Below are 56,074 nucleotides of genomic sequence, written 5' to 3'. Positions count from 1 at the left end.
CGTTGAGCGTTCGCGCCAGGGAGGCGATTTCGCCCGGGCCGTTCTCCGGGGCGCGCGCAGACCAGTCGCCATTGCCGAGCCGACGGGCGACGCTCTCGAGCCGGTGCAGTGGCCGCACCACCGACCGTGAGAGCACCAGGGCGATCAACGCCGATGCTGCCAGTACCACCGCGCCCACCCCGCTGCGGAAGATCCAGATGTCGCGAATCTGATGATCGACGTCCGCCGACGGCGCCACCACCTGCACCGCCGCCACCACGGCCGACGACGGGTCGGTGGCGCTCGCGCGCACCGGCAGCACCACCGACACCCCCTCGGCGCCCAGCAGCGTCGAGTAGCCCCAGACCGGTTCCGGGGTGGTGCCGGTCAACGCCTGCTGCACCTGCCGATCCGACTCGTCGCTGCCCGCGTAGCCCGTATCGCCCGCGTCGACCAGGCGTACGCGTGCGCCGGTGGCCTGTTGGAAGTCTCGTGTCCGATCGGCGATCGCCGATGCCGCCCCGGCGTCGGACCGCTGCACCAGCGGGGTGAACAGGCGCGCCTCGAGCAGCGCGGTCTGCTGCAGATTCGAGCGCAGCAACTGGGACGAGCTGATCGCGACGGGGACGGTGAACAGAATCAGGGCGATGGCGACGAGTGCGAGGTAGCTGATCACCAGCCGCTGCCTCATCGCGGTGACCTGTCCGCCCGTGACCCACCCTCCCGTGACCTACCCGCCCGCGATTCGTCGGCGGGGATCTCGAGCCGGAAACCCACCCCGCGCACGGTCTGCACGTCGACCGCACCGTCGAGCTTGCGACGCAACGCCCCGACGTGCACGTCCAGAGTGCGGGTGGAGCCGAACCAGTTCTTGTCCCACACCTCGCTCATCAGTTCCTCGCGCCCGAACACCACACCGGGCCGCTCGGCGAGCATGCTCAGAAGGTCGAACTCCTTGGGGGTGAGGGCGATCTCCTGCCCGTCGACGTATGCCCGCCGCGCGTCCCTGTCGATCCCCAGCGTGCCCAGATCCACCGGTCCGCCGCCCTGTCCTGTGCTGCCCTGCCCTGTGCCGCCGTCCTGCGCGGCGCCGGGGCTGTCGGTGTTCTCGGCACCCTCGCTGCTGCCCTCGGCCGCCAGCACACCGGCCGCCGTGCGTCGCAGCACCGCGCGCATGCGCGCCACCAGCTCCCGCAGCCCGAAAGGCTTGCTCACGTAATCGTCGGCACCGAGTTCGAGGCCCACCACACGTTCGACCTCGTCCGAGCGGGCCGTGATGATGATGATGGGCACATCGCTCGAGGCTCGGATGTCTCGGCACACCTCGATCCCGTCGCCGTCGGGCAGCCCGAGATCGAGCAGCACCACCTCCGCTGCTCCGTATCCGGCGCGGGCGTCGGCGGCGGTGGTGACGTGGGTGACGTCGAATCCATATCTCGGCAGGCCGTCGACCAGCGCCTCGGCGATAGCGGGATCGTCCTCCACCAGCAGCACGCCCAGGCGTGGTGTTTCGCTCACGCCACCACCGTAGTGGCCGGGCGTAGCGTGTTGCCGGTGCCGATCCACCCGCCGCCCAGCACCCCACCGCCCAGCACGCCTCCGCCCAGCACCCCACCGCCGTCCCGCACGAGTGCACCGTCGATGTTCGCCGGGCGGCACCCCCTCGTGTGTGCCCCGATGGCCGGGGGTCCGTCGACGCCGGCCCTGACCGCCGCGGTGTCCGAAGCCGGCGCAGTCGGCTTCCTCGCCGGTGCGTCCCTGACGGTCGACGAGCTCGACGCTCAGCTCACCGAGGTCGAGCGGCTCACCTCGCAGCCCTACGGGGTCAACCTGTTCGCCCCGTCCGGGCGCATCGCCGACGACGCCGCGCTGACTCGGTACGGGCGGGCTTTGCAGCCTCTCGCCGACGAGCTCGGCGTTCGGTTGGGGGCGCCGGTGTGGAACGACGACTCCTTCGACGACAAGGTCGACGTGATCTGCCGCCACCGTCCCGCCGCGGTGAGCGTGACGTTCGGCAGCCCGGGTCGCGCCTTGGTGGATCGGCTGCACGAGGCCATCGGCGCCACGGTGATCGGCACCGTGACCTCGGTGTCGGAGGCCGTGATCTCGGCTGCCGACGGCGCGGACATGCTCGTCGCGCAGGGCAGTGAGGCGGGCGGCCACCGTGGGGTGTTCGACGACGATCCGAGCGACCCTCGGGGTGGGGAGTTCCTGTCGCTGTCGTCGCTGCTCATGGCCGTCGGGCTGTCGGTGGACGTACCGCTGATTGCCGCGGGGGCGATCATGGACGGCGCCGACGTGGTGGCCGCGCTGGGGTGGGGAGCTGTCGCCGCCCAGATGGGCACGGCATTCCTGTGCTGCGACGAGGCCGGTACCTCGGCCGTGCACCGCGCGGCTCTGCTCGACCGTCGATACCACCGAACGATTGTGACCAGGGCCTTCTCCGGCCGTCCGGCGCGCGGGCTGGCCAACGAGTTCGCCGAGCAGTTCACCGCCGGCGCCCCGGCCGGCTACCCCGAGGTGAACGTGCTCACCGCTCCACTGCGCGCCGCCGCCACCCACGCCGGCCGCAGCGACATTCCCAACCTGTGGGCGGGCACCGGCTGGCGTGCGATCACCACCGGGTCGGCCGGGGACATCGTGCGTCGCGTCGTGGGGGAGATGGTCACGGCCTGAGCTGTGCCCCCCGGGGTCTGCCGGTACCGGCCGACCTGCGTCGCCGCCGGGGGTCAGATCCTGCGCAGCACCCGATCGAGGGCGTCGACGGCGTGATCGAGGTCGGCGTCGGTGACCGTCAGCGCGGGCCGGAACCGCACGCTGCGGTCGCCGCATCCGAGCATCAGCACGTGCTCGTCCACGCGCAGGGCGTCGATCACCTCGTCACGAATCTGCCTGGTGGGCAGGGACAGTGCGCACATCAGTCCACGGCCGCGAACGTTGTCGACGCCGGGGTGCCGTGCCGCCAACTCCTGCAGACGAGCGAGCAGGTGCGCACCCATCTCGCCGGCGCGGGCGATGAGCCCGTCGGATTCGACGATCTCGAGGATTCGCCGCGACCGCACCATGTCGGTGAGGCTGCCGCCCCACGTGGAGTTGATCCGCGAGGACGTCGCGAACACGTTGGCGGGCACCTCGTCCACCCGCCGGCCCGCCATCACACCGCACACCTGCGTCTTCTTGCCGAACGAGACCACGTCGGGCACCACGTCGAGCTGCTGGAAGGCCCACGCCGTGCCGGTGATGCCCGCGCCGCACTGCACCTCGTCGAACACCAGCAGGGTGTCGAACTCGTCGCACAGCTCCCGCAGCGCCCGCAGGTAGTGCGGCCGGAAGTGGTGATCGCCGCCCTCACCCTGAATGGGTTCGACGACCAGCGCGGCGATGTCGTGTGGGTGCTCGACGAACGCGCGACGGGCCGCGTCGAGTGAGAGCTGTTCCAGCGCAGCCATGTCCGCGCCCTCGCGAATGTAGGGCGAGGGGATGCGCGGCCAGTCGAACTTGGGGAAGCGCGCCACCTTCACCGGGTCGGTATTGGTGAGCGACATGGTGTAGCCCGAGCGTCCGTGGAACGCGTGCTCGAGGTGCATCACCCGGGTGCCGAGGGCGGGGTCGATGCCGTGGGCCTCGTTGAATCGACTCTTCCAGTCGAATGCCACCTTGATGGCGTTCTCCACTGCCAGCGCTCCGCCCTCGACGAAGAACAGGTGCGGCAGCCGCGGATCGCCGAGTACGCGAGCGAAAGTGTCGACGAACTCCGCCATCGCGCAGGTGTACACGTCGGAGTTGCTGGGCTTGTGCAGCGCGGCCTCGAGCAGGTTCTCGCGGAAGCTCCGGTCGCCGACCAGGCCCGGGTGGTTCATGCCGAGGGCGTTGGAGGCGAAGAAGGTGAACATGTCGAGATAGCGGGTGCCGTCGCGGGCGTCGACGAGGGTGGATCCTGTGGACGCCTGCAGGTCGAGCACCATGTCGAACCCGTCGGCCAGCATGTGATCGGCGATGACGGAGTGGACGTCCGCCGGAGCGACCGCATGGCCGATCGGCCGCAATACTTGTGTCATGGATCGGAGAGTACGCGATGAAGTTTCAGTATGCGCGCTTTGGTGCCGTAAATTATCCTGTCGTGCGCTGCCGAACCCGCCCTGCGCTCACCCACACCGCATACACCCACACCGCCACCCCGACCCGGGAGACTGACCGTCATGACCTCGCCGCACACCCTGCCCGCGCGCACCCGCGACATCCTCGCTTCCCTCGGAGTCGCGGACCCGTTCCTGGCTGGTGCTCTGCCCACCCACCCGCCGGGTGCTCTGCCCACCCACCCGCCGGGTGCTCTGCCCACCCACCCGCCGGGTGCTCTGCCGGTCACGTCGCCCATCGACGGCTCCACGCTGGGCCACCTGGCGCCGACGGTCGATGTCACCGCCGTGATCGATGACGCCGCCTCAGCGTTCACGCGCTGGTCGCTGGTCCCCGCACCGGTGCGCGGATCGGTGGTGCGCGAGTTGGGCGAGTTGCTGCGTGAGCACAAGGATGCGCTCGGCGAGCTGGTGTCGATCGAGGCCGGCAAGATCGTCTCCGAGGGTCGCGGTGAGGTGCAGGAGATGATCGACATCTGCGACTTCGCCGTCGGGCTCTCGCGGCAGCTGTACGGACGGACCATCGCGACCGAGCGGCCCGGCCACCGCATGATGGAGCAGTGGCATCCCCTCGGTGTGGTCGCGGTCATCACCGCCTTCAACTTCCCCGTCGCGGTGTGGGCATGGAACACCGCGATCGCCCTCGTCGCCGGCGACACCGTGGTGTGGAAGCCGTCGGAGAAGACGCCGCTGACCGCCGTGGCCGTGCAGGGGTTGTTCGAGCAGGCGGCGCGGCGGGCGGGCGTGGATCCCACTGTTGCGCAACTCGTTCTCGGCGAGCGGGCCGCCGGCGAGGCGCTCGTCGACGACCCCCGGGTGGCCCTGGTCTCGGCGACGGGGTCCACGCGCATGGGTCATGAGGTGGCACCGCGTGTCGCAGCCCGATTCGGCCGTGTGCTTCTCGAGCTGGGAGGCAACAACGCCGCCATCGTCGCCCCCTCGGCCGACCTCGACCTCGCCGTCCGGGGACTGGTGTTCTCCGCCGCCGGAACCGCCGGTCAGCGCTGCACGTCGCTGCGCCGGGTGATCGCGCACGAGTCGATAGCGGACACCCTCGTCGCGCGCCTCACTGCTGCGTACGCGAGCCTGCCCATCGGATCACCCTTGGACGCAAGCACTCTCGTGGGTCCGCTGATCGACGAGGCGGCTCACGACGGGTACGTCGCGGCCCTCGATCAGGCGCGCCGCGACGGCGGGAAGGTGGTGGCGGGCGGCGCGCGGCGTGTGGTGGACGGCGGCGCCGGCGTCTACGTGGAACCCGCGATCGTCACGATGCCCGCGCAGACCGCCGTGGTGGAGCGAGAGACCTTCGCGCCCATCCTGTACGTGATGACCTACTCCGATCTCGCCGACGCGATCACCATGCACAACGCTGTGCCGCAGGGCCTGTCGTCGTCGATCTTCACGACCGACCTGCGCGAGGCGGAGCTGTTCCTCTCCGCCGCGGGATCCGACTGCGGCATCGCGAACGTCAACATCGGTCCCTCCGGCGCGGAGATCGGCGGAGCGTTCGGCGGCGAGAAGGAGACCGGCGGCGGCCGCGAGTCCGGCAGTGATTCGTGGAAGGCCTACATGCGCCGGGCCACCAACACCGTCAACTACAGCTCGGAGCTACCGTTGGCGCAGGGCGTGCAGTTCCTGTGATCGGCTGGTCCCAGTCAGACGGGGTCTCTGTGGCAGTGAGGGAGGCGACGGTGGACGTCGAGATTCGGGACGAGTCGATTCGGTTGGGGCAGTTCCTCAAGCTGGCCAACCTGATCGACAGCGGCGCCGAGGCCAAGGCAGTCATCGCGGACGGTCAGGTGTCGGTCAACGGTAAGGTGGATACCCGCCGTGGGCGGCAGCTGCGCGACGGCGACACGGTGAGCATCGCCGGCGCCACCGCCACCGTCCGCTCGCCCGTCGCATGAGGCAGTAGCGCTGCCGGGCCCCTCAGGCAGGTTCGGCGCCGAGGCTTTGCCGAGCGGTGTTGTCGAGGCGTTGGCGAGCAGTGTTGGAGCCCTTGGTGATCGGGATCGCTGCGCCCGCTGCAGCCAGGCCCATCACCGGCATGTTGACGTAGATGCTCTCGTAGGAACCCGGAGCCGCGCGAAAGGTCTCGTGGAAAACCCCGACCGTTCCGGACGATCCGACGCGTCGATTGAACTCGCGCCACGCGGGCAGATGCGGGTCGTCGGGGTTTTTGGCGAATGCTTCCAGATGGTCGGTGCTGCGCCAGTACTGGATGACGGTGACGGTGCGACCGGACCGAGTCAGCCGCCAGTTCAGCAGCCCCTTCTCCGGGTGGCGTTCGAGCTCGCGCAGCATCCGCGGCATCGCCATGAACGGTGGCCACCACCGGTGGATACGCCACAGGGAGTTGATGCGCATACCGATCAGGAAGACGACGAAATCTCCCTCGACCTGCGCTGTGAATCGGCCGGGGTTGATGGTGGTGCGTGCCATGGGAACCTCCGCAAAAGTGGATAGTGGATCTATCTGTTAACAGATAGTGCTACTATCTGTTTGTGATTGTCAAGGCCGCGAACGTCGTGCTGGGTGGCCCGCCATCGGGTCCCTGCGGTTTTGGTTGCGCAGGTTCGGGAGTGAAGGTTCCTCTGTGAAGGCTCGGTTGTGAAGATTTCCGAACTCGCTGCGCGCGCAGACGTGTCGCTGCCCTCGATCAAGTTCTATCTGCGGGAGGGTCTGCTGGCCCCCGGCGATCGGACGGCGCGCAACCAGGCGGTGTACAGCGAGGACCACGTACGGAGGTTGCGCCTGATCCGCGCGCTGATCGAGGTCGGCAGCCTGCCCATCGCCACGGTGCGCACGGTTCTCGCCGAGGTCGACCGAAGCGACGACGACCTGCACGACGCGTTCGGATCGGTGATGCACGGCCTCGACCGTGCCGACACGAACCCCGAATCGCCCGTCGACGAGGTGTGGGACTGGATTCGATTGCGACAGTGGTCGATCGACCCGTCCGCCCCGGCCGTGCCGCGCTTGGCATCGCTCCTCGACACCCTGCGGCAGTTCGACTTCCCGGTCTCCGCGCGCGACTTCAGCGACATCGCCGACGTGTTCGAGCGCCGAGCCGACTTCGCCGTCGGTCACGCGCGCAGCAGGCCCGACCGGGTGTCGGCGGTGGAGACGATGGTCGTGGGCACGGTGGTGGTCGAGCGCATCTACACCGAAATTCGACGCCTCGCCCTCGAGGCCGTGAGCGCCCGGATCAGGGACGAGCAGGACACCTCACCCGGTCGGTTGTAGAAGCTCCTCGGGGTGGTGGACGAGGTTGATGCGGCCCGTTCTCGTGGGGTCGATGCTGGCGGGTGGGTGCCAGAGTGTGCGGCCGGGGTGTTCGTGGCTCGGCGGTGCGATGGTGGTGGCCCAGCGGTCGGGCCCGTCGCCGACGAGCGCGTGGTGGTGATCGCACGCGAAGGTCAGGTGCTCGATATCGGTGCGGCCGCCGCGCGCCCAGTCGGTGGTGTGGTGGGTTTGGCAGTGGGTGGCCGGCCGGGTGCAGCCAGGGAAGGTGCAGCCGCGGTCGCGGGCGAGTAGCGCCAGGCGCTGGTTGTGTGTGGCGATGCGCTTGCTGCGCCCGAGCATCAGAGGCCTGTCGTGCTCATCGAGCAGCAGCAGGTACGGGCTGGTGTGGGCGGCGAGGCGGATGGCGTCGCGAGCAGAGAGCACCGTGCCGGTGTTGGACAGCGCGAGACCCGTCCGGCGTTCGAGGTCGGTGAGTCGAACGGTGATAACTGCGCTGACTGGACTGCCGCGGTGATGCTTGAACTGCCCCGAGGCGAGCGCCGATCCAAGTGCTTCGACCAGCGCGTCGTGCTGGCGCTGCCCGACCGGGCGCGTGTCGGGACCTGTGCGCGTGTCGGGACCTGCGCCCGGCGGCGGTTCGGCCGTGGAGGCCGGTTCGGTGGTGTCGGGTTGGTCCTCTGGTGACCCGGCGGCCCGTTCGCGGCCGGGTGGTTCGCCGCTGGGCTGTTCGGTGCTTGGCTGTTCGTTGCTGGACTGCTCGCGGCCCGGTGGCTCGGCGTCGGGTGTGGCGAGGTCGAACAGTTCCTCGAACATCGGGTTCGTCGGCGAGGCCTTCCGTCGTCCTCGCTCACCCGGTACCGCGTCCGTTGGTGTGGTGTCGGCGGATGTGCCGTCGACGCATGTGCCGTCGGCCGGGTTGTTCACTCCGGGGCGGGCGCGGGAGGCGAAGATCGTCTCGAGGAGCAGGCGGCACTCGGCATCGATGTAGAACTTCCCGCGCGTGAAGCCGTGGACGTCCTGCGGTCCGAGGTGCAGGTAGGGCTGGGGCGGCGGCGGCGCAGTGTCGTCGGGTTCGGGCCCGTCCTGGTCCAACCACATCGCCAGACGTGTCGCAACGGCCTCGAGTGCCGTGGGGGTGAGGGTGCGCGCCGCGGCGACCAGGGACTTCTCGCAGTCGACCCGGGTAAAGGCGTCGACATCGGCCGGGAGCCCGGCGAAGAAGCCGAGGATCACGCTCAGGTGGCCGTTGGTGAGCATGCCGTCGCGCATTGCTGCTGCGACGTGCTCGTACTCCGGTGGGAGTACCTGGCCCAGCTCGTACCGGGGTGCAAGTGAGTCGGCCAGCGTGACCAGCCGAGTTGCGTCCCGACCGGCCAGGGACAGCAACTCGATCAGTGCGGAGCGCGTGGTCCGCCCGTAGGTGCGCAAGCCATCTGCAGCGGCGAGCTGGGCAACCAGAGCAGGTGCCTGCCCGGCCAGCAGAGCCGAGGCGCGGTGCTGGGCGCGCAGGACGCCGATGAGAGCGTCGGGTGTGAGCAGGGAGGTATCCATCGATACGAACTCGGTGACGGCCGCCAGGAGGTCGGCCGTCATGGCAGCGGCGGCGTGGTCCGTGATCGCGCGCGCCGTGGCTCCCCGCGCGGTGACCTCCCGCGCCATGTCCGCCCCATCGTCGGAGCCCCCCGTACTCATGGCACCACCGTACTCGATATCGAACATATGTGCGAACAATTGAAGTAACGATTCGGGCACAAGCTCCGGTGGCCGGTGTAACGTCTGCTTCGTGAAGCGAAGGATGGCCGACGCGGCGGACCGCATGCGCGTCCCGGCGAATCTGCTTCGCGTCCTGGCTGCCCTCGCGCTCGTGCTCCCGACCCTCGCTCTGCTCGGCGGGAGTGCCGATGCCGCGTCGATTGCGGTGCTCGCACTCGTTGTCGTGGCGGCCGGGATCGTCGCCGCACTCACGGCGGCCGCCGTCGTCGACGCGACGTGCACCAGCGGGCCGGCACCCGAAGAACGGTGCCGTCACGGACGATTCCGCCGGCAAACCAACCCGCACACCCCTGGTCGTCCACGACCTCGAGCGCCCGGACTCGGCCTCCTGCCGGTCTGACGCGTCGTCGCCTCGGGCCGGTGAGAGCCGACCCGTTCACTGCGCAGTCGCACGAGTCGACGCGCACTCACAGTCCGAGGTGACTTTCCATGCTCGATGTCGTCTACTACCCCGTTTCTGCCCTGCTCTGGTTCTTGTTCCACGCATTCCACGCCGTCGTCGGCGATCGCGGCAGTGGCGCCGCCCGGGTGCTGGCCATCGTTGCCCTGGTGGCGACGGTCCGACTGGCGATGCTGCCGTCGTACCGCGCTCGTGTTCGTGATCAGCGCACCCTGCGAGCGCGTCGTCCACAGCTCGCTGCGCTCGAGCGCACCCACGCCGGTGACCGCGCTGCGTTGACGTCGGCGACGTCGGCGCTGCACCGCGAGCCCGGGGTCCGACCCTTGCGCGGATGCCTGTCCGCGCTGATCCAGGCCCCGGTGTTCATCGGTTTGCTCCACGTGCTGCGCTCGTTCGATCGCACGGCGGCCACCGGTGTCCCGTTCCTCCACGTGACAGCACCGATGACGCCGGAACAGAACGCGGCGACGCCGAACTACGTGTTCTCCGCCGCCGATGTTCGGTCGTTCCTCGACGCGAAAGTCTTCGGTGCGCCGCTGACCCACAGCATCGCGAGCGCCGGAATCGACCGGCCCGCAGTGCTTCTCGTCGCCATCCCGCTCATTCTGGTGGCAGCGGTGCTGACCTTCCTCTCTGCCCGCGGGGCCCTGGCCCGCCAGCGCGACGTGGCACCGGGGGTGGTCGGCACGAGCGCTGTCGGCCGGAGCGGAGTCGACCGCCCGGATCCCACGCGCATGATCGCCGCGCTCACCCTGCTGGCCCCGGCCGGGGCCGCGCTCGGCGGGCCGATGGTTCCGGTCGGGGTGCTGATCTACCTGCTCGCCACCGCGGCGTGGACGGCGGCTCAGCAGCGCATCGTGATGGGCGGGACCCGGGCGCCGCGCCCTTCCGCGCGCCCGATTGCAGAGCACTGAACCGACCGATAGGTTCAGCCCTGTCGCTCATCCCGACGACTTCCGTGCGGAGAGGATTTTCGATGCCATCCCTTCTCGAACTGGACAACCTGGTGGTTCGACGCGGGTCGGCGTTCGCGCTCTCGCCGATCTCGCTGAGCCTCACGACGGAGTCGGGCATCGTGGGGTTGTTCGGGCAGAACGGCGCCGGGAAGACGACTTTGCTCAAAGCCGTTGCGGGACTGAGCGATCACCACGGTGGCGAGATCCGGACGATCGATGGCGCACAGCCGGTGTTCCTGCCGGACTCGGCGTATCTGTACGACTTCCTGACCGTCCGCGAGTGCCCGGCGGTGCTGGCTCGCTACTTCGACGACTTCTCCGTCGAGGTTGCCGACGAGATCATTTCGGTACTCGGCCTCGATCGAGACAAGCGAGTGCGGCAGCTGTCCAAGGGCATGGCCGAACAGCTCTCGCTGGGCCTGATGCTGGCACGGCGGGCGTCGGTGTATCTGTTCGACGAGCCCCTCGCCGAGGTGGATCCGGCGACCCGCGACATCGTGGTCGAGTTGATCGAACGCTTCCGTCCACCCGACTCGACGATGGTGATCAGCACCCACCTGATCGCCGGGCTCGAGGACCTGTTCGACGAGTGTCTGATCCTCCATGAGGGACAACTGTTGATGCACGATCGGGTGGGCAACCTCGAGGCCGACGGTGGCCTCGAGGCTGCGTTCAAGAAGGCGGTGCGCAGTGCGTGAGTTCGGGATCGAGATGCGCAAACGGGGCCGGGTGTTCGGGTTCACGGTGGCCACGGTGCTGCTGGTTCTGGCCGTGGATTCCCTGGTGGACAACGACATCACGAACATCGCGTGGGTGTTCACCGTGATCCTGGCGTCGTCGGGTCTGGCGGGCTACGCGGTGTTCGTGGTGTTCGACGTCGTCGCCGGAGAGGGTGATCCGTTGCTCCGGATGTCCACGTTGTCGTTGTCCGAGAAGTTCGTGCTGGTCGCCGCTCCACTGATTCTCGGGATGGCCGCCACGGGGGTGGTGACCGTGCTCGGGTACCTGGTCGCCACGGACGATGCGCCGCCCGCCTCGGTGGCGGTGATCGCGTTCACCGTGTTCTCGAAGATCGCCTCCGCCGGCGCGTGGGTGGGCAGTGCGTGGCTGGTATCGGCTGCGGTGCGACGGCTTCCGGGCACGAGCGTGCGGATCGGAGCTGCCGGCGTGGGGCTGGCCGTGTTGATCGGTGCGCAGATCGCGCTCGTGTGGAGCGTGTACGACCTCGGCGGGCAGGGGTGGTCGCTCGGCGCCTCCACCGAGTTCGCGGGCCTGCCCGTGTACGCGAACGTGCTGGCCGTCGACGTCGCAGGAACCGGCACCGCCGTCTCGGCCGAGGCGGTCGGATCGCTGTCGATCAACATCGCCCTTCTGGCAGCGGCCCTGGGCTACGCGAGGATTCGCGACCTGCGGGGGTCGAGGATCGGCGCTATCGCCGCCCCGGCGACCTGAGGGGGAGCTCGCAGGCGCTAGCGCGCCGCAGGTCCGGGTGCGACGGGGAGGTTCAGCAGGCCCCGGATGAGGTAGCTCTCACGGTAGGCGAGGTCGCTCTCGATCAGCGTCAGCTCCGGGAACCGCCGCAGGAGTCCGGTGAAGGCGGCGACGGCCTCCATGCGGGCCAGGGGTGCGCCGACGCAGTAGTGGATGCCGTAGCCGAAGGCGACGTGTCCGCCCGCGTGGCGGGTGACGTCGAGGCGGTCGGGGTCCGGGAACTTCTCCGGATCGCGGTTGGCGGATGCCAGTGCGACGTAGACGAATTCGCCCGACGGTATCTCGACGCCGTCGATCGTCACCGGCTCGCGCGTGTACCGAATGGTGGCCATGTCGACAGGTCCGTCGAATCGCAGGAACTCCTCGACGGCGCCGGGGATCAGACTCGGATCTGCCTGCAGCGCAGCAAGTTGGTCCCGATTGCGCAGCAACGCCAGCATGCCGTTGCCGATGAGGTTCACCGTGGTCTCGTGGCCGGCCACCAGCAGCAGGAACGCCGTGGAGATCAGTTCGGTCTCGGTGAGCGAATGCCCGTCGTCGACGGCGTGGACGAGCGCGGTGAGCATGTCGTCGTCTCGGCCCTCACGCTTGGCCGCAATGAGATCGGACAGGTAGGTCACCATCGAGCCGGCTGCGACGGCGCGTTCCTGCGGGCCGGACATCGACAGCAGCGTCGCGCTCCAGGAGCGGAAGTCGTCGCGATCGGCGATGGGCACACCGAGCAACTCGCAGATCACCGTGATGGGCAGCAGAACCGCGAACTGCTCGATGAGGTCGACCTGCTCCTGACCCTCGAGTGCATCGAGCAGCTCGGTGGTGATCTCCTCGATCCGAGGTTGCAGGGACGCTATCGCTCGCGGGGTGAACGCCTTGTTGACCAACCCGCGCAGCCGGGTGTGGTCGGGGGGATCGGAGTTGAGCATGCTCGAGGTGAGTGCCTCGCCGATCGCGGTTGCGCGCACGGAGTTGCCGTCGAGAATGTCCTCGATACCCGCCGCGGCCTTGTAGAGCCGGGGGTGGGCCAGCGCTGCGCGCCCCTGCTCCCACCCGGTGATCACATAACCCTCGAAGCCGTCGCTGAAGCGAACGTGGTGGACGGTGCCCTGCTCACGCAGTCGCGCGTACGTGGCGTAGGGGTCGTCGAAGAACGCGGCGTCGAGGTCGACGATGGGCCGTGTCGAGGTGGTCACCCCTCGACCGTACCGAGCTTTAGCGCTGCGAACTACCTGGCGTCCTGCGAACTACTGGACCGGGAGCGGCGCGGAGACCACCACGACACCGTCGGCGTCGCTGTAGAGGAACTCGCCAGGTGAAAAGGTGACGCCGCCGAACTCGACGGGCACGTTCTTCTCACCCGATCCGGTCTGGGTGCTCTTGCGCGGGTTGGTGCCCAGGGCCTTGATGCCGATGGCGAGGGTGGCCAGGATGGCCGAATCCCGCACGGCGCCGTTGACTATCACCCCGGCCCATCCGTTGTCCACACCGCGGCCGGCAATGATGTCGCCGACGAGGGCGGTGTGCACGCTCGCATCGCCGTCGACGACGAGGACGCCACCATTGCCGGGCTCGGACAGCGTCTGCTTGACCAGCAGATTGTCCTGGAAGCAGCGGATGGTGGTGATGGGACCGCAGAACTCGGTGACTGCCCCGATGCCGCGGAACTGGGTGTCGCAGCTGCGGATGTCGGGCCCGATACGGTCGGCGAGATCGGCGGTGGCGATGAAGTCGGTCACCGGAGGAGCCTAAACCGCCGCGCTCACCGACGACCGTGCCGGCGCTCGTAGTCCTCGCGGACGCGGTCGACGCGTTGTTGAGCCTTCGCGGTGATCAGATCGGGGTCGAGCCCGTGCTGCATCAATCGGTGACGTCGGTAGATGTTCATCAGCGCCACCGCGAAGTACACGTAGGGCAACAGCAGCAGCGCCATCATCGCCAACCGAATCCACCACGGGCCCGGCACGAACAGGAATGCGGCCATCAGCGCCAGGGCAGGTACGAGGAACCGGATGAGGTAGCGCACCGACGCCCCGCGACCGAGCAGGTCCTCACGCACCCAGTCCTGCAGCGACTCCGGCAGCACCCGTCCGACCTGGTAGCCGAGATACTGGCCCGGGGTCGGGCGGGGACGCCGGCCCGGGGTCGGGCGGGGGTGGGTGCCCCGGCTGCTGTTCATACAGCCATCCAACACCACACCCGACGCCACCACCCGACCCCGTGCGCAGTTACCCGACCCCGTGCGCCCCGACCCCGTGTGCCGCGGCGTTGGCGGCGATCACGTCCACCAGCCACTGCGCCAGCCCCGGTGCCCGGTCGTCGTAGTGCGCGGTGAAGCGCGGGTCGGAGACGTACATGCCCGACACCATGACGTGCATCGCGTGATCGCAGTCGTAGTGCTCTGCGATCTGCGCGCGGTGCCGCTCCGCGAGCGCGTTGGCCCGATCGCTGCCCGGTTGTACGCCGTCGGCCATGGCCGCTGCGCAGTCGGCCTCGAGGGCGTCGGTTCGCGCCTTCAGATCGGCCCAGTCCTGCGGCGACCGCGCAGCCGCGGCCCGCTGACTCTGCTTCCACGCGTCGGTCTCGCCCCAGCGTTCCTGCGCCTCGGTCGCGTATTCCTGGCCGAGCCAATCGTCGCCGAAGATCTCCCGCTGTTGTTCGGGTGTGAGTTGATGGAACATTTCTCTCGCCTCCAGAATTCTGTCCAGGGCGGTCGCCATGGACTGCAGGTGAGCAATTCGCGTGTCGACGAGCGCCCGCTGGCGCTTGAGATGCTCGATCTCGTCGACCCCCGGTTCGTCGAGCAGACGTCCGATCTGCTCGAGGGTGAACCCCAACTCCCGGTACGCCAGCACCGAATACAGCCGGGCGACATCGTCGGCGTCGTACAGGCGGTATCCGGCGTACGAGCGGCCCGACGGAACCACGAGTCCAATGTCGTCGTAGTGATGCAGCGTGCGAACGCTGATGCCGACGAGGCGGGCGATGGTGCCGACGGTACGTCCGTCGCCGGCGGTACCGGGTGAGGGGTGCGAATCGTTCACCGGAACCACGGTGGTGTCTCCCGTCACGTGAGGGTCAAGTAACGCGGCCTGGAACTTTCCGATCAATAGTTCGACAATCACTGGACAATGGCGCGACAAATGGCTGCGCTGCCGACCCTCACCCGGAACCGGACCCGAAAGGCCGACGATGCCCCCTCCGAGCGCCCCCGCGCCGACGATAGTCGGAGTCGGGGCCGTGACCGGGTACGGCTGGGGCCGCGAGGTGCTGTGGGACGGGCTCAGCAGCGGCAAGGCAGCCGCGCTGCCGATGCGCGGCTTCGGTGTCGCCCCCGATGTCGACGCCTGGCTCGCCCGCATCCCCGAGGGTGGTGACCCCGCGGACTCGGTGAGTATGTTCTCGCGCTCGACCAGGTGGGCCGCGCGTGAAGCGATCTCCGACGCGTTCGCCCGCGGCTGGACACCGGGACGTCGTGTCGGACTCATCCACGGAGTGGTGCTCGGCGACACCGAGGACTGGCGCACCTTCCACCTCGACGACGGCGGTGAGCGGCGCTCACGCGACTACCTGCGGCTGCTGCCGTCCACACCGATCTCGACGGTCATGCAGGAGTTCGGCCTGCACGGTCCGGCCATGAACGTCTCCGCCGCGTGCAGCACCGGCAACGTCGCGCTGATCACCGCAATGCTGTGGCTCGAGGCGGGCATGGTCGACGATGTCGTCGTCCTCACCACCGATGTCTCGCTGATCCCGGAGAACGTCGCGCACTTCGTGCGGATGGGCGCTGCTGCGGTGGACGACGAGCCGCTTCAGGCGTGTCGGCCCTTCCAGGAGGGGACGCGCGGATTTGCGATGGGGGAGGCCGCAGTCGGCTTCGTCCTGACCGGCGGATCGCGCGCGGGGGCGTCGAGAGCGGGGGTGTCGAGAGTCAGGGGCGGGTACCTGCGGCTCCTCGGCGGCGCCATGAACCACGACGGCCATCACGTGACGTCCGTCGAGCCGTCCCTGACGTGGGTGACCGCGTGCCTCGAGGAGGCGCTGGCGACGGCGGGTGTCTCGGCCCGCGACATCCGCTACCTCAACGCACACGGTCCCGGTACCAAGCAGAGCGAAGCCGCCGAGCGAGCACTGCTCGACGGTCTGCTCGCTCCCGCACGTCCGCACGTGTTCTCGATCAAGCCGCTGGTCGGCCACTGCCAGGGCGCGGCGGCCGCCGTCGAGATCGCGGCATCCGCGCTGGGCACCGAGCGCGGGCTCGTCCCCGCGTCCCCGCATGTCGCCGCCGCCCACCCATGGCTCCTCGATGGCGTCACCCCCATGATCGACGGGCTCACCCTCAAGCCCTCACTGGGAATGGGCGGGCACAATTCCGCGCTCGTTCTCGCCCCGCCGTCGTAGATCGGTTCCCGAGCGCGACCGCGATACATCCCTCAGCGGCTACAGTCGGTCGAATGGGCGACAGCCGGCGTGTGCACACCTTTTCCGACGACGCTCTCGGTGAGCTCGATGCCACGGCGGTGGCGGCGGCGGTATCGGCGGGTGAGATCAGTGCCCGCGAGGCGGTCGATGCGGCCGTCCTTCGCGCCGAGGCCGTCCGAGAGAGCCTGTGCGCCATGGAGTTCGCCGACTACGAGGGTGCGGCCCAGCGGTCGTCGAGCCCGCAGCCGGGTGTGTTCTCCGGTGTGCCGACGGTGATCAAGGACAACGTGGACTGTGCCGGTGTGCCGACGCGATCGGGATCGGCCGCCGTTCCGGCGCGTCCGGCGAAGTCCGATTCCGACGTCGTTTCCCAGTTCCTGTCGACGGGCGTGATCAGTATCGGCAAATCGACGATGCCGGAATTCGGACTCAATGCCACCACCGAGTTCGTGGGCCGTCCGCCCACCCGAAATCCGTGGGATACGCAGCGCTCGGCCGGGGCGTCGTCGGGCGGATCGGCCGCACTCGTTGCGGCGGGTGTCGTGCCCATCGCACACGGCAACGATGGCGGCGGGTCCATTCGCATCCCCGCGGCCGCGTGCGGGCTGGTGGGGCTGAAGTTCACGCGTGGCCGCGAGGTGGTCGACGAGCATGCGCGGCAGTTGCCGGTCAACATCATCTCCAACGGCGTGCTCACCCGATCGGTGCGTGACACCGCCTCCTACCTCGCGCAGATCGAGCGGTACCGGCCCGCCCCGTCGTTGCCGTCGGTGGGGCTGGTGCAGGGACCGGGTCGGCGGCGACTGCGCATCGGAGTGGTGGACCGCGGGCTGCCGGGTACGCAACTGGATGCGGACACCGTGGCCGCGGTGCGCCGGACCGCCGACCGCCTCGCCGGCCTCGGACACCAGGTGTTCGAGCTGGGGTTGCCGTTCCCGGAGGACGAGCTGGTGACCTTCCGGCGGGATTTCACGCAGTACTGGGCGCTGCTGGGGTTCTTCCTGCAGCGATTCGGCTCCCTCGTCATGGCGCGCGGGTTCGACGCGTCGGCCACCGAGCCGCTCACGCGCGGTCTCGCCGAGGCCTTCCTGCGCAGGATCCACACCACCCCGGCCGCCGTGTGGCGGCTGCGGCGGCTCGAGCATCGCTACCGTCGCCGGTTCGACGACATCGACGTGCTGCTCTCGCCCGTCGTCGGCCAGGTGACGCCGGAGCTGGGCTACCTCTCGCCGGAGACGGAGTTCTCGGTGCTGTTCCCGCGGCTGCTCGATTACGCGTGCTTCACCCCGCTGAACAACGCCAGCGGTGGGCCTGCCATCAGCCTGCCGATCGAGCAGAGCTCGGGTGGGCTACCGCTGGGAATCCAGTTCGCGGCCGATCACGGCGACGAGAGGACGCTGCTCGAGTTGGCGTTCGAGCTCGAGGCGGAGCGCCCGTTCGCCCGTGTTCAGGACGCTGCGATCCGATCGTGACATATCGACAGTAACGACGAACCGACTGGTTTGGATAGTCATGACGTAGGTCACACCAACCACGTCAGGAGAATCCCATGCCCGCTCGCATCTCCCGCCTGCTCGCCGCTACCGCCGTCGTCGGCGCCACCACCGCTGCCCTACTCGGCGCTGCGGGGACAGCACAGGCGGCCCCGCTCCCGGTCACCCCGCCGGGGAGCACGTATCTTTTCGACGCAGCCGGCGATCCGGTGTATCGGGTGAACAAGGTCGACAACCTCCTCGAGATCTTCACCACCGACAAGCCGATCGTGGCGTTCCCCGGCGAGCTGCGCGTGATCTACCGGCGACCGGGCTACGTTCCGTTCCCGACTCGGTTCGACGGGGCAAGCTACTTCCCGCAGATCGTCGGTCCGCCTCTGTGCGTGTTCGGGAAGTGCCACCAGACGTACATCGACAACATCGCCATGGCCCCCGGTGGAATCCCCCCGCGGTCGATCGGCGCCCCGGACGGACGCTGACCGGCTGCCCACGCGCGGCGGGTAGATTGTCCGAGACCACGCGGCACAGACGACAGCTCCGGACTCGCCGCGCGTGCCCGACGAGACCTGGAGAAACCGCATGCCCGCTCCTACACCGGCCACCTTCGAGCGCCTCGCCTCGCTCATCGCGATCGACGACGTCTCCGCCCGGCCCACCAAACCGATCATCGAGGTGTTCACCGGCCGCGAGATGGCAACCATCCCGGTGGGCACCGCCGACGACGTGCTGGCCGCCGTCGACAAGGCCCGGCGTGCGCGTGCCGAGTGGGTGAGGCGTCCGGTGAGCGAGCGGGCAGCGGTGTTCCTGCGCTACCACGACCTGCTGCTCGAGCGTCGCGAGTCCCTGCTGGACATGGCTCAGGCCGAGACCGGTAAGTCCCGCCTGGCCGCGCAGGAGGAGGTTCTCGACATTGCCCTCACCTCGCGCCACTACGGCCGGACCGCGAAGAAGACGCTGGCCACCAAGAAGGTCCAGGGCATGCTGCCGGTGCTCACCAAGACCCGCGTGCACTACCAGCCCAAGGGCATCATCGGCATCATCTCGCCGTGGAACTACCCGATGACCCTCGCGGTCTCCGACGCCATCCCCGCCTTGATCGCCGGCAACGGCGTGGTGCTCAAGCCCGACAGTCAGACCCCGTACTGCGCGCTCGCGTGCGTGGAACTGCTGTACGAGGCCGGGCTGCCGCGCGATCTGTTCGCCGTCGTCCCCGGTCCCGGTTCGGTGGTGGGAACCGCCCTGGTCGAGAACACCGAGTACCTGATGTTCACCGGCTCCACCGCGACCGGCCGGCTGCTCGCCGAGCAGGCCGGGCGTCGGCTCATCGGGTTCTCCGCCGAACTCGGCGGCAAGAACGCGATGGTGGTCGCGCGGGGGGCGAACCTCACCGAGGTGGCCGACGCGGCGGTGCGCGCCTGCTTCGCCAACTCCGGGCAGCTGTGCATCTCCATCGAACGCATCTACGTCGAGCGCGCCGTGTACGACGAGTTCGTCTCGGTGTTCGGCGAGCGTGTGCGTCGGATGAGCCTGGGCGCGGACTACGACTTCGGCATCGAGATGGGCAGCCTCATCTCCGAGGACCAGGTCAAGACCATCTCCGCACACGTCGACGACGCCAAGGTCAAGGGCGCCACCGTCGTCGCGGGCGGGAAGCCGCGTCCCGACATCGGCCCGCTGTTCTACGAGCCGACCGTGCTCACCGACGTCTCCGACGACATGGAGTGCGCGGCCACCGAGACCTTCGGGCCGCTGGTGTCGATCTACCCCGTCGCCGACGTCGCCGAGGCGATCGCGAAGGCCAACGACACCGAGTACGGACTCAACGCCAGCGTCTGGGCCCGAACCAAGGCCGAAGGTGAGGCCATCGCGGCCCAGCTGCGCGCGGGCACCGTCAACGTCGACGAGGGATACGCACCCACGTGGGGCAGCACCGCCGCACCGATGGGCGGCATGGGGGTCTCCGGTGTCGGTCGTCGCCACGGCGCCGAAGGCATCATCAAGTTCACCGAGCCGCAGACCGTCTCGACCACGCGGATCGTCAACCTCGGTGCGCGCGGAGTCCCGCCGAAGCTGTGGGCGCAGATCATGCCCCGCTTCGTCGGCGCCATGAAGTACCTGCCGGGTCGGTAGGTCCGGCTCGCCCGATCGGTAGCTCGGAACCGGGCTGATCACGGTGCGGTGGCCAGCGCGGCCGCCAGACCGAAGGCCACACCCATGATCGCGGTCTCGACCACCGCCCGCCGCACCGATGCCTCCGGTTGCGTGCGGTGGGCGGCGATCGTCGACACCCAGGTACGTCGCTGCCACCAGCCGCCCGCGAACAGGATCAGTGCTGCAACGCCTTTCGCGAGGACGATGCGTCCGTACCCGGTGTCGAACAGCGCCTCCCACGTGCCCATCCGAACCGCCCCGTTGACCGTCCCGGTGATCACGACCGCGCAGATGCACCACAGCGCGATGCGCGAGTAGCGCGGCAACAGGTCGGCCCAGCCGCGGCGTGTGCGCACCACGGCGGCCATCGCCACGAGCACCCCCAACCAGGTGGCAGCGCCGACCACGTGCACCGCATCGAGCACCGCCCCGAAGCTCTGCTGCGACATGTGCCCGGTGACCGGCCGGGTGAGCAGACCGAACCCCGCCAACACCATCACCAGAACGGGCGACCAACTTTGCTCGCGTCGTGCCGCGAGGGCAGTCATCCCGGTGACCGCCACCGAACACATGAGCGTCGCGACCGCGACCTGCCCCACGGACACGGTGGTGAGGAAGTCGGTGAACGTTCCGACGGTCAGCTCGCCGACCCCGATTCCCTGACTGTCCGCGGCGGCGAGGACGGTCACGACCAGCTCGGCGATGGTCCAGAAGGCAGCGGTGAGCGAGGCTCGTCGCCACAGCGTTCGCGCGTCGAGGTGGCGGTGATCCCACTGCGCGAGGACCCCGAACCCGAGCACGGCAGATCCGGCAACCAACGCCAGGACTCGGGCGAGCGAGGAGATCTCGGGCTCAGTGGGTGCGGCGAGGGCCGCCCCGATCCCGACGCCCACCAGCCCGGTGAGGGCGGCGCACCACCACGCGGCGTGCGCCGCCCTCACCGTCATGCGCGCTTGCGCAGAGCCAGGAACAGCCCCGCGACGAACACGGCTACGGCCGCAACCACGAAGGGCCACAGAGGAATACCGCCGGACTGTGAATCCGCGGCCGCGTTCGCGTCCGCCCGCGGCCCCGGTGTACCCGATCCGGCCACCGTGAGCTCGAACGTGCGGGTGCCGCTCACCGGATGACCGTCGGCCGAGGTCACCCGGTAGGCGATGGTGTACGTGCCCACCGGTCCGAGATCACCGACCGGCACCGACACCGTCGGCCCCACCACGCTCGGCGTGCCGCGCGACCACAGGTTGCCGTCCGGCCCGACGACCGTCAGGGAATCGAACTTCTCCTGGATCGGCTCGTTGAACGTCACGCTCGCCGTCGCCGGACCTTGCGAGACCGATGACTTGTCCGCCGGCACGCTCGACACCGGCACCGAGTGCGCCGAGGCGACCGGGCCCGTGAGAACGCTCCCCGCAGCGGCGAGGAACAGCACCGCGACGGTCGCGACCAGACGTCCGAGCGCCCGCGAGATCACGACCGCCGACCGCGTACCGCCGCGCCGATCCCCAACGCGGCACCGAGCCCACCGAGCACCAGGCCGACGCCACCGAGCACACGAGCCGTGTTGTCGGTGGCCTTGTCCGAGTGCCCGCCCGACGCCGAGTTTGCTGCCGCCGAGTTGCCTGCCGCCGAGTTGGTCGACGCGGAGTTGCTCGACGCCGAGGCCGCGCCGTCCGACGAACCGCCGTGGGCGGCGTGGTCGTCGTCCCCGCCACCGGTGTCCGCGCCCAGCGCGAGGGTGGGCGTCGGATGCTCGGGTTCCGCGCCTCCGGCCGGGGTGGGCTCGTTCCAGTTCACCACCGACCCGTCACTGTAGGTCTGCGTGGCCGGCAGGTCGATCGAGGCCTGCTCGGGCAGCGGCCCGGCGCTGATCACGAAGCGCTGGAACTGCCCGGGGCCCACCGAGACGCCGGGATTCGCGGTCCAGGTGACGGAGGTGGCGTTCTGCTGAGCGTCCTTGCCGACCACCGCCGTCCAGCCCGGAATCGGTTCGGGCCGTGCGGACTTCAGTGCCGGCAGGGCGATGGTGAGCGCGGTGGTACCGGCGGTGTCCGATTCCGTGGGCACCCGGAACTCGAGCACCGAGTACCCACCCTGCGTGGCGCCCGGCGCATTGACCGAGACGTGCGCCGAGGCGATGCCCGAGGCCGCGAACAGGGCTGCGGCAGTGAGGGTTCCCGCGCTCAGGACGCGCCGAAGAGAGGTGTTCATGCGATGTAGTCCTTTGACAGATGAGTCTGTGCACCGGTGGTGTGGGCACAGGTGTGGTGTTGTGGGGTCAGGTGAACGACAGCACCGGCGGACCACGCCTGGAGAGGTGAACACGGTTGTGCTGGAGCCGGATCGGAGTGCCCGGGGCCACCGGCGGGACGGGCTCGTGTGCGACGATCGGCGCGGCGGGCGCAGTGGCGGCCACCGCGATCACGGACGTCGCGGCGCGGTACAGGCGCTCCGCCGTGACCACCAGAGCCGAGCAGAGCAGGAGGGCCGCGACGTGGCATGCCAACATCGCCGTCGAGCTTGCGTGGTGGGAGACGTGCGCGGTGCCGGCGTCGATCGAGAGGATCCAGTGCGCGCCGAGCTGCCCCGCCGCGATCGACGCACCGATGCGTACCCACGCACGCGAACGGGTGCGCGAACTCGCGGCCGCGATGCCGACCACCACGCACAGACCGCCGAGAAGCACCAGCGTCGACGTCGACGTCATCATCGGGCCGGCGCCGAGACCGGCGGCATGATCAGCGCCGTGTCCGGCAGTGTGATCAGCGCCGTGTCCGGCGGCATGATCAGCGCCGTGCCCGGCGGCGGAGTGGGCGGCGACGGCCAGTGCGGCGGTGAGAACACCGACGACGTAGCCGGTGGGGGCGCTCAGCGCACTCCGAGGCGGGCCAGGATGTCCGCCTCGATCCCGCCGATCTCGTCGCCGATGGCGAGATGGGCCGACTTGCGGCGAGCGGGAGGCATCTTTTCCGCTGCCGTGACCGCGGCCGTCAACTCGGCGAGCCGCTGGTTGCTGACCTGGACGAACCGTCCGGTCTCGGTATCGCTCGGACGGGCCGCGAGGATCTCGCCGAGCGAACGCTCGGCGCCGGCGATCCGTGCGCTCAGTCGTCCGCCGTGTCCGGCGTAGTCGGCGAGCGAATCCACCGGCACTCCGATGCGGTTGGCGCGGTACTGGTCGAGCTGCGCGCGGACCACGGTCGACGCACGATAGACGATGGGCAGCAGCACCGGTGAGAGCAGTCGTGCGATGGCCAGGTAGCGCTTGATCCGGCCCGGGCTGAACCGACCTTCCCTGGCCGCCTTCTCCTGAGCAGCAAGGGTTTTGATGCGTGCCCGATCGGCCTTCTGTTGACTGGCCAGGGCACGTTCCTCGATGCGAGCCAGCCGCTTCAGGTGCCGTTTGCTGGTCTTGGCCGCGAGCTTGGCCTCGACCTCCGCCCTGTGCTTGAGCGCGGCCGCCTCCGCCTTGCGAGTCGCCCGGCCCTTGCGCTTGCTGAGTACGGCCATCGTGAGCGTGTCCCTTCGCTGGTGGATCCACCGTGTTTCGATCTTCAAGCCTATCGGGCGCTATGGTCGCCCGATCGGGGCGGTCGACAGCAGGTGGTGTCGGAGCCTGGTTCTACGCTGCGACGATGAGGTCCGACGTGATGATCGACGCTGGTTCGCTGACGCGCTGTCGCCATCGGCTCTACCTCGACACCGCGTACGGCTCGCTGGTTGCCGGCGCCGGCGAGGACCCGGGCGTCACTCAGCGCCGTGAGGCCGCGGCGGCTCATCGGCACCGAGTCGGGCAGATGCTCGTCGGCGCCGCCCCGGAGCGGTGGACGGTGGTCGATCCTGCACTTTCCCGGCGAGAGCGGATCGAGGCGACCCTGCAGGCATGCGCCGACGGCGCTTCCCGCATCTGGGGCGCTGTGCTGGCCGACGATGCGGTGGCGGGGCGGCGGGCCCGCATCGACGGCCTGATCGCCGACCCCGAGGGCGGGTACATTCCGCTGCTGGTGGTCAACCACAAGGTCACCGATCCGGGTTCGGGCGCCCTCACCTCGCCGCTGGACACTTTCGAACCGGCACCCGATCCGGAGCGCAAAGTGCGCGCGCAGCTGCGCGATCAGCTCGCGCTCACTCACGTGCACCGTGTTCTCGACGTGGTCGGCCACGCAGGGCGATCGCACCGCGGCGCGGTGATCGGACTCGCCGGCGACTGCATGCTGGTGCACAGCTTGAGCGCCGTCGCCGCGGAATACGAGCACCGTTTCGCCGATCGGGTGGCCGTCGCGCAGGGCCGCGCCGTCACCGTGCCGTCGAGAGTGGGCGAGTGCCGATCGTGTGTGTGGCGCTCCGATTGCACAGCCGTGCTCGCCGGGATGCGCGACGTCTCACTCGTGGCGGCCGGCGCGCGCGCGGATGCGCTGCGGGATGTGGGTATCCGCAGTATCGACGAGCTGGCGCGGTGGGAGGGCGACCCACCGCCGACGTGGCCGCACGGGGATTTCTCGGAGACCGTCATCTCCGCACGAGCGTGGATCGACGACCTGCCGATGGTCCGCAAGACCCGCGAGCCGACGGTGCGTCGCGCCGACGTCGAGATCGACGTGGACATGGAGAGTTTCCAGGAGCACGGCGCCTACATGTGGGGCACTCTCACCGACCTCGGGGACGGTGAGCCGCCGAGCTACCGGGCCTTCGTCACGTGGGATCCGCTACCAACTCCCGACGAGGCGAGGTCCTTCGCCGAGTTCTGGACCTGGTTGATGGACCAGCGTTCTCGCGCGCACCGCGACGGCCGTACATTCGCGGCGTACTGCTATTCACGGGCTGCCGAAGATAAATGGTTGCTCGATTCAGCACGAAGATTCGGCGGCGCGCCAGGTATTCCGTCGGAAGAGGAGATCCATGCCTTCATCGACAGTCCGGAATGGGTCGACATGTACATTGCCGTGTCCCAGAACTTCGTCTGCCCGTCGGGAAAGGGCTTGAAAAAGGTCGCACCGGTGGCCGGTTTCACGTGGCGCGATCCCGAGGCAGGTGGGGAGGCCTCGATGGGGTGGTACCGCGAGGCGGTCGGGTACGGCGCTGTCGCGGGGGACCACGGTGTGGCGGGGAACGGCAGCGTGGGGGAGAACGGCGGCTCGGTGATTGGAAGCGATATGGGGCACAGGGTCGAACCGGTCCTGGACCAGCGCACACGGCTCCTCGAGTACAACGAGGACGATGTGCGGGCAACCCGTGCGCTACGCCTGTGGATGGACAGCCCGGCGGTGCAGGCCATTCCGCATCGAGCCGACCTGCTCCCCAGCCGATACGGAGCGCCGATCGTTCGGTGAACCAGCCCGTCGTTAGTTGAACAAATGGAAACCCGCCGATGGTGTCGGTCGGGGGTCGACAACATCGGCGGGCACCACAAGCATATTCGACCGGGGCGCAGCACGGGAACTTCCCTGCCTGAGAATATTCTTTGAGTTCTCGGTTGATTGGTTGGGTCACATTTGGTGTCGCGGTCGGCGCGAATGGTTTCAGACCGATCAGGATGTTCGGAGCGTGGTTTTCGCGAGGGAACCGGGTTTCTCGTCGACCTGGTCGATCAGAGCACCGTTCGCCGCCCATACCCCGGAGCCTCCGCTGGTCCGGTCGTAACCCGCGCCAGACGGACCGGCATGCGCGGAGAACACGACCGGCACCGAATACCTCCGAGCAATTCGCTGCGCGCGCTCGGCCAGTTCGTCGAACTCCTCCGGCAGGTGCACCAGACCCGCGGCATACACGTCGACGCCCCGTGCTGCCGTGGCGTCGAGATGCTCGTCGATGCGGGTGTCCCGACACACTCCGAGCCCGATTCGCCATCCGTTCACGTGAACTGTCGCCGGGCTCGGTCCGGGCATGAACGCACCGAGCTCCGGGCCGCCGATCGACATCTTCGTGTAGGCCACCTCTGCTCCCGACCCGGTCACCTCCAGCACCCCGATCCTCCGTTCACCGTCGACGACCACCGGTGCTCCCACCAGCGAAACGGTCGAAGTCTGCTCACAGGCCCGGACGAGTGGGCCGAGCACAGGGTCGTGCGGATCGACCGTCGGGGCGTCCATCACATAGCCGGTCAGCGACAGTTCGGGGAAGACCACCACATCCGACTGCGCTCGCAGCACGGTCTCGGCGTGCGCGGCAACGTTGGCCGCGACAACCGTGGCAGCACGGTCGATTCCGGCCCCGGCTTCCAGGCAGATCAAGTGTGGCTGGGCAGCAGCAACTCGAAGCGGTTCGGCGGGCATGGTCGAAACCTACTGCGCCTCTCACCCCGCGTGGCACAGCAGGTCCTCGGGGTGGTGGTAGAGGTTCACGCGGCCTCTGCGCTCGGGATCGACGACGGCGGGTGGGTGCCAGAGTGTGCGTCCCGAGTACGGGTGGTCGGCGGGGGCGATGGTCGTCGCCCACTGTGCGGGACCTTCGCCGACGAGGCCGTGGTGTTCCTCGCACGCGAAGGTGAGCTGATCGATGTCGGTGCGCCCACCGCGCGCCCAGTCGGTGGTGTGGTGGGTCTGGCAGTGCGTCGCCGGGCGCGTGCAACCCGGGAAGCTGCAGCCTCGATCCAGCGCCGTGAGCGCCAGGCGCTGATGGTGGGTGGCGAGCCGGCGACTGCGACCCAGGTACAGCGGGTGCTCCTGCTCATCCACCAGCAGCAGGTAAGGGTTGGTGTGGGAGGCGAGGCGAAGCGCATCGCGCGCGGTGAGGACGGTCCCGGTGTTGGACAGCGCCAACCCCGTTCGCTCCTCGAGATCGCGAAGGCGAACCGTGATCACCGCGGTGACCGGACTCCCTCGGTGCTGCCCCGATATTCCCGACGCCAGGACAGCGCGCAGCACGGCCACCAGCGCGTCGTGCTGCCTCTGGTCCTTGGTGCGTAGGTCCGCCGCGGTGGTCGGCGGATCGGTCTGGTCTGGCGGGGATTCGGGCGGCGGCGCGCCGGGTGGCGACGCGCTGGGTGGTGCCGCGCTGGGTGGTGACGCGCCGGGTGGTGACGCGCTGGGTGGCGGGGATTCGGGTGCGCCGATGTCGGGGGCGAATGCGTCGACGAGCAGAGCGGCGTTGCCGGGCAGGAGGTCGCCGAAGAGATCGACAAGGCTGGAGTCGTCGGCGAGGTCGGAAGGATCGGCGGCTGCATCGCCGGGATCGTTGACGTCGCGGTTGTTGGTTGTGGGGTTGCTCGGGTCGGGGTTGTTCTCTTCCGGATCGTTCATGCCCGGCCGGGCCCACTTGGCGAAGATCGTCTCCAGTAGCAGGCGGCACTGCGCATCGATGTAGAACGATCCGCGGGTGTAGCCGTGCGCGTCCTGCCGGCCCAGCCGAATGTAGCGCGCGCGAGCCGGGTCGGGCCCGTCCGTGGGTGCGTCACCGTCCTCGTCGATCCACATCAGCAGCCTGGATGCGACGGCCTCGAGGCCCTTCGGGGTGACGGTGCGCGCGGTGTCGGTGAGTGCCTTCTCGCACTCGGTGCGCAGATCTTCCCCTGCGCCGGCCGGGAACTGTCTGTGGAAGTCGATGATCACGCTCAGGTGGCCGTCGGTGATGGCGCCCTCCCGCACGGCCTTCGCCACGTGCTCCCATTCCGGTGGTAGTTCCTGGCCGAGTTCGGTTCGGGGACCGAGCTTCTCGGCCAGCAGCACCTGGCGCCGGGCGTCGCTGGTACTCACGCTCAGAAGCTCGACCAGGGCGCTGCGCGGATTGCGCCCGAAGCCCGCGAGAGCATCGGTGGCGATGATCTGCGCGAGAAGCGACGGCGCACGCCCGGCGAGGACCGCTGCGGCGTGGTGCTGCGCTCGGTACAACTCGACCAGGGCCTGCGGGGACACCAGCGACGTCTCGCACGCGACGTACTCGCCGACGGCCGAGATCAGGGCCTCGGTGACGGCGGCAACCTCGGCGTCGGTGATCCGCCGAGCGGCACTGCCCGCAGAGGCATCTGCATCCACCCCGCCCCCTGTTCCCGAAGCCCCTGTTCCTGAAGCCCCTGTTCCCGATCCCCCCGATGACATGGCCCCACCCTACCAACGATCGAACAAATATTCGAACAAAGTTGATAACGGCATCATCACAAAACGCGCCGAGCCCCGCCCCGGAAACCAGGACAGGGCTCGGTGACAAGGTTCGTCAGCGCGGGGCCATGCGCAGTGCACCGTCCATGCGGATGGTTTCGCCGTTGAGGTAGTCGTGCTCGACGATCATCTGAGCCAGCTGCGCGTACTCGGCGGGCTGCGCCAGACGCGACGGGAAGGGAACGCCTGCCTCGAGGCCCTTGCGGTACTCGTCGGTGACACCGGCGAGCATCGGGGTGTCCACGATGCCGGGGGCGATGGTGTTGACGCGAATGCCGAACTGCGCGAGGTCGCGTGCGGCGGGGATGGTCATGCCGTGCACGCCGCCCTTGGACGCGGAGTAGGCGATCTGACCGATCTGTCCCTCGAAGGCCGCCACCGAGGCGGTGTTGATGATGACGCCGCGCTGCCCGGACTCGTCGACCGTGGGCAGGGTGGACATGTGATCGGCGGCCAGGCGCATCACGTTGAACGTGCCCAGCAGGTTGATGGTGATCACGGTGCGGAAGAGCTCGAGATCGTGCGGACCCTTCTTCGACAGGATGCGTCCCGCCCAGCCCACACCCGCACAGTTGACGACGATGCGCAGCGGCACCCCGGCAGCGCCGATGGTCTCGAGAGCTGCACGCACACCCTCGTCGCTGGTGACGTCCGCGGGGAGCAGGGTGACACCGGGGGGAACCGAATCGCCCGCGCGCTCGATCGAGGCCTCCAGATCGAGGCCGAACACGGTGACGCCGTTCTCGGCGAATCGCTTGGCGGTGGCTGCGCCGAGGCCCGAGGCCCCGCCTGTCACCAGGGCTGCTGTACCGGAAATCTCCACTGTGCTCTCATCCCTTCGGTTACCCGATCGCAGGTGGCGGATCGGCCGAGTGCACGATAACCCGCGTCGTGACCGAGCTGGAGTCGGACCGTCAGGCGCACACCTGGTCGCCGCCCAGCCGCTTCGCCCGGTACATTGCGTCGTCCGCCGTGACGAGCAGGTCGTCGAGATCGCGCTCGGGTGCGCGCAGCGTCCCGGACGCGAGTCCGATGCTCACCGTGACCGTGCTGCCGACGGCGGACACCGCCGTTCGTATCCGCTGTGCGAGCGCGGTTCCGTCGCCGGTGGTCACAACCGCGAACTCCTCACCGCCCACGCGCGCCACGATGGAGTTGCGGCCGGCGGTCGATTCGATGGTGCGGGCAACCGACACCAGCGCGGCGTCTCCCGCAGCGTGCCCGTGAGTGTCGTTGATCGCCTTGAACCGGTCGATGTCGACGACGAGGACGCGCACGTCGGTGGGCGGATCGCACAGGTCGCGGGCACGGGTGAACAGTCCGCGACGGTTGTAGAGCCCGGTCAGGGTGTCGTGGAACGCCCCCAGCGCATCGCGTCGGAGCACTCGGATCACCGGCAGCATCAGCAGGGGAACGCCGATGTTGACAGGCAGGAACGAGATCGCACGGGTGGCGATCTGCAGGATGGACACCTTGTCCTCGATGACGGCACCCCCGATGACGGCGGAGGTGACCGTCATGGTGAAGGCGAAGTGCCACATGACCACACGCGGACTGTGGTGGATCACCATGAAGATGGCGTTGGCACCCAGGAACGCCAGTCCCGGCATCGCCTCGAACAGGCTCGTGAACCCGAACACGATCGCGGTCACCGACAGGTTGGAGAACCACAGGACGAGGAACGATTCCCCTGGTGGCGGGACGGATCCGCGCATCCAGAGGACGAGAACCGCGAGTGCACAGGCGGCAATGACCCACGCAACCCACTCGGCGCCCGGTCGTCCGTAACCGGCGCGGAAGGTCAGCGCGGACAGCACTGCGCTCGCCATGTAGATCACCACGGCCGCCATCAGCAGGCGACGATGCACACGGGCCACGGAGACTTCGCGCAGGAACCAGTTGTACTCCGCCGATGCCGCGAGGCGTCGATCGGTGGTGCGATCGTTGGGGTCTACCGCCCTGCGCATGGCGACCTTTGCTCCGATAGTCGGTACGCCCCGCTCGTCGCGTCGTACTGGCCGGTGGTGTGTGCTGACTGGTGGTGTATCCGACGCCCGATCACGCCGCTGCACTGCAGTGTAGGGCCACGATCGGCATCGAGTTCGAAAAGACCTGCACGACCTATCATCGGTGACGGGGGAGCACAGCGTTCGCCAGAACTTCTTCGCCGAGAACGGGAGCAGCACCATGCGTATGCAGGCGGTCTTCAAGGGGCAGGTCATCGCTGAGAGCGAGAGCACGGTGGTGGTGGAGTCCAACCACTATTTTCCGATCGATTCGGTCGACCGGCAGTTCCTCGCGCCCAGCTCCACCCACACCGTCTGCCCGTGGAAGGGGACGGCGTCCTACTACTCGGTGGTCGTCGGCGACGACAAGGCCGTCGACGCCGCATGGTTCTACCCCGATCCCAAGCCCGAGGCCCAGCAGATCGCCGGTGCCGTCGCGTTCTGGCGTGGGGTCACGGTGCGGCCGGCCTGACCGACCGCCTCCTCAGGACGCCAGGAGCATCGCCAGCACCGCAGTGTCGGGATCACTGATCGGATCGAGGCCGACCCGGCTGACCATCGACGTGACGGTGCCGTCGACATCGGCCTCCACCCACGCCGCCCGGTGATCGAGTCCCAGATGGGGCAGGCCCGGCAGCAGAACGCAGCCGGACGCCGCACCGGTGCACTCGGGTAGCGACGGGATGGTTTCCGACGGCGGATGCAGCATCAGTAGTGCGGCAGGTTGCCGTCCGGCGAACGATCCGGGGGCGATGGCCTCGTCCCCGATCACCCGACCCTCGGCGACCACGAGCCCCACGGCGTCGGGCTCGGGATCATCGGGAAGTTCCTCGCGGACCCCGAAGACGGTGGAGGTCTCGAGCAGGCCCGGGCGAGTGGCGACGCGCACCGCGAAGGCCAGGAACTGTGCCCATTCCTTGGTGGTGTCGGGCCAGCGTCCGCTGATGAGGAAACCCTGCAGGCTCCCCCCGGACGAGAAGGGTGCGACCTCGATGGGTCCGCTTCGCGAGCTCTCGGAAAACATGTGGTGATCGCCTCCTCGGACAGGCACGAATATTCGTACACGCCGTTGGGTGCAGACAATCCACCACGAACTCGGCCTGGCACACAAGAGGTACCGAGTGCCAGGCCGAGTCGAACGGTGCAACGATCAGGGGAAGATGAGCCCCGCGGTCTTCGACGTCGCGGCCTCGAAGCGCGCCTGGACGTCCGCCCAGTTGACGACGTTCCAGAAGGCCTTCACGTAGTCGGCCTTGACGTTCTTGTACTGCAGGTAGAAGGCGTGCTCCCACATGTCCACCTGCAGCAGGGGGATGATCCCGAGCGGCACGTTGGCCTGCTGGTCGTAGAGCTGGAAGGTCAGCAGCTTCTTGCCGAGCGTGTCGTACCCGAGCACACCCCAGCCCGAACCCTGCAGGCCGTTGGCGGCGGCGGTGAACTGGGCGCGGAACTTGTCGAAGGACCCGAACTGGTCGTCGATCGCGGCGGCCAGTTCGCCCGTGGGCTTGTCGCCACCGTTGGGGGAGAGGTTCTTCCACCAGATCGAGTGGTTGACATGGCCGCCGAGGTGGAAGGCGAGGTTCTTCTCGTTGAGGAAGATCGCCGCGTGATCCTCCTTGTCCCGGGCCTCTTCGAGCTTGGCCAACGCACCGTTGACACCGGCCACGTACGCGGCGTGGTGCTTGGAGTGGTGCAGCTCGTTGATCTGACCCGAAATGTGCGGCTCCAGTGCCGCGTAGTCGTAATCGAGCTCGGGCAGTGTGTACTCGGACACGAATATCCCTTTCCATCCACGGCGCGCCCCTCGCGGAGCGGGCGGGTGCGCCAGTCGTCGAGTTTTCAGTCGAAACGCTCGGGTTCGCCACCCTCGGCTCGAAGACCGGCGGTGGCTACGAAGAACCCAATCGCATTGGTACCACCAGTGCAACCATTCCAATCGCGGCTGATTCCCGGCGGGGCAGTGCCCGCGAGCGGGAGATCGGTCCGCGCCGGCTCCCGCCGTGGCGCGACGCGACGCACTCGCGGGCAGGCCCGGAGTCCATGGAGCAGCCACAAAACGTTCCGGTCGTCGTTATGAACCATTACAGAACCAAACAACTGGTCTGGGGATGAAAAACATCGGGCGCGTCACAATTGTGGAGCAACCTGTGGAAACTGTGGATAAAGAGGTACCCAAAGGCCGACCGCCGGTCGCGTCGAATAACCGTTCGGTGGCCTCGGCTCACGAATGCTGACAGGATCACAGACGTGGGTGTGCACGCGAGCAACGTCCAGACATGCGCCCGGTGCGGCGCACGCTGGCCCGTGGTGATGGCGCCCGCACGGTGGTGTCCGAGGTGCCGTGGAGTGCTCATGGCGCCCGTGCCCGCCGATCGGCCCGCCGCGTTCCCGACGCCGCCCGTCCCCGTCTCGGCCCCGGCGCCCGCACCGGCTGTGCGCACGTTTCGCTGGGTGGCCTCCGCGCCGGCCGGGCTTCGACGCGTCCGCCCAGCGCCGCGGCGGACGCCGACACCCTTCTACCGGGACGCCCCGCGGTGGGGACTGATCGATCGCCCCCCGCTCGACGCCGTCGGCACTCGCTCGCGCGCGGACCGGCTGGCCGATCGGTTGCCGAGGTTGCTCCGGTTCACCGCCACGGCGTTCGTGGTCGCCGCGCTCGCCGAGGCGCTGCGGTATCTGCTGCTGGTCATCGGCCGGACTGCTCTGATCGATCCGCTCGTCCTTCTGGCCTCCGATGCGCTCGCCGTGGCCGGCGGGGTGGCGGCGACCGCACTCGGACTCGCCGCGTCGGCGTTCGCCACCGGCTGGCTGATCTCCACCCGTCGGGAAGCGTATGCGGCAATCGGTGCCGTCGATCCGCGACGCTGGTGGGCGGTGACCCTCGGATGCCTGGTGCCGGGAGTCAACCTCGTGATGCCGGGGGTCTTCCTGCACGAGTTGGCCGTGCTCTCGCCCCGGCGCGTCGGGTTCCCCCGCGCGATACGTCGGTGGTGGGCGGTGTGGGTGATCGATGCGCTGATGGTGGCGGTGCTGATCGCGTGGCGATTCCGGGACGCCACCGTCCAGGTGCTCGCCGACGGGGTGCTGCTGACGATGGTCGGCCACCTGATCGCGGCGGCAACAGCCGTGATCACCCTGGCCGCTGTGCGCTCCTACCGAGATCAGAGCCTGCGCGGGAGTCCACGTGAGCTCACCCGCTGGATCGTGGCACCGCCCGGGACGACGGTGTCGCGGTGAGCACCGTCGATCCGCTCGAGCGCGAGAGGCCGCTGGTGGTGGCCCATCGAGGTGCGTCCGGTCAACGTCCGGAACACACGATCGGTGCGTACGAGCAGGCGCTGCGCGAGGGAGCCGACGGGCTCGAGTGCGATGTGCGTCTGACGCGCGACGGCAAGGTGGTGTGCGTGCACGATCGCACCATCGACCGCACCTCCAACGGGTCGGGGATCGTCAGCGCCATGACCTACGAGGCACTCGACACATTCGATTACGGCACCCCCGACGATCCTGCGCGCGTGCTGCTGCTGTCGGATCTGATCGAGCTGGTGCTGGACTGGAAGGTCAAGCCCGCCAAGCTCTTCATCGAGACCAAACACCCGGTGCGCTACGGCGGGCTGATCGAGAACGTCGTGCTCGCCGAGTTGCATCGCTACGGCATCGCCCGTCCCGGCTCGGCGACGCTCTCGCGTGCGGTGATCATGTCGTTCGCGCCCAGTGCCCTGTGGCGGGTGCGCCGCTCGGCGCCCACGCTCCCGACGGTGCTGCTCGGCGGCGCCGCCCGGTACCTCGGGGGCGGCGCGGCGACCACCGTCGGAGCCACCGCGATCGGGCCGTCGATACGCACGTTGCGCGAGCATCCCGAACTCGTCGACCGCGCCGCCGTGGCCGGGCGGGCCACGTACTGCTGGACCGTCGACGATCGTGGTGACCTCGAGTACTGCCGTGACATCGGTGTGCGCTGGGTGGCCACCAACCACCCCGGCCGCGCGCTCGCCTGGCTCGAGACCCACCACCGGGCCGGGCCGGTCTGAATCCCAGCACCGGACCGGGCCGGGCCGGCACTGTGTAAGTTCGTCTCCCGTGGGCAAGAGCAAACGAAACAGCGGTCCGAAGAACGACAGTCGCCGAGCCGAACTTCTCGCTGCGCGCCAGGCCGAGCGTGACGCACTCGCCGCCGCCCCCACGCGACCGTTCGCGGGCTGGGCGTCGGAGTGCGACCTGGTGGCGATGCGCGAATTCGTGGCATCGGCAACCGCCCCGCTGACGGTCACCGGATCCGATCGTCGGTTCACCCTCGCAACGGTGCTGCCCGGAGCCGTGGCCGCGGTGGTACGCGAGGCGTCCGACGTTCCCGCCGCCGAGGTTCTCGTTGCGCTGCAGGTGCAGCAGCACGGCGCCGACCCCGCCGTCGACCTACGGACTGCCGTCGCCCTCGGCGCTTCGGTCGACGCGGGCACGTCGATACAGACCGTGCTCGGTGCCGAGGCAGGGGACGCCGCTGCGGAACTGGAGGTGTCGGCACCCCTTCAGATCACCGTGCACCAGGACTTCGGATGGTGGATCCCGGAGGGCAGCGCCGCCGAGGGTGACGCGGCCGCCGCGATCGAGCAGGCCAACGCCGCGATCATGCCGTCGGCCCGCATCGAGGCCGACGGCGTCGACGCCGCGTGGTGGGTCGACGCGGGCGAGAAGGCACACATTCGCTGGGTCCGCCCGGAGGACGAGGACGAGTTGATGGTCGCGCTCGCACGACTGCAGGCCGCCGGTGCCCTCGATCTGGGTGCGGGCTCGCGCTTCGCCGGGTCGTTCCGCACGCACGGGTTGCTGGTGCCGGTGTTCGACCTCGATCCCGAGGTCCATCCGAGCGAGTGGGCGGCGGGGACGAGGGAGTTCGGCGATCGGCTGGCGCAGACCCTGACGGACACCTCGCCCATGACCACCGAGCAGCGCCGCGCCCGCGACGGGTTGCGCAGCCGTCAGGTGACGCTGCGCTGAGTCCGAGTACCGGGTTCGCTCAGGCGAGCCCACCGGCGGCGCGGGGAGCGCCGGGCCCCTCACCGCCGCCGCCGCTCATCTCCCGCGCCACGAAGTCCTCGATATGGAAGAGGTTGTCCCCGGCACGGTCGACGATGGTCAGCAGTGTGCTCATGTTGGCCATCTCCTCGATCTGCTCGCCGAGGAACCACTGCGTGAACTGCTCGCCGAGGTAGTCGCCGGTCTCGCGGGCCGTGCGGGCCAGCGCGGTGATCTGCTCGGTGACCCGCTTCTCCTGCGCGAGTGCCAACTCGACGGGCTCACGCACCTTCGCGAACGAGGTGACCACCTCGTCGATGCCCGGCACCGTCACCTCGAGGTCCTTGTCCAGCAGGTACTGGATCATCATCATCGCGTGGCCGCGCTCCTCGTTGGCCTGCGCGTAGAAGCGCGCCGCCAGCTGGGGGAGGTCCTCGGCGTCGAAATACACCGCGATGGCGATGTACTGCTGCGAGGCGGTGAACTCGTGCCGAATCTGCTCGCGGAGCAGGGTGTGGAAATCGGCTGCGGGGGCGGCGGAGGTCATGGTTGATCCTAACCCGCAGTTCCGACGCGGTGGCCGGTCACGAGAGTCTCGAGTCCGCCGTCCGGGTCAGGCGGGCGACGGCGCGGTGACCGAGGTGCAGGCGGCGGAAGTACGTCGCCCGACTCAGGTGCATGTCCAGGAGGATCTGCACGTGGGTGCGTTGCCCCTGGAGGTAGTACGCGTCGAGGATGCGTCCGGCCTCGGCCTCGGCCACATCCTCGCTCGAGGCCAGCAGCGCGATCGCGGCGCGCAGTCGGGAGCGGAGGTCGGTGTCCACCAGAACCGTCGACGCCGTCACGAGACTCGACGCCGTCACGGCCGCCGACCCGGTGGATTCGGCAGCGTCGGCCACAGCGGAGGGCGGGCGCCGAAGCCGGTTCAACCACCAGATCGTCGCGGTGAGGTGCTCGTTGGACTCGGCGGGGTCGGCGGCCAGTTGCTGCAGCCAGCGCGGCGTCGACTCGGGTGTGAAGGTGTTGCTGAACACCATCGGGGGCGACCCGCTGCCGAACGTGTCGTCGCGGATGCTGCCGTGCACTGTGAAGCGCAGCGAACGCAACAGTTTCTGGTAGTCGCCGCCCGCCGTGGAGACCACGAGTGTCCCGCCGCGCAGCGCCGACGAGATGATGTGACGCAGAAGTTGGCCGTGCGCAATGGGATCGGGGCAGTGAGCTGCACCCAGGAACACCGTTCCCGTCGAGCCGAGGGTCTTGTCCGCATACTGCTGCAGCAGTTGCTCCGCACCGCCGACCGTGCGATCGGTGATCTCGACCAGTCTGATCAGTCCTACGCTTCGGCCGGCAGAGCCGATCATGTGGAAACCGGCGACGTCCTCGCTCATCCACCTGTGCGCGATCCGATCGCATCGGTGGGGGTCGAAGCCGTTGCGGATCGCCCACTGCCGGATGTGGCGTTCTATGTCATCGGTGTCGTCGTCGGTCGCGGCCCGGATGGGCATGGGCGAGCGTCCCGGCGGGAACATCGCCCCACGCACGTCGTCGTCGCCGTGGAGGAAGACGGCATCCTCGAAATCCGCTGCCGCGTCGGACAGATCGGCTCGACCGGTCAGTCGGGCCAGCCGATACTTCGACGCCCGGCGGCGGACACGCTCATGGCTCTGCATGTTCCGCCACTGCATCGACGCCTCGAACACGCTCCGGTACGGCTCGGCGATCCGCAGACCGGTCGGACCGCAGTCGACGACGGAGAGTTCGGCGAGGGCATCGAACACACCGGCTCCCACGCGCAGCAGCGGCTCGTCCCCGGAGCGCATCGTCGCCAGTGGCCGGAGCAGGCCCAGGGCCGCGGCCGTCGGGCGCTCGCGCGCCAGGCGAGCGGTGACAGCGCGGGCCATGGCGTCGGCCACCGCACCGGCGACGCCGGCGGCACCGGCGAGGACGGCCCGGGCGCCGGTGTCGGCGAGCAGGGGGTTGCCGCCGCTGAGCCGGGCGACGATGCCGGCGTCGGCACCCACCACGCCGGCTTCGGCGACGAGTGCCGCGATGTCCGATGCCGCACGCTCGCGCATGTCGTGGCGTCGGATCGCCGAACCCTCGGAAAGCCCCCGCCATGGTCGACGCGAGACGATGACGAGCACGCGGGGCGCGCGGGGCACGTCACCGCTCAGCGCCGAGTCGAGGTGGCTGCGCGCCGCGGTGGAGTCGACGCTGTCGATCACCAGGATGTCGGCACCGCAGGAGAGGGTGGAACCGAGAGCGTCGAACCCCGCGGGGGTGTCCAGGTCCACCACCACCGCTGCCGGCAGAGCCCGCACCAGCGTCGACTTGCCGACGCCGAGCGGGCCGAACACATTGACCACACCGGCGCGAGCGCACAGGCGACGCAGGTGCGTCAGGTCGTGCTCGAACCCCCGATGCTGCACCGGGACAGTATCCACCGGTTCGTCGACCCGGGTACTCGATTCTCCCGCCGGACTTCCCCCGTCGGAGAAGTTCTCAGCGAGGTGCGGTGCCCACCAGCTCCGGTGGCAACTGCTGGTCACGGGCCAGGAAATCGAAGAACTGCTGCGCCTTCTCGCGGTCGGAGAGCAGCACGTTGCCCGAGCCGTCCACGTCCTCGAAACCTCCGACGGGAATGGTGGTGGTGACCGGTGACGAGCGCAGTGCCCACGCGAGCGATGCCAGATCCCACAGGTGGTCGCCGTCGTCGACGGTCAGCGACGACACGGTGTCCGACACCAGGGGCACCAGTCGGAACGGGTTGATCAGCGTCGACACCGAGGTGGCCTTGTCCAGCAGGGCCGACAGGAACAGCCGCTGGTTGTTCATCCTGTCCAGATCCGCCAGGGCGGTGGCACGTGAGCGGACGAACCCGAGTGCCTGTGGACCGGCGAGCGTCTGGCACCCCGCCTTGACGTCCAGGCCGGCGAGGGGATCGGAGATGTCGTAGGGAACGCACACGTCCACCCCGCCCAGGGCGTCGACCATCCCGGCGAAGCCGCCGAACCCCACCTCGACGTAGTGATCGATCCGCAGGCCCGTCGCGCCCTCCACCGTCTGCACCAGCAGCGGGGCACCTCCCACGGCGAACGCGCTGTTGAGCTTGTCCGAGCCGTTGCCGGGGATGGGGACGTACCAGTCGCGCGGCAGGCTCACCATGGTGGTGGGTCCGGAGTCGGGGATGTGGATCAGCAGGATCGTGTCGGTGCGACCGTTGCCTACCTCGCCGCCGGTGGAGAGGGTGGCCTCCTGCTGATCGGTGAGCCCGGCGCGCGAGTCGGAGCCGACCAGCAGCCAGTTGGTTCCTGCGGTGGCCGCGGTGCGACCGGGATAGTCCGCGAGGGCGTCGACACGGTTGAGGGAGTTGTCGGCCCACAACACCCCCGCGCCGATGGCCAGGACGACGACGAGCAGCACCACCGACGAGATGCGTCCCCAGCGCCGCCGTCTCCTACGCCGTGGCGGGCCCGCGTCCGCTGCGGGCGATCCCTTCCGCCGAGGTGGCCCGGCGGGTGGCGGTGGCTGGAGGGGTGGAGGTGGCTGGAGGGGTGGGGGCGCCTGCCACTGAGCGCGAGGCGCCGCGGGTGGACGCTGCGCCGCGGCAGGGGCCTGCGACCAGGCGCGCGGCTCACCGGGAGGGGTGTTCGGGCGGCCCTGAGGCGGGGACGTGATGCGGCGTGTCGGGGCGCCCCAGTCCGGCGCGCCGCCGCGCCGCCGAGCCCCCGGCACACCGTCGTCCCCGGGGCGGCGGTGGAAGGGCGGGCGCTCGGTCACGTCTCGACTGTAGTGAGCCCACCCGCGCCAGTCAGCCCGGAAGCCACCCGACACGGCCCCGGAGCAGCGAGAACCCGACGAACGCGACGATGTCGATCAGGGCATGCGCGATCACCAGGGGCCACACGCGCCGGGTGCGCTGGTACCAGCGAGCGAAGATCACGCCCATCACCAGATTGCCCAGCCCGCCACCGAGGCCCTGGTAGAGGTGGTAGCTCCCGCGCAGAACAGCGGAGGCCAGCAGCGAGCGGTTGTCCGACCACCCGAGCGCACGCAGTCGGCTCAGCAGGTACGCCACCACCAGGATCTCCTCGGCGAGGGAGTTGGCGATCGCGGACATCACCAACGTGACCGGCCGCCACCAGTGGTCTGCGACCGTGCTGGGCAGGACCGTGGCGGAGAACCCCAACGCGTGCGCGATGAGATACAGCGCGAGCCCGGGAAGTCCGATGAGCGCGGCGAAGCCCACACCGTGCGCGAGGTCGCGTCGTAGTCGTAGCGGCGAGAGACGAACCCCGCTGCGCCACAGCAGGTATGCGCCCAGAGCGGCCCACGCGCACAGCCTCACGATGCCCAGGATCTGGCGGGCGAGATCGATCAGCGAGAAGCTCGACTGGGTGACGTTGATGGCCACGTTCTGATCGGCGAGAGGGGTCGGCTGCAGCGCCGCCTCGATGAGGGACAGGGCGCTGGAGATGCCCGACAGCCCGAACGTCACCAGCAGGACGACGGTGATCTCGATGGCGATCGCACGCCGGGCAGGCGCGTGCTGCGCGGGTGGGATGGAACTCACCTGCTCGAGTATGCCGGTCAGCGCCTGGCGCGCATGCCGGTCAGCGCCTGGCGCGCATGCCGGTCAGCGCCTGGCGCGCATGCCGGTCAGCGCCTGGCGCGCATGCCGGTCAGCGCCTGGCGCGCATGCCGGTCAGCGCCTGGCGCGCATGCCATTGAGGAAGGGGCAGCCGGCGAGGATGCGCAGCGCGCGGCCGAGGCTCTCGATGGAGTCGACGGCTGCGGGGAAGGGCACCCGCACGTCCCGGTCGGTCGAATCCTCGTCGGCCAAGCCCCCGGTGCCCCCGACGCCCCTGACACCACTGGCGCCCCCGACGCCACCGGGGCTTTCGATGCGCAGGGTGAGTCCACGTCGGTCGAGCGCCAGCGGCCGGGGGACACCGCGGCGCAACCCGCGCGGAAGGCGTCGGGCGATCGCGGCGACCATGTCGGAATGGTCGGCGTCGAGGTGGGCCAACCATGCGGCCTCATCGGCGGCGAACGGGTCGGGTTCGGCAGCGAGTACGTCGGCGACGGGCACCGACTCGGCACCTCGGGCGTCGGCGACCACCACCGAGTGCAGGGTCAGGGTGAGCAGCGTGGTGGTGTGGCCCACGTCGAGCAGAGCCGGATCCACGCGAGCCGCGGCCAGCGAGCTCACCAGGGGTCGGACAGCGGGGGTGGGGAGGCGGCGGAGCTCGCCGCGCAGCCACACCACCGACCGCACACGCTCGCGCAACGGCAGCGGCGATCGGTCCACGAGTTCGAGCACGGCGGGCACGGGAGCGTCGTCGTCGCCGAGCGATGCGGTGTGCACGGATAGGACGACGTCGCCGGGGTTGCGCAGGGCGTGCATGGTCGCCGGTGCCGGCGCACTGTCTGCGCGCGAGAGCATCCCGGTGTCGGTTCGCAGGCACGCGCTGCGAACGGTCTCGGCCGTGGACGGTGCGGTGCTGGTGATCGTGGACATGCAAACCCCTGGCGGCGGATGTGGGACCCATCGGCGGTGACGGGAGTTGAAGTTAGGTAACGCTAACATAAGTTGGACGGTGCGCAAGCGGGATAGGGTTCGGTCATGCCCATCCCGCTGACCCTCGGCGTACGTCCTGGTGACCGCGATCCGCGAGCGCTGCTCACCGGCCTGCTGTGGCCGACCGCGCCGGACGGACTCGACTGCGCGCACGTTGCGATCGGCCGACCCGTGCACCGTCTCGATCCGGCGGGTGATCCGAGTGCGACCCCGGTGGAGGTCACCGCCGTGCTCGACCTTGCGGGCTCAGGCCACGCAGTGTCGACGTCCGCGTTGACGTCGGCCCGCGCGGACATCCCAGCCCAGCGTGTCGTGCTGTTCGGCGCCGACGCCGGAGTCGAGGAGCTCATCGCCGCCGGGTACGTGCCGGGCCTCGACGCTGCGCCTGCAGATCCCGACCCGCGCCCGGATGTCATCGCGGCGATGGCACACCAGAGCGGCGGCTACGTGGTCCGGGCCACCACGCCCGAGCAGGTCCTGTCGATTCTCGCCGCCACCGTGGCCGCACTGCGCGGGGACTACGTGCGCGACGCCCTCGCCACTCCGGATGTTGGTGCGCTCGCTCGCCTGCATCCGGACGCCGCGGCCGCCACGCGGGAGGTGCTGCTCGGCGTCGTCGTCCCGTCCGGCGTCGACATCGGCGCGCTCGCCTCTGAACTCGACCGGGCACTCGGTGCGACGGACTAGCCTGGCGAGGGTGCGCATCGCCTATTTCGGACCGTCGGGGACCTTCACCGAGATGGCGCTCGGGCAGCTCGAGGAGCAGGGCGTGTTCGACGGGGTCGCCGAGCGGGTGAGCGCCGACAGTCAGCCCGCGGCGTTGGCCATGGTGCGCGAGGGCAGTGTCGACGGCGCGGTGGTGCCCATCGAGAGTTCGGTGGAGGGGTCGGTGCCGGCCACGCTGGATTCCCTCGCGTCCGGTGATCGGCTGCAAATTGTGCGAGAGACCGAGCTGGACGTGGCGTTCCACATCGTCGCCCGTCCCGGCACGACGCTCGAGGCGGTACGTACCGTGCGGGCGTACCCGATCGCGGCTGCGCAGGTGCGGCTGTGGCTCGCCCGTAACCTCCCGCACGCAACCGTGGAGTTCGCCAGTTCCAATTCCGGTGCGGCCGAGGATGTTGCGGCGGGGTTGGCCGATGCCGCGGTCTCCACCGACCTTGCCGGGGCGCGGCTGAAGTTGTCCAGCCTGGCCACCTCCGTGGCCGACGTCGAGGACGCTCGCACACGCTTCGTGTACGTCACCAACCCGCGCGTCCCCCCGCCGCGCACGGGCAACGACCGCACCGCGCTGGTTCTCTCACCCGACAACGTGCCCGGGATCCTGCAGGATGCGCTGGCCGAGTTCGGTTCGCGCGGAATCGATCTGCGTTTCATCGAATCGCGTCCGACCAAGACCAAGTTCGGCACGTACCGATTCCACATCGACTGCGTCGGCCATATCGACGACCCCCTCGTTGCCGACGCCCTCGTTGCGCTGCACCGCAAGATGAGCGTCCGATTCCTCGGATCGTGGCCTGCGGCCGGTGATCCGCCCGCAGCCCACACACCGCGGGCAGTGGCGAGCAGCGACTGGCTCAGCGGCCTTCGCGAGGGTCGGCGATGACCGGTCGACTCATCCTCGTTCGGCACGGGCAGACCCACTCGAACGTCGCCCGCCGCCTGGACACCAAACCGCCGGGCGCGGCCCTCACCGACCACGGGCATCACCAGGCACGGATGTTCGCGCAGGCGATGCCGACCCCTCCCGCTGCCGTCGTGTCGTCGATCGCACTGCGCGCCCGCGAGACCGCGACGTACCTCGCCGACCACACCGGCGTACCGCTCGAGGTGCGCGAGGGCCTGCACGAGACCGACGTCGGCGAGATCGAGGACCGCACCGACGACCATGCCCACGCCCAGTTCCGCGACGTCTACGTGAAATGGCTGCAGGGGCACGGCGGGCTGCGAATGCCCGGCGGGGAGAGCGGGGACGAGGTGCTCGACCGCTTCGTGCCGGTGCTCGACGATCTCCGCGGGCGGCTGACCGACGGTGATGTGTACGTGGTCAGTCACGGCGCGGCGATCAGGCTGGTCTCGCAGCGCCTGGGCGGGATCGACCCCGAGGTGGCCGCGAGGAATCACCTCGAGAACACCGCGACGGTGCACCTGGTCCCGAACGGCGACGGGTGGGAGTGCGTGCGCTGGGGTGTGCTTCTCCCGCCCTTCGGTGACCCCGTCGCCACCGCGCCCGTGCCCGAACTCGACGAGCCGATGGGATGACCGACGTGCCTGCCCCGGATGCGCTGCCGCTGACGGGCGTGCGCGTGCTCGAGCTGGGGAACTACATCGCCGGCCCCACCGCGGGGCGCCTGCTCGCGGACTTCGGCGCGGAGGTGATCAAGGTCGAGCGCCCCGAGACCGGTGACGAACTGCGCGGCTGGCGGCTCTACGGTGGCAGCACCTCGATGCTGTTCCACGCGATCAATCGTGGGAAGAAGTCGGTGGTTCTGGACCTGCGCACCGATTCAGGGCGCCGATCCGTGGTGGACATCGCGGCCACGTGCGACGTCGTGATCGAGAACTTCCGGCCCGGCACGCTCGAGAAGTGGGGCATCGGGCCCGAGGTGCTCAGCGCGCGCAACCCCGCCCTGATCTTCGCCCGAGTGTCGGCGTTCGGCCAGACCGGTCCGATGTCCGCGCGCCCCGGTTTCGCGGCCGTCGCCGAGGCGTACGGGGGCTTTCGCGAGCTGGTGGGCGACCCCGACCGGCCACCGGTGCGGGTGGGGGTGTCGATCGGCGACTCCATCGCCGGGCTCTACGCCGCCTTCGGCGCGGCCATGGCGCTGTTCCAGCGTGAACGCACACCGTCGGGGATCTCGCTGCGCGGGCGGACGTTCGACATCGCGCTCAACGAGGCGATCATGTCGATGATGGAATCGCTGGTTCCCGATCACCTTGCCTACGGGGTCACCCGCACCCGCACGGGCGGACGCATGGAGGGCATCGCGCCCAGCAACGCCTACGTGTGTGCCGACGGGACATCGGTGGTGATCGCCGGAAACGGTGACTCGATATTCACGCGGTACATGCAGGCCATCGACCGACCCGACCTCGCTGCCGACCCGGTGCTGCGCACCAACGAGGGGCGCTGGCAGAACCGCGATCGCCTCGACGACGCCATCGGCGAGTGGACCGCCGCACGCACCCGCGCGCAGGTGCTCGAGGTGCTCGCCGCCGCCGAGGTGCCCTCGGGCCCGATCTACACCGCGCGCGACATCGTCGACGACCCGCAGTACCGGGCGCGCAACATGGTTCAGTACTTCCCGGTCGACGCCGGCGGGCCGGAGCCGGCGCAGGTGGGGTTCACCGGCGTCGTTCCCGTCATCGGTGGGGAGTCGATCCCCATTCGCAGCATGGCGCCGGAACTGGGCGAGCACACCGACGAGATCCTCGGTGGGTTGACGTGACCTCGTCGGCCCCGACCCCGGCGCCCGTGCCCGCCGTCACGCTGCGTGATGTGACGCTTCGTGACGGGCTCCAGCTCACCGGGGGCCTGCTCGCCACCGACCGCAAGGTCGCGCTGGTGCGTGAGCTGTTCGCGATCGGTGTTCCCGAACTCGAGATCGGGTCTCTCGCGCGCGGGGATCTGGTGCCGCCCATGGCCAATTCGCTCGAGGTGATCGAGTCCCTGACACCCGATGAACTCGACCGGTGTTGGGTATGGGTGGCCACACCGAGGCACGTCGAGCGGGCAGCGGCGGCGGGGGCTCGCCGATTCCAGTACTGCTTCTCCGCGTCCGATGCACACAATCGCGCCAACATCGGGCGCGACACCGAGGCGTCGTTGGCCGCGATGCCCGACGCGATCGAGATCGCCGGCCGGGTGGGTGGATCGGTGCAACTGTGCATTGCGACAGCGTTCACCTGCCCCTTCGACGGACCGGTGGACCCGGCTCGGGTACTCGAGATCGCGAACGACCCGCGGGCCGACGGAGCCACCGACATCGTTGTCGCAGACACGCTCGGGCAGGCGCACCCGGCGCAGGTGGCGGAGCTGATCGCCAGCGTGGCGACGCGAACCCCGCCGCGGCGCATCGTCTTCCACGGCCACGACACGTGGGGGATGGGTGTTGCGAACACGCTCGCCGCCATCGGTGCGGGTGCGGGGATGGTCGACGGGTCACTCGGTGGGCTCGGCGGATGCCCCTTCGCCCCGGGGGCGAGCGGCAACACCGCGAGCGAGGACATCGCGTTCGCCACCAGGCCACCCTGGCTGACCCCGGTCACGTTCGAGGCGCTGGTGATCGCGGGGGAGAGGGTGCTCGCCGAACTCGACGAGCCCAACCGATCGCGGGCCGCTCAGGGCGCTCGGTCGAAGGCCGACGCATTCGAGTGGGTCATCGGCTCCGGCCGCGCCTGAACCTCCGCCGCTGGCGCGGACCAGCACGGTCAGCTCGGCGCGCAGCCGTGACGGTGTGGCAGCGCCGAGGGTCGACCAGGGGCGCCCGTCGTCACCGCGCCGGGTGGTGGCCAGCAGCCTCCCGGATCCCGTCTCGACCACGACGACGGGATACGCACCGCCGCAGCAGATGTCGTAGTGCGCGCCGCTCGCCCCGAGAGCGGCGGACAACGCCTCGGCCATGTCGCGGGTGACGCCCATCGACCGGAACCGGTGTGGGGTGGGGCGATCGAGAGCAGCGGCCATCTCCTCGCGGGGAGCGGTGACCGAGGGGGTGCCCACGGGCCAGCTCGGGCGTGGGGCCGGGGGAAGTCTGGCGATGAGGATGGTCACCGGATCGGCGACGCGAACCTCGAGGTCGACGTGGGTGGCACCTCGCGCCTCGGTTCCGGCGCTCTCGCTCGCGCAGATGCTCTCCGCGCAGACCACAGCACCCGAGGTGTCCACGCGCAGCGTGTACCTCCCGGTGCACGCACCTCGGCTCACCGTGCGCATCTCCACCGGGCGGCCGCGGGTCAGAAGGGTCAGGGCAGCAACGACGTCGGGGCAGGGCGGCCCGATCGTCTCCGGGTCGAGCATCGAGTCACGTTCCGCCGCGGTCGAATAGGGGAGACCGATGTTCAGCACGGGCGGAAGGGTGTCGATTCCGCCGCCCGCCAGCGCTGCCGCGACCTGAGCCGAGGTCAACCGCCGCCGCAGTACCGGGGTGCTGAGCCCGAGGACGGCCTCGACACCGCCGGGACGGCTGCCTGTGTCACCGCCGGGCAGGCGATCGATGACACCGCCGGGGTCGCTATCGAGCACTGTCTCCCCCGATCACCGGTGTGACCACTCGAACCCCGTCGTCGTAGCGGACGATTCGACGATCGAGCACGGCCTGGTCGATGGCGCAGTCGTCCCCGTGTCGGCGGGTGGGGTGTCCGGCCGGCGGAGAACCGGGTGTCGGCGCGACATCCGACGCCGGGGCCGTCGACGCCGACTGGATAGCGGGGTCGAGGCCGTCGGGCACCGAAGGTGCCACCAGGTGAGCGTCGAGGGAGCCGCGAACTGCTCCCGCAGTGCTGAAACCCGTTGCGATGGTGCGTGACCCGTCGCCCCGTGGCGTGGGCGGTGCAGGTTCGGGGCCGGGCAGGGCGGCCAGGGCGGTCGGGGAGATGGCGCTCGGGGACAGGGCGGTCGGAGACAGGGCACGCCCGGCACTGTCGAGAACGCGCGCAGGATCGAGTGCCCGAACGGAGTCGATCGGTCGGACGGACACAGGATCACCGACTCCGCGAACGGGTTGGTCGGGCGAGTGCGCGGAACTGGTCGACGACGGGTTGGTCTGCGCTGCAACGGTATCGGCGCGGTGGCCGCCACCGTTCTCCGGGTCGGCGTCGTCGACTCGGCGGTCGGCGGTGGGTACGGCGGTGAGCGTGGTGGCGCTCTCTGCGCCGGTGATGCCGGTGGTCAGCGGCTGCGGGCCGGGGATCTCGGTGGGAATCGCCAGGTGGGCGCACGCTCCCTCGTAGGCGAGCATCACCATCGCGGCGCGCACGTCCAGTGCGCGGTCCGCCGCCTCGAGCGCCGCAGCGGTGCCGGTGAGTGCGCCACCGCTGCCGTATGCGGTGACCTTGGCGGTCTCGACGGCGGCGATCTCGGCTGCCGACGGCATCGTGGCCAGCGCCGTGGCGTACGCGGCCGCGTGGGCGCTCGCACGGGCCGACTGCTCGGCTGCCAGGGCGGCAGCAGTCGAGGCCCAGTCGATGAAGGACGTCAGGGCAGTGGACGCCGCGTCGGCGCAGGTGCCCTCCCACGCGGCTGCCAACTCCGCCGACAACCCGGCCACCACGGCGGCGGTGTCGGCCAGCGCTGCCCCCATTGCCGCCCACGACCCCGCGGCGACCGCCGCGGGTGCGGGACCGGCGCCCGCGAGCAACATCGCCGAATTGACCTCGGCCGGTCGCGCGAACCACGCAACGCCCGTCACCCCGATACTCACCGCGTGCCGCCCGTGAGTGCAACGGTGATCGTGCTGTCGACCTCCTCGTACCCGGCGGCCTGCGCACGCAGAACGGTGGCGGTATGTCCGAGTTCGGTCATGGCGGCTCGCGCGGCCGATTCCATGTCGGCCGCGGTCCCGGCGAAGTACCGGGCAGCCAGCAGCGACACCTCGTCTGCGCCTGCCGGTGGCGGCGCGAGCAGACCGACGTGCGCCGACAGGGCAGCGCCGAGCGCGCTCGCGAGCGCATCCAGTCGTGCCGCCGCGGCGATCAGAGCCTGCGGCTCGACTCGCACCTGCGCCATGTATCGCTCCCTGCAGAGTCGGACCGGCCCGGTAGCGGTCCCCTGCACTGTTGGACGCAGCCGACGGCGAATCGGTTCCGTGGTGTCGAAATCTTTCGGCCGGCGCCACCTCTGCGCCGGCGTCGGCTAGCCGTAGCCGAGTTCGTGGAGCCGAGCGTCGTCGATGCCGAAGTGGTGCCCGATCTCGTGGACCACGGTGATCGCGATCTCCCGGCGCGCCTCGTCGATGTCGGCGCTCATCTCGAGGATCGGCAGACGGTAGATGGTGATGACGTCGGGTAGGTGCCCGCTGTACTCGAAGCGCTCGGTGAGGGCGACACCCTCGTACAGGCCCAGCACATCCTCGGTGGGGTGCTCGTCCTCGACCAACACCACCACGTTGTCCATGTGAGCGGTGATCTCCCGAGGCAACGCGTCGAGAGCGTCGCCGACGACGGCCTCGAACTCCTCGGCCGACATCTGCACCGCCATCAGTTACCGCCGGGTGAGATCGGAGCGGCGCCGGGTAGCGGGATCGCCGGTGCCCGACCGTCGGAGATCGGAGGTGGTGCCACGGGCGGTGCGCCGTCGATGGTGATGTCGCCCTTGGCCGATCCCACGATGGTGGCGAAGCCCGACGGATCGACCTCCTTGCCGATCGAGCAGCTCACCTTCCGGCTGTTGGCGAGCCAACTGGTCGCGTCGACGTTGTCCCAGAAGAGCGTGAGCGTCTTGTTCCGCAGAGCGTCGGGGCTGCCGAGGTATGCGGTGGCGGCGTCGTTGCAGGTCTTCTCGAGGAAGCGGTCCTGATCCTCCACGGTGGGCAGGCCGCCGGGGAACTGTGCCGACAGGTCCACCACCGAGACCACCTCGAACGCGTGCGGCTGGGCGCAGTCGACGGTATCGGTGGGCGCTCGATCGGCAATGCCGACGCACGTGCCGGTGTCCCACACCACGGACTGGTCCTGGTCGGCGACCGACCCGACCATCGTCTCGAGCGCGCGCGTGGCGCTGGTCTGCTGAATCCCGCAGCGGATGGTGCGCTCGCCGGAGTTCCAGCCCTTCTGCGACGGGTACATCAGCCCCACCTCGTACCGCCCGCTCGGATCGAAGCGCCCACGCATGTACTCGTCGACCGCCGCCACGCACTGCTCGTCGCGCAGTGACGCGAAGCGCGCGGCGTCGGGATACGGGGCCGTCGGGGCGAACTCCGCACCCGGGTACACCGAGAGGTCGATGTTGTCCGCCACCTCGAAGCGGTGCGGCTGCGCGCACGCCACGGTGGCGAGGTCCTGGCGGTCGGTGTTGGGGTCGTCGGTGGGCGTCCACTGCAGGCAGTCGCCCGCTCCGGCGGTGCCGAACGTACGGTCGATCGCGGCCACCGAACCGGGCGGTGCAACCTTCTCGGTGTCGTCGAAGCCACCGCCCGTGGTCGCGGTGATCACCGCGGCCGCGGCCGCCCCGACGGCGACCAGCGCCAGGAACTTCCGTGTGCGACCGGCCGCGACGGGCAGTCGCAGCCAGGACAGGGTGGGGCGGGGCGCAGCGGACATCGCTGTCCATCATGCCTCAGCGCAGGTGCGTCGGAATCGCCCCAGTAGGCTGACCTCCGTGATCGACCTGAAGTTCGTCCGCGAGAACCCCGACGCAGTGCGGGCGTCGCAGCGCACCCGCGGTGAGGACCCGGCCCTCGTCGACGCGCTGCTCGAGGCCGACGCCGCCCGTCGTGCGGCGGTGCTCGCCGCGGACACCCTGCGCGCCGAGCAGAAGGCGTTGGGCAAGACCGTCGGGCGTGCGACGCCGGAGGATCGGCCCGCGCTCCTCGCCGGTGCGGCCGAACTGGCCGCCCGCGTGAAGGAGGCGGAGGCGCAGCAGAACGAGCAGGACGCCGCTCTCGACGCCGCCCACCGAGCCATCTCCAACATCGTCCAGGACGGCGCGCCCGCCGGCGGTGAGGACGACTACGTGGTGCTCGAGACGATCGGCGAGATCCCGACCATCGAGAACCCGAAGGATCACCTCGAACTGGGCGAGAACCTCGGCATGATCGACACGGTGCGCGGTGCGAAGGTCTCCGGCGCCCGCTTCTACTTCCTCACCGGTGCAGGCGCGCTGCTCCAGCTGGGGCTGTTGCAGTTGGCCGCTCAGCGCGCCGTCGCCCACGGCTTCACCCTGATGATCCCGCCGGTGCTGGTGCGGCCGGAGATCATGGCGGGCACCGGTTTCCTCGGCAAGCACTCCGACGAGATCTACCACCTCGACGACGACGACCTGTACCTGGTGGGCACCTCCGAGGTGCCGCTGGCGGGCTACCACTCGGGGGAGATTCTCGATCTGAGCGCGGGTCCGAAGCGGTACGCAGGATGGTCGACGTGTTTTCGTCGCGAGGCGGGCAGTTACGGCAAGGACACCCGCGGCATCATTCGTGTGCATCAGTTCGACAAGGTCGAAATGTTCGTCTACACCCGCCCCGAGGATGCCGATGCCGAGCATCAGCGGCTGCTGGGGTGGGAGAAGGAGATGCTCGCGGCCATCGAGGTGCCGTATCGGGTGATCGACACCGCCGGCGGAGATCTGGGTTCGTCGGCGGCCCGCAAGTTCGACTGCGAGGCGTGGTTGCCCACGCAGCAGACCTACCGGGAGTTGACGTCGACGTCGAACTGCACCACGTTCCAGGCTCGTCGGCTGTCGGTGCGGTATCGGGACGAGAACGAGAAGCCGCAGATCGCGGCGACGCTCAACGGCACCCTGGCCACCACGCGCTGGATCGCCGCGATCCTCGAGAATCACCAGCAACCGGACGGCAGCGTGCGTGTCCCGGCGGCCCTGGTGCCGTTCGTCGGGACGGATGTGTTCATGCCGCCGGCGGGTAGCTAGCTGCGCGTCGATCGGGAATCGCCGGACACACCGGTCACGGTGCTGGCGAGACGGCTAGTCTTTGCCCCGTGGAACCCGTCTACCAGACCGTCATCGGAATCGCCCGCACCGCGTTCGCCGCTCAGGGACTGAAGTTCACGGTCACCGGAGACGAGCACATCCCGGCCACCGGGGGTGCGGTGATCGCCATCAACCACACCGGCTACCTCGACTTCACCTACGCCGGGCTGCCCGCCCGTCGCGTCAAGCGGTTCGTGCGCTTCATGGCGAAGAAGGAGGTGTTCGACAACAAGTACTCCGGGCCGATCATGCGAGCCCTGCGACACATCCCGGTCGACCGCGCGGCGGGCGCCGAGTCGTTCCACGCCGCCGTTGCCGACCTGAAGAAGGGTGAGCTGGTCGGGGTGTATCCCGAGGCCACGATCAGCCGCAGCTTCGAGATCAAGGAATTCAAGTCCGGCGCCGCACGCATGGCCATCGAGGCGCAGGTGCCGATCATCCCCATCGTGATCTGGGGGGCGCAGCGGGTCTGGACCAAGGGGTATCCGAAGCGGTTGGGGCGCACCAACACTCCCATTTCCATCGCCGTCGGTGAGCCGATCCCGCCGAACCTGCCCGCACCCGAGCTGACGGCCCTGCTGCGCGCAACCATGCAGCAGATGCTGGCCGAGGTGCAGAAGAACTACCGGCATCCGGCCGGGGAGTACTGGGTTCCCGCGCGGCTCGGCGGGAGCGCCCCCACGCTCGAGGAGGCCAACGCCATGGACGAGGCGGATGCCGCTGCCCGCAACGCGGCGCGGCAGAAGCGGAACAAGGGCTCGGACGGCAGCTGACTGATCCGATAGCGCCGACGAGTGTGCAGTAATCCGTGCTGTACACGGATTACTGCACACTCGCGTCGGGGTGGTGACGGTCAGACGTTGGGGCCGGTGATCTCCAGCGCAATGTTGTCGGGGTCGCGGAACTCGAGGATCGCGATGCCCGTCGGGCCGAGGTCCTTCACACCGTCATGGGCGATGCCCAGGTCGTCGAGGACCTGCGCGGCTGCGTGCAGATCGGCAAGTGTGGCCACGGAGAAGCTCACGTGGTCCAGTCCCGCCCGGTCCGGCGTGAACTCGTCGTCGGTGGGTGCGGTGGGGCGAAGCCCCAGCAAGCCGCCGCCGAAGGAGTAGATCACCCCACCGAAGAGGAACCACAGCTGCTCCCGTGTGGCCTCGTCGGCGTCGGCGGGGAGTTCGAAGGCCACGTCGAAACCGAAAACGGCATCGTAGAACTTGCGGGACCTCTCGATGTCGGTGACGGTCAGGCGAACGTGGTGGTAATCGATCGCGGCAATGGGCATGGTGACCTCCGGGTCGGCGCAGCATCTCTGTGCCGGGTCCGACACGTGAGGTATTCGAATCACTGCATGCCTCGGACGGTGTCCCGGTGAAAGAAGTGGTCTGCGTCCCGGTGCGCCGAGATCGGGCAGAATGGTCGCAGTGTCAGACTCCTTCACCCCCGCGCTCGTTGCCAGCGACGTCGACGGGACCCTGCTCGACCATCACGAGATGCTCACCGACCGCACGCGCGCCGCCGTGCACGCGGTGGTCGACAGCGGTGCCCGGTTCGTCCTGGCGACCGGCCGTCCGCCGCGGTGGATAACCCCGGTGGTCGATCAACTGGGGTTCGCGCCACTGGCTGTGTGCGCCAACGGCGCAGTCATCTACGACGCGGATGCCGATCGGATCGTCTCGGCGCAGGTCCTCGACGTCGATGTTCTCGCGCAGCTCGCCGACATCGCCACCACGGTGATCGACGGTTGCGGCCTTGCCGTCGAACGGGTCGGGCGCAGTGCTCACGACAGCGCGACCCCGCAGTTCGTCAGTGCGCCCGGCTACGAGCACGCGTGGCTCAACCCCGATCACATCGAGATGGGTGCCGACGACATGCTCTCCGCGCCCGCCGTGAAGCTCCTGATTCGCGCTCCTCGTTCGACCAGCGGCGCGATGGCCGCCGCCATGGCCCGGCATGTCGACGGGCTCGCCGACGTCACCTTCTCCACCGACAACGGCTTGATCGAACTCTCCGCGCCCGGCATCACCAAGGCCACGGGTTTGCGGGCCGTCACTGATCGGTTGGGGGTGGACACCGCTCGCGTGGCCGCCTTCGGCGACATGCCCAACGACATTGCGATGCTCACCGCAGTCGGTCACGGCGTCGCGATGGGCAACGCGCATGCCGATGCCAAGGCCGCCGCCGACGAGGTCACCCTCTCCCACGCCGACGACGGCGTCGCGCACGTTCTCGAACGCTGGTTCTAGCTCCGGCTCACCCGGCGGGCGCCGGGGCGGGGGCAGGGGCGTTCGCTGCCATCTGCTGGTTGTACGTGTCGGTGTAGGTCTTCAGCACCGTCGAGACGATTCCGGTGACCTGATCGAAGATCAGCGACCCGTTCTGGAAGTCCGACTGTGCGCCGCCGGGGGTGCGGAACTCGTCCGTGACGGGCAGGCCGAGGGGGCCGGTGTCGCCACCCTGCGCGCGGAACGCGTCGAGGATCTTGCCGAGGACCGCGAACGCCTGGCCGGTGGGTGTCGAGTACACCGATCCACCCGCGAAGTCGGCGCGCTGCTGGCCCTGGGCCGCGGGTAGCAGCGGTGTCAGGGCGGTGCCCAGGGGGCCGGTGAGGCCGCCGTCGGCGATCCACTTCTGCACCACCGGTGACTGCCCGGCTGCGCTGAGCAGGGTGTTGACCAGGTCCGCCGTGGTGGCCGGGGTCGTCGTCGCCTGCGACGGGTCCGACACCGGTGACACCGGCGGTGTGGTGGGTGCCGCGGGCGCCGGAGCCGGTGCGGGCGCCGCGCCGGGCAGGTTCGCGGCTGCCAGGTTGCGAATCTCGTCCATCTTGGCGTACGCGGCGTCGCCGGGGCACTCGGTGTTGCCGACGTCGCGGTGAGCGAAGATCACCGGCAGGGTGATCCGCTGCCCCTTGGGCACGAAGGTGAAGCTTGTGCCCTCCGATTCCATGGAGGTGGTTCCCTTGGGGTCGAGCTTGTTCAAGCCCAGTTTCCAGCCGAGGAACTTGCCCACCGACTGCAGCATCTCCTCGCTCGGGGTCACTGTGGAGTAGTCGCCCATCAGTGCCACGCCCACGGTGTTCTCGTTGAACCCGCCCGCGTGTGCGCCTTCGACGTTCTTGTCGAGGCCACCGGCGCGGCCCTCGAAGATCTGGCCGTACTTGTCCACCAGAGCGTTGTAGCCGATGTCGCACCAGCCGAGCGTCTGCGCGTGGTAGGCGTAGATCGCGCGCACGATTCCGGCCGATTCCTCGCGTGTGTAGTCGTTGCTGCCGGCAGTGTGGTGAATGGTGGCGCCACCGAGGCTGTCGTCGTAGGTGGGCGACGCGCACCGCTTGGACTCGTCCGCTCCCCACTGGGCGCGGGTGATGATCGGCGGTTCGGAACCGGTGGCCCCGCCCGCGGCGGACGGCAGGTTGGCGTCACCGGGAGAGGTACCGGGGTTGATGAGGACTGCCGTGGCGTCCGAGACCGCCTGCAGAACAGGGTTGAGCGGGTTCGGCGCCGCGGCCGCCGGGGTTCCGGACTCGGGGCCGGGCGCGGGGGTAGCGGCGTTGGGATCTGCCGGCGCGGGTGCGACCGGCGGGTCGGCCGGGGCGGGGGGCGGGCTCTGATCCACAGCGGGGGGCGCCGCGGGGTCCGCCGGATCCACTGCGGGAGGCGGCGCCGGATCGCCGAGTTGTGTGCGCGCGGGTCCCGTCCGAAGCGGTGTCGAGAATGCGGCGGGAACGTAGCCGTACTGCACAGCGGCCGGGTCTCCGGGAACAGGTGGAGCGGGCGTGCTGGGAACTGCTGCGGGATCGAGCACGGTGGTCGCGGCAGCCGCCGGGGTGAGCAGCACCTGCACCCGTTTGGTCAGGCCGACGAACACCGGGTCGGTGCCCACCGTCGCGGGTGCGGGTGCGTTGTCCTTGGCAGCGCTGTCGATCGGCTGCGTGGCGAACCAGGGGCCCCAGGAGCCGTCGGCCAGTTGGGCCCGAACCTGAGCAGCAGCGTTCTGCAGGGCGCTCGCCGTGATCGCGACCATGCTGAAGGGGGAGTCCTGGCTGACCTCCTTCACCACGGCGCCGGCCGGGGTCCCGGCGGGAAGGCCGGTCGGGGCCGGTGCGGCGACGGGGTTCTGGCCGTTCATCGGGGTCTGCGCCGGAGCGGTGATGCCGGGAATGGGAGGCAGACCCGGGATCGGCGGCAACGTGATGCTGTCGGGGATCGCCTTGGTCAGTTCGGAGAGAGTGATGTCGGGTAGGCCGAGTCCCTGAATCTCACTGAGAGGAATGGTGATGTCGGGCGCGGTGGCGAGTGCCATCTTGGCGATGGTCGTGTCGACCACCACGCCGCCGTTGTTGCTGGCACGAACATCGGTGGTGGCATGGTTTGCCGTGTAGACCGCAATGGGGCCGGTCACCACGAGAGCGGTGATTGCTCCGAGGATCAGCGATGGTTTCGGTCGACGGTGCACTGGCGATCTCTCCCTGGTCTGCCGTTGGCGCTCGGCTTCCACGTCCGCGAGTGGTTCTCCGCTCGTGGCGCAACACAAATGTTGCTGGTGTTACGTATGTGAAAGTTGATACACAACTTGCGCAACATTAGACACAATTGTCACAAGTCTCAACCATAGGTATAGAGTTTCGGTCAGGTGTTCGAACGGTCTGGACTGCGACAGCGTCGCCCACAGTCTCTCGGCGCGGTCGGGGACCGGTGCCACGTCCGATACGCTCGGACCCCGTGACCGATCTCGAATCAGGGAAGTACGACCTCATCGTCGTCGGGTCCGGCTTCTACGGCCTGACCATCGCCGAGCGCAGTGCTTCCGAGCTGGGCAAGCGCGTGCTGGTGCTCGATCGGCGTCACCACATAGGCGGCAACGCCTACTCCGAGCCCGAGCCCGAGACCGGTATCGAGGTGCACAAGTACGGCGCGCACCTGTTCCACACCTCCAACAGGACGGTGTGGGAGTACGTCAACCGGTTCACCGAGTTCACCGACTACCAGCATCGCGTGTTCGCGCTGCACGGCGGCCAGGCCTACCAGTTCCCGATGGGGCTCGGTTTGGTCTCGCAGTTCTTCGGTCGCTACTTCACCCCCGAGCAAGCACGCGCTCTCATCAAGGAACAGGCCGCAGAAATCTCCGTCGAGGACGCAACCAATCTCGAGGAGAAGGCCATCGCGCTGATCGGGCGGCCGCTGTACGAGGCGTTCGTTCGCGACTACACCGCGAAGCAGTGGCAGACCGATCCCAAGGACCTGCCCGCCGGCAACATCACCCGGCTCCCGGTGCGGTACACCTTCGACAACCGGTACTTCAACGACGACTACGAGGGGCTACCGGTGCACGGGTACACCGCGTGGCTCGAGAAGATGGCCGAGCACGAGAACATCGAGGTTCGGCTGAACACCGACTGGTTCGACGTGCGCGAGCAACTGGTGGCCGCCAACCCTGACGCGCCGATCGTCTACACCGGTCCGATCGATCGCTACTTCGACTACTCGGAGGGCGAACTCGGATGGCGCACACTCGACTTCGAGACCGAGGTACTCCCGACCGGTGACTTCCAGGGCACGCCGGTGATGAACTACAACGACGCCGACGTCCCGTTCACCCGCATCCACGAGTTCCGGCATTTCCATCCCGAACGCACCTATCCGGCCGACAAGACCGTGATCATGCGCGAGTACTCGCGTTTCGCCGAGTCAGGCG

58 protein-coding genes and 1 pseudogene (2 of these 59 only partly in view) are annotated in these 56,074 nt (G+C 69.3%); 26 read left to right on the top strand and 33 right to left on the bottom strand.

Features of this window, described 5'->3' with window-relative positions; genetic code table 11:
• Both ACY48E_RS05010 and ACY48E_RS05005 read right to left on the bottom strand, forming a co-directional pair.
• Positions 1-670, bottom strand: partial view of a sensor histidine kinase gene (locus ACY48E_RS05010; protein WP_462870999.1) — the beginning only. Its footprint begins 686 nt before the window's first position; the window shows 670 of its 1,356 coding nt (coding positions 1-670); its start codon is at positions 668-670; its stop codon lies off the left edge, out of view.
• Positions 667-1,497, bottom strand: coding sequence for a response regulator transcription factor (locus tag ACY48E_RS05005; RefSeq protein WP_462870998.1), 831 nt, complete (start codon positions 1,495-1,497; stop codon positions 667-669). Before ACY48E_RS05005 ends, ACY48E_RS05010 begins: the two co-directional genes overlap by 4 nt.
• A 123-nt stretch (positions 1,498-1,620) precedes the next feature.
• Here ACY48E_RS05005 and ACY48E_RS05000 point away from each other — a divergent pair, with 123 nt between their 5' ends.
• Positions 1,621-2,655, top strand: coding sequence for a nitronate monooxygenase (locus ACY48E_RS05000; RefSeq protein ID WP_462870997.1), 1,035 nt, complete (start codon positions 1,621-1,623; stop codon positions 2,653-2,655).
• A gap of 53 nt (positions 2,656-2,708) precedes the next feature.
• Here ACY48E_RS05000 and lat read toward each other — a convergent pair whose 3' ends face one another.
• On the bottom strand, positions 2,709-4,037 hold the full coding sequence (gene lat / locus ACY48E_RS04995; protein ID WP_462870996.1) for an L-lysine 6-transaminase: 1,329 nt from the start codon (positions 4,035-4,037) through the stop codon (positions 2,709-2,711).
• A gap of 213 nt (positions 4,038-4,250) precedes the next feature.
• Here lat and amaB point away from each other — a divergent pair, with 213 nt between their 5' ends.
• Positions 4,251-5,759 carry an L-piperidine-6-carboxylate dehydrogenase gene (gene amaB, locus ACY48E_RS04990; protein WP_462871223.1) on the top strand — a complete coding sequence of 503 codons (1,509 nt, stop codon included), beginning with the start codon at positions 4,251-4,253 and terminating at the stop codon, positions 5,757-5,759.
• A 50-nt stretch (positions 5,760-5,809) separates the two neighbouring features.
• Positions 5,810-6,025 carry an RNA-binding S4 domain-containing protein gene (locus tag ACY48E_RS04985; protein ID WP_462870995.1) on the top strand — a complete coding sequence of 72 codons (216 nt, stop codon included), beginning with the start codon at positions 5,810-5,812 and terminating at the stop codon, positions 6,023-6,025.
• A 22-nt stretch (positions 6,026-6,047) separates the two neighbouring features.
• Here ACY48E_RS04985 and ACY48E_RS04980 read toward each other — a convergent pair whose 3' ends face one another.
• A complete protein-coding gene (locus ACY48E_RS04980) occupies positions 6,048-6,560 on the bottom strand; it encodes a DUF4188 domain-containing protein (RefSeq protein ID WP_462870994.1) in 513 nt (170 codons plus the stop codon).
• A 168-nt stretch (positions 6,561-6,728) separates the two neighbouring features.
• On the opposite strand from ACY48E_RS04980, the gene ACY48E_RS04975 reads away from it, so the two are divergent.
• A complete protein-coding gene (locus ACY48E_RS04975) occupies positions 6,729-7,364 on the top strand; it encodes a MerR family transcriptional regulator (protein WP_462870993.1) in 636 nt (211 codons plus the stop codon).
• Here ACY48E_RS04975 and ACY48E_RS04970 read toward each other — a convergent pair.
• Positions 7,347-9,056 (bottom strand): HNH endonuclease signature motif containing protein, encoded by a 1,710-nt coding sequence (locus ACY48E_RS04970; RefSeq protein WP_462870992.1) that lies wholly within the window; start codon positions 9,054-9,056, stop codon positions 7,347-7,349. The genes ACY48E_RS04975 and ACY48E_RS04970 overlap by 18 nt on opposite strands.
• Positions 9,057-9,147: 91 nt before the next feature.
• Between ACY48E_RS04970 and ACY48E_RS04965 the strand changes: the two genes are divergently transcribed.
• The 4 genes from ACY48E_RS04965 (at position 9,148) to ACY48E_RS04950 (ending at position 11,945) form a co-directional block, all read left to right on the top strand.
• A complete protein-coding gene (locus ACY48E_RS04965; protein WP_462870991.1) occupies positions 9,148-9,477 on the top strand; it encodes a DUF6412 domain-containing protein in 330 nt (109 codons plus the stop codon).
• A gap of 89 nt (positions 9,478-9,566) precedes the next feature.
• Positions 9,567-10,451, top strand: a complete 885-nt coding sequence (yidC, locus tag ACY48E_RS04960; protein WP_462870990.1) for a membrane protein insertase YidC — start codon at positions 9,567-9,569, stop codon at positions 10,449-10,451.
• A 62-nt stretch (positions 10,452-10,513) separates the two neighbouring features.
• Positions 10,514-11,191, top strand: a complete 678-nt coding sequence (locus ACY48E_RS04955) for an ATP-binding cassette domain-containing protein (RefSeq protein WP_462870989.1) — start codon at positions 10,514-10,516, stop codon at positions 11,189-11,191.
• Entirely contained in the window at positions 11,184-11,945 is a 762-nt protein-coding gene (locus tag ACY48E_RS04950; protein ID WP_462870988.1) for a hypothetical protein, read from the top strand. Before ACY48E_RS04955 ends, ACY48E_RS04950 begins: the two co-directional genes overlap by 8 nt.
• Before the next feature lie 17 nt (positions 11,946-11,962).
• Here the strand turns inward: ACY48E_RS04950 and ACY48E_RS04945 are convergent, their stop codons facing one another.
• Genes ACY48E_RS04945 through ACY48E_RS04930 form a run of 4 tightly spaced genes read right to left on the bottom strand, consistent with a single transcriptional unit; the run spans position 11,963 to position 15,022 of the window.
• Entirely contained in the window at positions 11,963-13,174 is a 1,212-nt protein-coding gene (locus ACY48E_RS04945) for a cytochrome P450 family protein (RefSeq protein WP_462870987.1), read from the bottom strand.
• A 51-nt stretch (positions 13,175-13,225) separates the two neighbouring features.
• Entirely contained in the window at positions 13,226-13,717 is a 492-nt protein-coding gene (rraA, locus tag ACY48E_RS04940; RefSeq protein WP_462870986.1) for a ribonuclease E activity regulator RraA, read from the bottom strand.
• A gap of 23 nt (positions 13,718-13,740) precedes the next feature.
• Positions 13,741-14,157, bottom strand: coding sequence for a DUF5313 family protein (locus ACY48E_RS04935; RefSeq protein ID WP_462870985.1), 417 nt, complete (start codon positions 14,155-14,157; stop codon positions 13,741-13,743).
• Positions 14,158-14,206: 49 nt separating this feature from the next.
• Positions 14,207-15,022, bottom strand: a complete 816-nt coding sequence (locus ACY48E_RS04930) for a MerR family transcriptional regulator (protein ID WP_462870984.1) — start codon at positions 15,020-15,022, stop codon at positions 14,207-14,209.
• A 196-nt stretch (positions 15,023-15,218) separates the two neighbouring features.
• On the opposite strand from ACY48E_RS04930, the gene ACY48E_RS04925 reads away from it, so the two are divergent.
• From ACY48E_RS04925 to ACY48E_RS04910, 4 genes are all read left to right on the top strand, one after another.
• On the top strand, positions 15,219-16,379 hold the full coding sequence (locus tag ACY48E_RS04925) for a beta-ketoacyl synthase N-terminal-like domain-containing protein (protein WP_462870983.1): 1,161 nt from the start codon (positions 15,219-15,221) through the stop codon (positions 16,377-16,379).
• A 53-nt stretch (positions 16,380-16,432) separates the two neighbouring features.
• Positions 16,433-17,872 carry an amidase gene (locus ACY48E_RS04920; protein WP_462870982.1) on the top strand — a complete coding sequence of 480 codons (1,440 nt, stop codon included), beginning with the start codon at positions 16,433-16,435 and terminating at the stop codon, positions 17,870-17,872.
• Between the two features lie 77 nt (positions 17,873-17,949).
• A complete protein-coding gene (locus ACY48E_RS04915; protein ID WP_462870981.1) occupies positions 17,950-18,372 on the top strand; it encodes a hypothetical protein in 423 nt (140 codons plus the stop codon).
• A 100-nt stretch (positions 18,373-18,472) separates the two neighbouring features.
• On the top strand, positions 18,473-20,023 hold the full coding sequence (locus ACY48E_RS04910; protein WP_462870980.1) for a succinic semialdehyde dehydrogenase: 1,551 nt from the start codon (positions 18,473-18,475) through the stop codon (positions 20,021-20,023).
• 38 nt (positions 20,024-20,061) lie between these two features.
• Here ACY48E_RS04910 and ACY48E_RS04905 read toward each other — a convergent pair whose 3' ends face one another.
• The 6 genes from ACY48E_RS04905 to ACY48E_RS04880 form a co-directional block, all read right to left on the bottom strand.
• Positions 20,062-20,991, bottom strand: a complete 930-nt coding sequence (locus tag ACY48E_RS04905; RefSeq protein ID WP_462870979.1) for a copper resistance D family protein — start codon at positions 20,989-20,991, stop codon at positions 20,062-20,064.
• A complete protein-coding gene (locus tag ACY48E_RS04900) occupies positions 20,988-21,518 on the bottom strand; it encodes a copper resistance CopC family protein (protein ID WP_462870978.1) in 531 nt (176 codons plus the stop codon). The genes ACY48E_RS04905 and ACY48E_RS04900 overlap by 4 nt, the downstream gene beginning before the upstream one ends.
• Positions 21,515-22,255 carry a YcnI family copper-binding membrane protein gene (locus ACY48E_RS04895; RefSeq protein WP_462870977.1) on the bottom strand — a complete coding sequence of 247 codons (741 nt, stop codon included), beginning with the start codon at positions 22,253-22,255 and terminating at the stop codon, positions 21,515-21,517. The genes ACY48E_RS04900 and ACY48E_RS04895 overlap by 4 nt, the downstream gene beginning before the upstream one ends.
• 67 nt (positions 22,256-22,322) lie before the next feature.
• Positions 22,323-22,754 carry a hypothetical protein gene (locus ACY48E_RS04890; RefSeq protein WP_462870976.1) on the bottom strand — a complete coding sequence of 144 codons (432 nt, stop codon included), beginning with the start codon at positions 22,752-22,754 and terminating at the stop codon, positions 22,323-22,325.
• Complete coding sequence (locus ACY48E_RS04885; RefSeq protein WP_462870975.1) at positions 22,751-22,888, bottom strand: hypothetical protein; 138 nt, start codon at positions 22,886-22,888, stop codon at positions 22,751-22,753. Before ACY48E_RS04885 ends, ACY48E_RS04890 begins: the two co-directional genes overlap by 4 nt.
• A 24-nt stretch (positions 22,889-22,912) precedes the next feature.
• Positions 22,913-23,554 carry a DUF6474 family protein gene (locus ACY48E_RS04880; RefSeq protein WP_462870974.1) on the bottom strand — a complete coding sequence of 214 codons (642 nt, stop codon included), beginning with the start codon at positions 23,552-23,554 and terminating at the stop codon, positions 22,913-22,915.
• Positions 23,555-23,679: 125 nt separating this feature from the next.
• Here ACY48E_RS04880 and ACY48E_RS04875 point away from each other — a divergent pair, with 125 nt between their 5' ends.
• Positions 23,680-25,374, top strand: coding sequence for a TM0106 family RecB-like putative nuclease (locus ACY48E_RS04875; protein ID WP_462870973.1), 1,695 nt, complete (start codon positions 23,680-23,682; stop codon positions 25,372-25,374).
• Positions 25,375-25,572: 198 nt separating this feature from the next.
• Here the strand turns inward: ACY48E_RS04875 and ACY48E_RS04870 are convergent, their stop codons facing one another.
• From ACY48E_RS04870 to ACY48E_RS04855, 4 genes are all read right to left on the bottom strand, one after another.
• The gene (locus ACY48E_RS04870) at positions 25,573-26,316 is read right to left on the bottom strand and encodes a carbon-nitrogen hydrolase family protein (RefSeq protein WP_462870972.1); all 744 of its coding nucleotides are present in this window, start codon (positions 26,314-26,316) and stop codon (positions 25,573-25,575) included.
• Positions 26,317-26,337: 21 nt separating this feature from the next.
• Positions 26,338-28,014: an HNH endonuclease signature motif containing protein gene (locus tag ACY48E_RS04865; protein ID WP_462870971.1), complete on the bottom strand. Its 1,677-nt coding sequence runs from the start codon at positions 28,012-28,014 to the stop codon at positions 26,338-26,340.
• Between the two features lie 178 nt (positions 28,015-28,192).
• Entirely contained in the window at positions 28,193-28,960 is a 768-nt protein-coding gene (locus tag ACY48E_RS04860; protein WP_462870970.1) for an SDR family NAD(P)-dependent oxidoreductase, read from the bottom strand.
• 91 nt (positions 28,961-29,051) lie between these two features.
• Positions 29,052-30,104 carry a GGDEF domain-containing protein gene (locus tag ACY48E_RS04855; protein WP_462870969.1) on the bottom strand — a complete coding sequence of 351 codons (1,053 nt, stop codon included), beginning with the start codon at positions 30,102-30,104 and terminating at the stop codon, positions 29,052-29,054.
• A gap of 163 nt (positions 30,105-30,267) precedes the next feature.
• Here ACY48E_RS04855 and ACY48E_RS04850 point away from each other — a divergent pair, with 163 nt between their 5' ends.
• A complete protein-coding gene (locus ACY48E_RS04850; protein ID WP_462870968.1) occupies positions 30,268-30,615 on the top strand; it encodes a DUF427 domain-containing protein in 348 nt (115 codons plus the stop codon).
• A 12-nt stretch (positions 30,616-30,627) separates the two neighbouring features.
• Here ACY48E_RS04850 and ACY48E_RS04845 read toward each other — a convergent pair whose 3' ends face one another.
• Both ACY48E_RS04845 and ACY48E_RS04840 read right to left on the bottom strand, forming a co-directional pair.
• On the bottom strand, positions 30,628-31,167 hold the full coding sequence (locus ACY48E_RS04845; protein ID WP_462870967.1) for a peptidase: 540 nt from the start codon (positions 31,165-31,167) through the stop codon (positions 30,628-30,630).
• A 126-nt stretch (positions 31,168-31,293) separates the two neighbouring features.
• Positions 31,294-31,917, bottom strand: coding sequence for a superoxide dismutase (locus ACY48E_RS04840; protein WP_462870966.1), 624 nt, complete (start codon positions 31,915-31,917; stop codon positions 31,294-31,296).
• A gap of 578 nt (positions 31,918-32,495) precedes the next feature.
• On the opposite strand from ACY48E_RS04840, the gene ACY48E_RS04835 reads away from it, so the two are divergent.
• The 3 genes from ACY48E_RS04835 to ACY48E_RS04825 are packed head-to-tail and all read left to right on the top strand — an operon-like array spanning position 32,496 to position 35,138.
• Positions 32,496-33,380 (top strand): DUF4328 domain-containing protein, encoded by an 885-nt coding sequence (locus ACY48E_RS04835; protein WP_462870965.1) that lies wholly within the window; start codon positions 32,496-32,498, stop codon positions 33,378-33,380.
• A complete protein-coding gene (locus tag ACY48E_RS04830; RefSeq protein WP_462870964.1) occupies positions 33,377-34,174 on the top strand; it encodes a glycerophosphodiester phosphodiesterase in 798 nt (265 codons plus the stop codon). Before ACY48E_RS04835 ends, ACY48E_RS04830 begins: the two co-directional genes overlap by 4 nt.
• A gap of 49 nt (positions 34,175-34,223) precedes the next feature.
• The gene (locus ACY48E_RS04825; protein WP_462870963.1) at positions 34,224-35,138 is read left to right on the top strand and encodes a DUF5926 family protein; all 915 of its coding nucleotides are present in this window, start codon (positions 34,224-34,226) and stop codon (positions 35,136-35,138) included.
• A 19-nt stretch (positions 35,139-35,157) separates the two neighbouring features.
• Here ACY48E_RS04825 and ACY48E_RS04820 read toward each other — a convergent pair whose 3' ends face one another.
• The 5 genes from ACY48E_RS04820 to ACY48E_RS04800 form a co-directional block, all read right to left on the bottom strand.
• Entirely contained in the window at positions 35,158-35,703 is a 546-nt protein-coding gene (locus ACY48E_RS04820; RefSeq protein ID WP_462870962.1) for a ferritin, read from the bottom strand.
• Between the two features lie 37 nt (positions 35,704-35,740).
• A complete protein-coding gene (locus tag ACY48E_RS04815; RefSeq protein ID WP_462870961.1) occupies positions 35,741-37,585 on the bottom strand; it encodes a hypothetical protein in 1,845 nt (614 codons plus the stop codon).
• 73 nt (positions 37,586-37,658) lie between these two features.
• Entirely contained in the window at positions 37,659-38,936 is a 1,278-nt protein-coding gene (locus ACY48E_RS04810) for an LCP family protein (RefSeq protein ID WP_462870960.1), read from the bottom strand.
• A 31-nt stretch (positions 38,937-38,967) separates the two neighbouring features.
• Positions 38,968-39,729, bottom strand: a complete 762-nt coding sequence (locus tag ACY48E_RS04805; protein ID WP_462870959.1) for a CPBP family intramembrane glutamic endopeptidase — start codon at positions 39,727-39,729, stop codon at positions 38,968-38,970.
• Between the two features lie 132 nt (positions 39,730-39,861).
• Entirely contained in the window at positions 39,862-40,677 is an 816-nt protein-coding gene (locus ACY48E_RS04800) for a DUF2470 domain-containing protein (RefSeq protein WP_462870958.1), read from the bottom strand.
• Positions 40,678-40,782: 105 nt separating this feature from the next.
• On the opposite strand from ACY48E_RS04800, the gene ACY48E_RS04795 reads away from it, so the two are divergent.
• From ACY48E_RS04795 to ACY48E_RS04775, 5 genes are read left to right on the top strand one after another with little or no spacing between them, the layout of a single operon-like run.
• On the top strand, positions 40,783-41,424 hold the full coding sequence (locus ACY48E_RS04795) for a hypothetical protein (protein WP_462870957.1): 642 nt from the start codon (positions 40,783-40,785) through the stop codon (positions 41,422-41,424).
• A 10-nt stretch (positions 41,425-41,434) separates the two neighbouring features.
• On the top strand, positions 41,435-42,343 hold the full coding sequence (gene pheA / locus ACY48E_RS04790) for a prephenate dehydratase (RefSeq protein ID WP_462870956.1): 909 nt from the start codon (positions 41,435-41,437) through the stop codon (positions 42,341-42,343).
• Positions 42,340-42,999 carry a histidine phosphatase family protein gene (locus ACY48E_RS04785; RefSeq protein ID WP_462870955.1) on the top strand — a complete coding sequence of 220 codons (660 nt, stop codon included), beginning with the start codon at positions 42,340-42,342 and terminating at the stop codon, positions 42,997-42,999. The genes pheA and ACY48E_RS04785 overlap by 4 nt, the downstream gene beginning before the upstream one ends.
• On the top strand, positions 42,996-44,186 hold the full coding sequence (locus tag ACY48E_RS04780; protein ID WP_462870954.1) for a CaiB/BaiF CoA transferase family protein: 1,191 nt from the start codon (positions 42,996-42,998) through the stop codon (positions 44,184-44,186). Before ACY48E_RS04785 ends, ACY48E_RS04780 begins: the two co-directional genes overlap by 4 nt.
• Positions 44,183-45,139, top strand: coding sequence for a beta/alpha barrel domain-containing protein (locus tag ACY48E_RS04775; RefSeq protein WP_462870953.1), 957 nt, complete (start codon positions 44,183-44,185; stop codon positions 45,137-45,139). Before ACY48E_RS04780 ends, ACY48E_RS04775 begins: the two co-directional genes overlap by 4 nt.
• Before the next feature lie 90 nt (positions 45,140-45,229).
• On the opposite strand, the pseudogene ACY48E_RS04770 reads toward ACY48E_RS04775, so the two are convergent.
• The 5 genes and pseudogenes from ACY48E_RS04770 to ACY48E_RS04750 form a co-directional block, all read right to left on the bottom strand.
• Positions 45,230-45,805 (bottom strand): annotated as a pseudogene (locus ACY48E_RS04770) (hypothetical protein); the annotation flags it as partial.
• Between the two features lie 166 nt (positions 45,806-45,971).
• Positions 45,972-47,147, bottom strand: coding sequence for a PPE domain-containing protein (locus ACY48E_RS04765; protein WP_462870952.1), 1,176 nt, complete (start codon positions 47,145-47,147; stop codon positions 45,972-45,974).
• Between the two features lie 8 nt (positions 47,148-47,155).
• Positions 47,156-47,464, bottom strand: a complete 309-nt coding sequence (locus ACY48E_RS04760) for a PE domain-containing protein (protein WP_462870951.1) — start codon at positions 47,462-47,464, stop codon at positions 47,156-47,158.
• A gap of 126 nt (positions 47,465-47,590) precedes the next feature.
• A complete protein-coding gene (locus ACY48E_RS04755) occupies positions 47,591-47,935 on the bottom strand; it encodes a metallopeptidase family protein (protein ID WP_462870950.1) in 345 nt (114 codons plus the stop codon).
• Positions 47,935-48,996: a septum formation family protein gene (locus ACY48E_RS04750; protein ID WP_462870949.1), complete on the bottom strand. Its 1,062-nt coding sequence runs from the start codon at positions 48,994-48,996 to the stop codon at positions 47,935-47,937. The genes ACY48E_RS04755 and ACY48E_RS04750 overlap by 1 nt, the downstream gene beginning before the upstream one ends.
• Positions 48,997-49,054: 58 nt before the next feature.
• On the opposite strand from ACY48E_RS04750, the gene serS reads away from it, so the two are divergent.
• Positions 49,055-50,320, top strand: a complete 1,266-nt coding sequence (serS, locus tag ACY48E_RS04745; RefSeq protein ID WP_462870948.1) for a serine--tRNA ligase — start codon at positions 49,055-49,057, stop codon at positions 50,318-50,320.
• Positions 50,321-50,388: 68 nt separating this feature from the next.
• On the top strand, positions 50,389-51,153 hold the full coding sequence (locus ACY48E_RS04740) for a lysophospholipid acyltransferase family protein (RefSeq protein WP_462870947.1): 765 nt from the start codon (positions 50,389-50,391) through the stop codon (positions 51,151-51,153).
• Positions 51,154-51,233: 80 nt separating this feature from the next.
• Here the strand turns inward: ACY48E_RS04740 and ACY48E_RS04735 are convergent, their stop codons facing one another.
• The gene (locus tag ACY48E_RS04735; protein WP_462870946.1) at positions 51,234-51,662 is read right to left on the bottom strand and encodes a VOC family protein; all 429 of its coding nucleotides are present in this window, start codon (positions 51,660-51,662) and stop codon (positions 51,234-51,236) included.
• 130 nt (positions 51,663-51,792) lie between these two features.
• Between ACY48E_RS04735 and ACY48E_RS04730 the strand changes: the two genes are divergently transcribed.
• The gene (locus ACY48E_RS04730) at positions 51,793-52,623 is read left to right on the top strand and encodes an HAD family hydrolase (protein ID WP_462870945.1); all 831 of its coding nucleotides are present in this window, start codon (positions 51,793-51,795) and stop codon (positions 52,621-52,623) included.
• A 7-nt stretch (positions 52,624-52,630) separates the two neighbouring features.
• On the opposite strand, the gene ACY48E_RS04725 is transcribed toward ACY48E_RS04730, so the two are convergent.
• Positions 52,631-54,781 (bottom strand): N-acetylmuramoyl-L-alanine amidase, encoded by a 2,151-nt coding sequence (locus ACY48E_RS04725; RefSeq protein WP_462870944.1) that lies wholly within the window; start codon positions 54,779-54,781, stop codon positions 52,631-52,633.
• A 320-nt stretch (positions 54,782-55,101) separates the two neighbouring features.
• On the opposite strand from ACY48E_RS04725, the gene glf reads away from it, so the two are divergent.
• Positions 55,102-56,074: the 5' portion of a UDP-galactopyranose mutase gene (gene glf / locus ACY48E_RS04720; protein WP_462870943.1), read on the top strand. 266 nt of this gene lie beyond the right edge of the window; only the first 973 of its 1,239 coding nucleotides appear in the window; its start codon is at positions 55,102-55,104; its stop codon lies beyond the right edge, outside the window.

The sequence above is a fragment of the Rhodococcus sp. AZ1 genome, assembly GCF_054979605.1.
Note: the sequence above shows the minus strand (reverse complement) of the source record. Positions and strands in the feature narration are given on the sequence as shown.

Coding starts and splice junctions, on each gene's coding strand:
- ACY48E_RS04910 (WP_462870980.1), top strand. CDS start 18,473: ATGCCCGCTCCTACACCGGCCACCTTCGAGCGCCTCGCCTCGCTCATC.
- ACY48E_RS04785 (WP_462870955.1), top strand. CDS start 42,340: ATGACCGGTCGACTCATCCTCGTTCGGCACGGGCAGACCCACTCGAAC.
- ACY48E_RS04915 (WP_462870981.1), top strand. CDS start 17,950: ATGCCCGCTCGCATCTCCCGCCTGCTCGCCGCTACCGCCGTCGTCGGC.
- ACY48E_RS04730 (WP_462870945.1), top strand. CDS start 51,793: ATGGTCGCAGTGTCAGACTCCTTCACCCCCGCGCTCGTTGCCAGCGAC.
- ACY48E_RS04855 (WP_462870969.1), bottom strand. CDS start 30,104: ATGCGCAGGGCGGTAGACCCCAACGATCGCACCACCGATCGACGCCTC.
- ACY48E_RS04835 (WP_462870965.1), top strand. CDS start 32,496: ATGGCGCCCGTGCCCGCCGATCGGCCCGCCGCGTTCCCGACGCCGCCC.
- ACY48E_RS04795 (WP_462870957.1), top strand. CDS start 40,783: ATGCCCATCCCGCTGACCCTCGGCGTACGTCCTGGTGACCGCGATCCG.
- ACY48E_RS04760 (WP_462870951.1), bottom strand. CDS start 47,464: ATGGCGCAGGTGCGAGTCGAGCCGCAGGCTCTGATCGCCGCGGCGGCA.
- ACY48E_RS04875 (WP_462870973.1), top strand. CDS start 23,680: ATGAGGTCCGACGTGATGATCGACGCTGGTTCGCTGACGCGCTGTCGC.
- ACY48E_RS04845 (WP_462870967.1), bottom strand. CDS start 31,167: ATGTTTTCCGAGAGCTCGCGAAGCGGACCCATCGAGGTCGCACCCTTC.
- ACY48E_RS04935 (WP_462870985.1), bottom strand. CDS start 14,157: ATGAACAGCAGCCGGGGCACCCACCCCCGCCCGACCCCGGGCCGGCGT.
- ACY48E_RS05000 (WP_462870997.1), top strand. CDS start 1,621: ATGTTCGCCGGGCGGCACCCCCTCGTGTGTGCCCCGATGGCCGGGGGT.
- yidC (WP_462870990.1), top strand. CDS start 9,567: ATGCTCGATGTCGTCTACTACCCCGTTTCTGCCCTGCTCTGGTTCTTG.
- ACY48E_RS04920 (WP_462870982.1), top strand. CDS start 16,433: ATGGGCGACAGCCGGCGTGTGCACACCTTTTCCGACGACGCTCTCGGT.
- ACY48E_RS04780 (WP_462870954.1), top strand. CDS start 42,996: ATGACCGACGTGCCTGCCCCGGATGCGCTGCCGCTGACGGGCGTGCGC.
- ACY48E_RS04905 (WP_462870979.1), bottom strand. CDS start 20,991: ATGACGGTGAGGGCGGCGCACGCCGCGTGGTGGTGCGCCGCCCTCACC.
- lat (WP_462870996.1), bottom strand. CDS start 4,037: ATGACACAAGTATTGCGGCCGATCGGCCATGCGGTCGCTCCGGCGGAC.
- ACY48E_RS04735 (WP_462870946.1), bottom strand. CDS start 51,662: ATGCCCATTGCCGCGATCGATTACCACCACGTTCGCCTGACCGTCACC.
- ACY48E_RS04750 (WP_462870949.1), bottom strand. CDS start 48,996: ATGTCCGCTGCGCCCCGCCCCACCCTGTCCTGGCTGCGACTGCCCGTC.
- ACY48E_RS04980 (WP_462870994.1), bottom strand. CDS start 6,560: ATGGCACGCACCACCATCAACCCCGGCCGATTCACAGCGCAGGTCGAG.
- ACY48E_RS04870 (WP_462870972.1), bottom strand. CDS start 26,316: ATGCCCGCCGAACCGCTTCGAGTTGCTGCTGCCCAGCCACACTTGATC.
- ACY48E_RS04800 (WP_462870958.1), bottom strand. CDS start 40,677: ATGTCCACGATCACCAGCACCGCACCGTCCACGGCCGAGACCGTTCGC.
- ACY48E_RS04895 (WP_462870977.1), bottom strand. CDS start 22,255: ATGAACACCTCTCTTCGGCGCGTCCTGAGCGCGGGAACCCTCACTGCC.
- ACY48E_RS04820 (WP_462870962.1), bottom strand. CDS start 35,703: ATGACCTCCGCCGCCCCCGCAGCCGATTTCCACACCCTGCTCCGCGAG.
- ACY48E_RS04880 (WP_462870974.1), bottom strand. CDS start 23,554: ATGGCCGTACTCAGCAAGCGCAAGGGCCGGGCGACTCGCAAGGCGGAG.
- ACY48E_RS04955 (WP_462870989.1), top strand. CDS start 10,514: ATGCCATCCCTTCTCGAACTGGACAACCTGGTGGTTCGACGCGGGTCG.
- ACY48E_RS04890 (WP_462870976.1), bottom strand. CDS start 22,754: ATGATGACGTCGACGTCGACGCTGGTGCTTCTCGGCGGTCTGTGCGTG.
- ACY48E_RS04970 (WP_462870992.1), bottom strand. CDS start 9,056: ATGAGTACGGGGGGCTCCGACGATGGGGCGGACATGGCGCGGGAGGTC.
- ACY48E_RS04755 (WP_462870950.1), bottom strand. CDS start 47,935: ATGGCGGTGCAGATGTCGGCCGAGGAGTTCGAGGCCGTCGTCGGCGAC.